The organism is Sphingopyxis sp. SCN 67-31 (genome assembly GCF_001725095.1).
The window spans coordinates 1-49,493 of the sequence record NZ_MEFH01000064.1 but is presented as its reverse complement, the minus strand read 5'-3'; the positions used below and the strand labels follow the sequence as shown (position 1 = coordinate 49,493).

General features: G+C 67.9%; 48 protein-coding genes, 1 tRNA gene and 2 pseudogenes. 23 read left to right on the top strand and 28 right to left on the bottom strand.

Features of this window, described 5'->3' with window-relative positions; all coding sequences use genetic code 11:
- Window positions 1–423 precede the first annotated feature (423 nt).
- The 3 genes from ABS88_RS25040 (at window position 424) to ABS88_RS13320 (ending at window position 3,225) form a co-directional block, all read left to right on the top strand.
- Window positions 424–591, top strand: coding sequence for a helix-turn-helix domain-containing protein (locus ABS88_RS25040; RefSeq protein ID WP_353745082.1), 168 nt, complete (start codon window positions 424–426; stop codon window positions 589–591).
- 104 nt (window positions 592–695) lie between these two features.
- Window positions 696–1,781 carry a hypothetical protein gene (locus ABS88_RS13325; RefSeq protein ID WP_286749981.1) on the top strand — a complete coding sequence of 362 codons (1,086 nt, stop codon included), beginning with the start codon at window positions 696–698 and terminating at the stop codon, window positions 1,779–1,781.
- Window positions 1,750–3,225 (top strand): AAA family ATPase, encoded by a 1,476-nt coding sequence (locus ABS88_RS13320; protein ID WP_286749980.1) that lies wholly within the window; start codon window positions 1,750–1,752, stop codon window positions 3,223–3,225. Before ABS88_RS13325 ends, ABS88_RS13320 begins: the two co-directional genes overlap by 32 nt.
- Before the next feature lie 2 nt (window positions 3,226–3,227).
- Here ABS88_RS13320 and ABS88_RS13315 read toward each other — a convergent pair whose 3' ends face one another.
- The gene (locus ABS88_RS13315; RefSeq protein ID WP_286749979.1) at window positions 3,228–3,398 is read right to left on the bottom strand and encodes a hypothetical protein; all 171 of its coding nucleotides are present in this window, start codon (window positions 3,396–3,398) and stop codon (window positions 3,228–3,230) included.
- Between the two features lie 58 nt (window positions 3,399–3,456).
- Here ABS88_RS13315 and ABS88_RS13310 point away from each other — a divergent pair.
- The 3 genes and pseudogenes from ABS88_RS13310 to ABS88_RS13300 form a co-directional block, all read left to right on the top strand.
- Window positions 3,457–3,837 (top strand): annotated as a pseudogene (locus ABS88_RS13310) (magnesium chelatase subunit ChlI family protein); the annotation flags it as partial.
- Window positions 3,838–3,977: 140 nt separating this feature from the next.
- Window positions 3,978–4,451, top strand: a complete 474-nt coding sequence (locus tag ABS88_RS13305; protein ID WP_158682034.1) for a GFA family protein — start codon at window positions 3,978–3,980, stop codon at window positions 4,449–4,451.
- Between the two features lie 21 nt (window positions 4,452–4,472).
- Window positions 4,473–4,844 carry a SpoIIAA family protein gene (locus ABS88_RS13300; RefSeq protein WP_076073584.1) on the top strand — a complete coding sequence of 124 codons (372 nt, stop codon included), beginning with the start codon at window positions 4,473–4,475 and terminating at the stop codon, window positions 4,842–4,844.
- Window positions 4,845–4,856: 12 nt separating this feature from the next.
- Here ABS88_RS13300 and ABS88_RS13295 read toward each other — a convergent pair whose 3' ends face one another.
- Complete coding sequence (locus ABS88_RS13295) at window positions 4,857–5,255, bottom strand: bactofilin family protein (RefSeq protein WP_067180702.1); 399 nt, start codon at window positions 5,253–5,255, stop codon at window positions 4,857–4,859.
- Window position 5,256: 1 nt separating this feature from the next.
- A complete protein-coding gene (locus tag ABS88_RS13290; protein ID WP_104959273.1) occupies window positions 5,257–6,480 on the bottom strand; it encodes a M23 family metallopeptidase in 1,224 nt (407 codons plus the stop codon).
- 509 nt (window positions 6,481–6,989) lie between these two features.
- Here ABS88_RS13290 and ABS88_RS13285 point away from each other — a divergent pair.
- The gene (locus ABS88_RS13285) at window positions 6,990–8,387 is read left to right on the top strand and encodes a methyltransferase family protein (protein WP_076073587.1); all 1,398 of its coding nucleotides are present in this window, start codon (window positions 6,990–6,992) and stop codon (window positions 8,385–8,387) included.
- Between the two features lie 128 nt (window positions 8,388–8,515).
- Here ABS88_RS13285 and ABS88_RS13280 read toward each other — a convergent pair whose 3' ends face one another.
- Window positions 8,516–9,889 carry a glutamate--cysteine ligase gene (locus ABS88_RS13280; RefSeq protein WP_286749978.1) on the bottom strand — a complete coding sequence of 458 codons (1,374 nt, stop codon included), beginning with the start codon at window positions 9,887–9,889 and terminating at the stop codon, window positions 8,516–8,518.
- A gap of 118 nt (window positions 9,890–10,007) precedes the next feature.
- Between ABS88_RS13280 and ABS88_RS13275 the strand changes: the two genes are divergently transcribed.
- On the top strand, window positions 10,008–11,954 hold the full coding sequence (locus tag ABS88_RS13275) for a CshA/CshB family fibrillar adhesin-related protein (protein WP_234002543.1): 1,947 nt from the start codon (window positions 10,008–10,010) through the stop codon (window positions 11,952–11,954).
- Window positions 11,955–11,957: 3 nt separating this feature from the next.
- Here the strand turns inward: ABS88_RS13275 and ABS88_RS13270 are convergent, their stop codons facing one another.
- A complete protein-coding gene (locus ABS88_RS13270; protein WP_076073595.1) occupies window positions 11,958–12,728 on the bottom strand; it encodes a 16S rRNA (uracil(1498)-N(3))-methyltransferase in 771 nt (256 codons plus the stop codon).
- Between the two features lie 204 nt (window positions 12,729–12,932).
- Between ABS88_RS13270 and ABS88_RS13265 the strand changes: the two genes are divergently transcribed.
- From ABS88_RS13265 to ubiA, 4 genes are all read left to right on the top strand, one after another.
- Window positions 12,933–14,894, top strand: a complete 1,962-nt coding sequence (locus tag ABS88_RS13265; RefSeq protein WP_104959277.1) for a TadE/TadG family type IV pilus assembly protein — start codon at window positions 12,933–12,935, stop codon at window positions 14,892–14,894.
- Complete coding sequence (locus ABS88_RS13260; RefSeq protein ID WP_076073598.1) at window positions 14,891–15,460, top strand: TadE family protein; 570 nt, start codon at window positions 14,891–14,893, stop codon at window positions 15,458–15,460. The genes ABS88_RS13265 and ABS88_RS13260 overlap by 4 nt, the downstream gene beginning before the upstream one ends.
- On the top strand, window positions 15,457–16,140 hold the full coding sequence (locus ABS88_RS13255; RefSeq protein WP_104959278.1) for a TadE/TadG family type IV pilus assembly protein: 684 nt from the start codon (window positions 15,457–15,459) through the stop codon (window positions 16,138–16,140). Before ABS88_RS13260 ends, ABS88_RS13255 begins: the two co-directional genes overlap by 4 nt.
- Before the next feature lie 66 nt (window positions 16,141–16,206).
- The gene (gene ubiA / locus ABS88_RS13250; RefSeq protein ID WP_076073603.1) at window positions 16,207–17,115 is read left to right on the top strand and encodes a 4-hydroxybenzoate octaprenyltransferase; all 909 of its coding nucleotides are present in this window, start codon (window positions 16,207–16,209) and stop codon (window positions 17,113–17,115) included.
- Window positions 17,116–17,124: 9 nt separating this feature from the next.
- Here ubiA and smc read toward each other — a convergent pair whose 3' ends face one another.
- From smc to ABS88_RS13230, 4 genes are all read right to left on the bottom strand, one after another.
- A complete protein-coding gene (gene smc, locus ABS88_RS13245; protein ID WP_076073606.1) occupies window positions 17,125–20,568 on the bottom strand; it encodes a chromosome segregation protein SMC in 3,444 nt (1,147 codons plus the stop codon).
- Between the two features lie 150 nt (window positions 20,569–20,718).
- On the bottom strand, window positions 20,719–21,465 hold the full coding sequence (locus ABS88_RS13240) for a thioredoxin domain-containing protein (protein WP_067113556.1): 747 nt from the start codon (window positions 21,463–21,465) through the stop codon (window positions 20,719–20,721).
- A 34-nt stretch (window positions 21,466–21,499) separates the two neighbouring features.
- Window positions 21,500–22,225 (bottom strand): DsbA family protein, encoded by a 726-nt coding sequence (locus ABS88_RS13235; RefSeq protein WP_076073608.1) that lies wholly within the window; start codon window positions 22,223–22,225, stop codon window positions 21,500–21,502.
- A gap of 18 nt (window positions 22,226–22,243) precedes the next feature.
- Window positions 22,244–22,810: a DUF721 domain-containing protein gene (locus tag ABS88_RS13230; RefSeq protein ID WP_067113561.1), complete on the bottom strand. Its 567-nt coding sequence runs from the start codon at window positions 22,808–22,810 to the stop codon at window positions 22,244–22,246.
- 26 nt (window positions 22,811–22,836) lie between these two features.
- On the opposite strand from ABS88_RS13230, the gene ABS88_RS13225 reads away from it, so the two are divergent.
- From ABS88_RS13225 to nudC, 3 genes are read left to right on the top strand one after another with little or no spacing between them, the layout of a single operon-like run.
- A complete protein-coding gene (locus ABS88_RS13225) occupies window positions 22,837–23,892 on the top strand; it encodes an A/G-specific adenine glycosylase (protein WP_442800476.1) in 1,056 nt (351 codons plus the stop codon).
- Window positions 23,889–25,175: a serine hydrolase domain-containing protein gene (locus ABS88_RS13220; protein ID WP_076073612.1), complete on the top strand. Its 1,287-nt coding sequence runs from the start codon at window positions 23,889–23,891 to the stop codon at window positions 25,173–25,175. The genes ABS88_RS13225 and ABS88_RS13220 overlap by 4 nt, the downstream gene beginning before the upstream one ends.
- Window positions 25,175–26,047, top strand: a complete 873-nt coding sequence (nudC, locus tag ABS88_RS13215) for an NAD(+) diphosphatase (RefSeq protein ID WP_076073615.1) — start codon at window positions 25,175–25,177, stop codon at window positions 26,045–26,047. Before ABS88_RS13220 ends, nudC begins: the two co-directional genes overlap by 1 nt.
- 218 nt (window positions 26,048–26,265) lie before the next feature.
- Here nudC and ABS88_RS13205 read toward each other — a convergent pair whose 3' ends face one another.
- Complete coding sequence (locus ABS88_RS13205) at window positions 26,266–28,719, bottom strand: DUF885 family protein (protein WP_353745081.1); 2,454 nt, start codon at window positions 28,717–28,719, stop codon at window positions 26,266–26,268.
- Window positions 28,720–28,842: 123 nt separating this feature from the next.
- Entirely contained in the window at window positions 28,843–29,250 is a 408-nt protein-coding gene (locus ABS88_RS13200) for a DUF3597 domain-containing protein (RefSeq protein WP_286749977.1), read from the bottom strand.
- A gap of 181 nt (window positions 29,251–29,431) precedes the next feature.
- On the opposite strand from ABS88_RS13200, the gene ABS88_RS13195 reads away from it, so the two are divergent.
- On the top strand, window positions 29,432–30,058 hold the full coding sequence (locus ABS88_RS13195; RefSeq protein ID WP_104960272.1) for a DUF937 domain-containing protein: 627 nt from the start codon (window positions 29,432–29,434) through the stop codon (window positions 30,056–30,058).
- 28 nt (window positions 30,059–30,086) lie between these two features.
- Here the strand turns inward: ABS88_RS13195 and ABS88_RS13190 are convergent, their stop codons facing one another.
- The 10 genes from ABS88_RS13190 to ABS88_RS13145 form a co-directional block, all read right to left on the bottom strand.
- Complete coding sequence (locus ABS88_RS13190) at window positions 30,087–30,701, bottom strand: hypothetical protein (protein WP_076073622.1); 615 nt, start codon at window positions 30,699–30,701, stop codon at window positions 30,087–30,089.
- Between the two features lie 77 nt (window positions 30,702–30,778).
- Window positions 30,779–31,270: a demethoxyubiquinone hydroxylase family protein gene (locus ABS88_RS13185; RefSeq protein ID WP_199775047.1), complete on the bottom strand. Its 492-nt coding sequence runs from the start codon at window positions 31,268–31,270 to the stop codon at window positions 30,779–30,781.
- A 26-nt stretch (window positions 31,271–31,296) separates the two neighbouring features.
- Window positions 31,297–31,779: a disulfide bond formation protein B gene (locus ABS88_RS13180; protein ID WP_067112779.1), complete on the bottom strand. Its 483-nt coding sequence runs from the start codon at window positions 31,777–31,779 to the stop codon at window positions 31,297–31,299.
- 21 nt (window positions 31,780–31,800) lie between these two features.
- A complete protein-coding gene (locus ABS88_RS13175) occupies window positions 31,801–33,189 on the bottom strand; it encodes a S41 family peptidase (RefSeq protein ID WP_067112776.1) in 1,389 nt (462 codons plus the stop codon).
- 86 nt (window positions 33,190–33,275) lie between these two features.
- Window positions 33,276–34,490 carry a murein hydrolase activator EnvC family protein gene (locus ABS88_RS13170; RefSeq protein ID WP_076073627.1) on the bottom strand — a complete coding sequence of 405 codons (1,215 nt, stop codon included), beginning with the start codon at window positions 34,488–34,490 and terminating at the stop codon, window positions 33,276–33,278.
- Window positions 34,487–34,915: a 23S rRNA (pseudouridine(1915)-N(3))-methyltransferase RlmH gene (locus tag ABS88_RS13165; RefSeq protein WP_076073630.1), complete on the bottom strand. Its 429-nt coding sequence runs from the start codon at window positions 34,913–34,915 to the stop codon at window positions 34,487–34,489. Before ABS88_RS13165 ends, ABS88_RS13170 begins: the two co-directional genes overlap by 4 nt.
- Before the next feature lie 143 nt (window positions 34,916–35,058).
- Window positions 35,059–35,469 carry a ribosome silencing factor gene (gene rsfS, locus ABS88_RS13160; protein WP_104959280.1) on the bottom strand — a complete coding sequence of 137 codons (411 nt, stop codon included), beginning with the start codon at window positions 35,467–35,469 and terminating at the stop codon, window positions 35,059–35,061.
- Window positions 35,466–36,119 carry a nicotinate-nucleotide adenylyltransferase gene (locus tag ABS88_RS13155; RefSeq protein ID WP_076073633.1) on the bottom strand — a complete coding sequence of 218 codons (654 nt, stop codon included), beginning with the start codon at window positions 36,117–36,119 and terminating at the stop codon, window positions 35,466–35,468. Before ABS88_RS13155 ends, rsfS begins: the two co-directional genes overlap by 4 nt.
- Window positions 36,116–36,748 (bottom strand): hypothetical protein, encoded by a 633-nt coding sequence (locus ABS88_RS13150; RefSeq protein ID WP_158682035.1) that lies wholly within the window; start codon window positions 36,746–36,748, stop codon window positions 36,116–36,118. The genes ABS88_RS13155 and ABS88_RS13150 overlap by 4 nt, the downstream gene beginning before the upstream one ends.
- On the bottom strand, window positions 36,745–38,028 hold the full coding sequence (locus ABS88_RS13145; RefSeq protein WP_104959281.1) for a glutamate-5-semialdehyde dehydrogenase: 1,284 nt from the start codon (window positions 38,026–38,028) through the stop codon (window positions 36,745–36,747). Before ABS88_RS13145 ends, ABS88_RS13150 begins: the two co-directional genes overlap by 4 nt.
- A gap of 77 nt (window positions 38,029–38,105) precedes the next feature.
- Between ABS88_RS13145 and ABS88_RS13140 the strand changes: the two genes are divergently transcribed.
- Window positions 38,106–39,230 (top strand): DUF3667 domain-containing protein, encoded by a 1,125-nt coding sequence (locus ABS88_RS13140; RefSeq protein WP_076073638.1) that lies wholly within the window; start codon window positions 38,106–38,108, stop codon window positions 39,228–39,230.
- A 103-nt stretch (window positions 39,231–39,333) separates the two neighbouring features.
- Window positions 39,334–39,654, top strand: coding sequence for a DUF1801 domain-containing protein (locus ABS88_RS13135; protein ID WP_156482931.1), 321 nt, complete (start codon window positions 39,334–39,336; stop codon window positions 39,652–39,654).
- Window positions 39,655–39,759: 105 nt separating this feature from the next.
- Here the strand turns inward: ABS88_RS13135 and ABS88_RS13130 are convergent, their stop codons facing one another.
- On the bottom strand, window positions 39,760–40,683 hold the full coding sequence (locus ABS88_RS13130; RefSeq protein WP_076073643.1) for a crotonase/enoyl-CoA hydratase family protein: 924 nt from the start codon (window positions 40,681–40,683) through the stop codon (window positions 39,760–39,762).
- 431 nt (window positions 40,684–41,114) lie between these two features.
- Between ABS88_RS13130 and purC the strand changes: the two genes are divergently transcribed.
- Both purC and ABS88_RS13120 read left to right on the top strand, forming a co-directional pair.
- Entirely contained in the window at window positions 41,115–41,891 is a 777-nt protein-coding gene (gene purC / locus ABS88_RS13125) for a phosphoribosylaminoimidazolesuccinocarboxamide synthase (protein ID WP_067105320.1), read from the top strand.
- A gap of 100 nt (window positions 41,892–41,991) precedes the next feature.
- A complete protein-coding gene (locus tag ABS88_RS13120; protein ID WP_286749975.1) occupies window positions 41,992–44,886 on the top strand; it encodes a M16 family metallopeptidase in 2,895 nt (964 codons plus the stop codon).
- A gap of 298 nt (window positions 44,887–45,184) precedes the next feature.
- On the opposite strand, the gene ABS88_RS13115 is transcribed toward ABS88_RS13120, so the two are convergent.
- The 3 genes from ABS88_RS13115 to ABS88_RS13105 form a co-directional block, all read right to left on the bottom strand.
- A complete protein-coding gene (locus tag ABS88_RS13115; protein WP_067105322.1) occupies window positions 45,185–45,613 on the bottom strand; it encodes an addiction module antidote protein in 429 nt (142 codons plus the stop codon).
- Window positions 45,614–45,835: 222 nt separating this feature from the next.
- Window positions 45,836–46,318 (bottom strand): bacterioferritin, encoded by a 483-nt coding sequence (gene bfr / locus ABS88_RS13110; RefSeq protein ID WP_067105323.1) that lies wholly within the window; start codon window positions 46,316–46,318, stop codon window positions 45,836–45,838.
- A gap of 99 nt (window positions 46,319–46,417) precedes the next feature.
- Window positions 46,418–46,591, bottom strand: coding sequence for a (2Fe-2S)-binding protein (locus ABS88_RS13105; protein ID WP_067105324.1), 174 nt, complete (start codon window positions 46,589–46,591; stop codon window positions 46,418–46,420).
- A gap of 204 nt (window positions 46,592–46,795) precedes the next feature.
- Between ABS88_RS13105 and purS the strand changes: the two genes are divergently transcribed.
- Window positions 46,796–47,026 carry a phosphoribosylformylglycinamidine synthase subunit PurS gene (purS, locus tag ABS88_RS13100; protein WP_067105325.1) on the top strand — a complete coding sequence of 77 codons (231 nt, stop codon included), beginning with the start codon at window positions 46,796–46,798 and terminating at the stop codon, window positions 47,024–47,026.
- Window positions 47,027–47,053: 27 nt separating this feature from the next.
- Window positions 47,054–47,719 carry a phosphoribosylformylglycinamidine synthase subunit PurQ gene (purQ, locus tag ABS88_RS13095; protein WP_067105326.1) on the top strand — a complete coding sequence of 222 codons (666 nt, stop codon included), beginning with the start codon at window positions 47,054–47,056 and terminating at the stop codon, window positions 47,717–47,719.
- Here purQ and ABS88_RS13090 read toward each other — a convergent pair.
- Both ABS88_RS13090 and ABS88_RS13085 read right to left on the bottom strand, forming a co-directional pair.
- Window positions 47,681–48,079, bottom strand: coding sequence for a hypothetical protein (locus ABS88_RS13090; RefSeq protein WP_076073648.1), 399 nt, complete (start codon window positions 48,077–48,079; stop codon window positions 47,681–47,683). The two genes, purQ and ABS88_RS13090, sit on opposite strands and share 39 nt — an antisense overlap.
- Before the next feature lie 6 nt (window positions 48,080–48,085).
- Window positions 48,086–48,847: a queuosine precursor transporter gene (locus ABS88_RS13085; protein WP_076073651.1), complete on the bottom strand. Its 762-nt coding sequence runs from the start codon at window positions 48,845–48,847 to the stop codon at window positions 48,086–48,088.
- 72 nt (window positions 48,848–48,919) lie between these two features.
- Between ABS88_RS13085 and ABS88_RS13080 the strand changes: the two genes are divergently transcribed.
- Window positions 48,920–48,996 (top strand) — tRNA-Arg (locus ABS88_RS13080).
- A gap of 190 nt (window positions 48,997–49,186) precedes the next feature.
- On the opposite strand, the pseudogene ABS88_RS13075 reads toward ABS88_RS13080, so the two are convergent.
- Window positions 49,187–49,493, bottom strand: a pseudogene (locus ABS88_RS13075) (recombinase family protein); the annotation flags it as partial.

Genomic DNA, 49,493 nt, shown 5'->3' with positions numbered 1-49,493 from the left:
CGTTACCTGGCTCATATCCGTCCTTAAGCTCGCTCACACGAGCACGCTTATGAGCGCGCGAAACCTCAACCTACAACACGGCCCTCACCGGACGGGTACAAAAAAGACAATATAACGGATAAATGGCAGTGGGGTATGAACCCCCCCCCTAAGGGGGGGTGAATATACCCCCCACTATCTGAGGCGCATCTGTGCGCAAACCAAGCGCATAGGTTTTCTGCCGTTTTTTCATATCCAAGCGCACCAAGCGCAAACCAAGCGCATATGTGAGGCGCATCCAAGCGCACATCTGTGCGCAAAAAATGGCGGAAAACCGTGCCTCAAAAAACGATGACCACTATCTGAGGCGCAAAATCGGGTATCTGTGCGCAAACCAAGCGCAAAATATTGACAGGCAATGACCTCATTTGATTAAATAGATACATGACATACGAACTATTATCAAAACAAGAGACGGCTGATCTATTGAAGATATCATCCGTTTCTCTTGATCGCATACGCCGAAGAGGCGAATTTATTCAGCCGACTATGATTGGTCGAACAATAAAATTCCGATCTGATCGGGTAAAAGAATGGCTGGATTCAAAATGAATATTGAACGAAAATGCCGAATAGGGCTAAATAGGTGTGTTCGATTGTTGCTTTATCCATATCGGAGGGGTCGGGTCTCCTGATCCCTCCAGCAACGAACGAACATGTTTATCACCTATTTCAACAACGCGCGCGACCCAAAGGCGTCCCCTTACGAACTGACTTGGTCGGATATCGTGTCCTTCCTTCAGGATGCTTTCTCCATCGAACGCCACAGGTCTGCCAAGCTGGACTGCCCAGCCCTGATTGCTGGGCTTTGCGAAGGCAAGCGGGCGAACGGCAATGTCCGCCACCTGTCGATGTTTGCGGCTGATTTTGACATCGGTGCCGATGATCGGCGGTATCTTTCATTCGAGGCGATGTGCCGCAGGCTTGACTATCAAGGCTACTCTTTTGCGGCTTACACCACGACGACCAATACGGCAGGTCATAATCGCTACCGCATCATCTTTCCCTTGGCGAAGGATGTGCCAGCCGACAGTTGGCTAGCGACGTGGGAAGCCTGTAATGTCAAATTTGACGGGGCAGTTGATCGGGCAACGAAAGACCCCGCTCGGTTATCCTTCCTGCCAGCACAATGGCACGGCGATGATTACTGGGACGCGGGCAAGCAAAAGCGGATCAAGCTAACCGATCCATTCAATGAATTCCGAACATCATCGGCTGGTGCCAGCCGTCCCATTCTGTCCGACGCGGATATTGACGCAATCGTTGCCACCAGCGGGCTGATAGGTTTCGGTCATTCAAGCGCCGTTCCTTCACCGCCCCGGGGCGGTGAACCTTCCCGTAAATCAAGCGCCGTTCCTTCCTATCAAGCTGGAAAGCTGACACCTGATGAGATTGAATATCTGGCGCGCGGGCGCGGGGCCGATTCAAGAGTCTGGTCTACCATTGGGAGCCTTCATAGTTCGCCCTTGGTGAGCCGCTGGATGCGTGAGAGCCTTCCAGCCGAACAAGGTAGCCGCGATCACCGTTTCTGCCTGTATGCGGCTCAAAACGCCATACGGGACAATATCCCAATCAATATCGCCGTTCTCGCCGCTTTGGCGTCCGAATGGTCTGAACTTCACCTGTCCCGCTCGGCTCCGTCCGATATCGCACGACAGGCTGAAAACGCCCTTTGCTGGGCGCTCCGCGCTCCACAAGAGCAAGCAGCCGATGCGTCGGCTATTTCAACACAAACAAGGTAATAAAATTTATTATATGGAACAACAACAATTCGAAACAATCACAGACATCTTTAGAGACACCAATATCGCCGACAATTTTGACCTGAAAAAGTTATTCGGTGGACTTGATCCAGAAAATGACGATATCGCCGACTTGCGGCAATGGGCTTATGGCAAGGGCGTATCTTTCGATCAGTTTGACAGGGCGTATCGCAATTGGCGTGAACCCGCCCAATGTTTTGATGAGCGCTATTTTGGCACCCTGAAAACGGCGGCTGAGATGACGGAGCGGGATGTCCCAGACCGCGAATATCTATTGGACGGCTGGCTGCCTGTAGGTTGTGTGTCAACCTTGTTCGGGGACGGCGGGCAAGGCAAGTCGCTGGTAGCAATGCAAATGGCGTCGGCTGTCGCCTCTGGCAAAACGCTCTGGAATTGTCAGGCGACCAAAGCGCCCGTTCTCGCCTTTTATTGCGAGGACGACGAGGATGAACTTTCCCGACGCCAGCAATCTATCGCCCGCTCGCTTTCCCTCTCACCAGCCGACCAGTGCGAATATTATATCCAGTCAAGGTTCGGGATGGATTCGAGTCTCGGTCATTTTGACCGAGGGCGCTGGTCTCCAAGCGACTTATTGTCCGCAATCGGCGACAAGGCACGTGAGACAGGCGCGCGGCTGGTCATCATCGACAACATTAACATGGTCTTTAATGGCGATGCCAACGACGCGGGGCAGGTGACTCGATTCATGTCCGCGCTCAATAAGCTGGCGCTGTCGATCAATGGCGTTGTGCTGCTACTCGGTCATACATCGAAAGCGGAAGGCTCCAAATATGCGGGCTCAACATCGTGGAGCAATGCCAGCCGCAATCGCCTCTATCTGGGGCGTCCTGACAACTCGGTTATCGCCTCGAAGAATCCAGACCTGCGCCATCTGGTGATTGAAAAATCAAACTATGGGCAGTCAGGCGAAGCCCTCGAATTGCTATGGCATTTTGGCGCATTTGTCCTTCCCTCCGATGTCGATCAGGAAGGCAAGGCTACGCAAGAGCAACAAAGGGACGAACAGATTTTCCTTCGCCACCTTAAGGAATCGACAACGCGGGAAGAGAGCGTGTCGGCAAAAGCGAAAGCACGGAATTACGCTCCACGGGTATTCGCACATAGGCGAGCCGAGGGGTGTAATCATCGTTCGATCCACGAGATGGAAAGGGCAATGGGACGCTTGCTTACCGCTGGGACAATCGCCGACGACCAACCGCTTGGCTGGAAAACGGAGCAGCGCAAACCAGCGAAAGGGCTTGCTCTTGTTGCGCAGGTCGCCGCCCCTGTCCTTAACGATGTGCTCGCTCGCAATCAGGCAGATGAACTTATGGACAACATCAGAGTCGGCGCGCCGACTTATCAGGCGTCCCAGCGGGAGACTATAGCAGCCATCATCGCACGGGCGCACGGGCAAAACTGACTTTAATCGGAAGGGCGGGACAGGCGAGCCACCTGCCCTTTCGCCATCTCAATATACTCCGCGATCGACGCCATATCCGCCTGATCGTCGGTCTCTATGGCTTCCATATCGTGCAGGAACGATTGCCATTCCGCAACGGGAGAAAAGACGGACGGCGGGTCGATCAGCATCATGGGTCCAATATAACCCATAGCTCATCATATCGTAAATCACTTGAAAACATAATCATTCCTTGACCGTATCGACCTGCATGTCGAAGTGCGTGCGGTGAGCGCCGCCGACCTCGTCCTGCCGCCGCCCGCCGAGGGCAGCGCCGAGGTCGCGGCGCGCGTCGCGGCGGCGCGTGCGGTCCAGACGGCGCGCTACGCCGGGCACAAGGCGCGCACCAATGCCGAGATCGACGGCGAGCTGCTCGAAGCCGTCGCCACCCCCGACGAGCCGGGGCGCCATCTGCTCGCGCAGGCGGCCGAGGCGATGCGGTTGTCGGCGCGCGGCTATACGCGGATGCTGCGCGTGGCGCGGACGATCGCTGACCTTGCCGGGGCGGAGACGATCGGCCGCATCCATATCGCCGAGGCGCTGAGCTATCGCCGGCAGGCGCCGCGGAACTGAGGGCGGGTTCCGCGCTTTCCGGCAAGCCTCTGGGCCCCAGCGACCGCCGGGAAGCAGACAGGAGCAGACCCCGCTTTATGCGATTGCGGTCGGCCCCGATCCGCCTATCTTCGCCGGATCGGATGCGGGAGGAGGGTTCCATGTCCAAGCCAATCACCGGATCGTGCTTGTGCGGGGCGGTGGCGTTCGCGATCGAGGGAAAGATCGGCCCGGCCGGGCAGTGCCATTGCTCGAAATGCCGCAAGGTGTCGGGGACCGACGGCAATGCCGTCTTCTACACTGCGGTGGGTAGTTTCCGCTGGCTGCGCGGCGAGGCCGAGGTCGCCCGCTTCGTGGTGCCGGAAAGCGACGGCTGGACGTCGAGCTTCTGCCCGACATGCGGGAGCCCCGCGCCGCATGCCGACCCCGGCGGCAAAATCTATTTCGTGCCGGCGGGCCTGCTCGACGACGATCCGGGGTTCCGGGGCTATGCGGCGCATATCTTCGTCGAATCGAAGGCGCCGTGGGTGCGGATCACCGACGACGCCCCGCAATATACCGAGGGTTTCGGCTCGCCGCTGGTGCGGGACGGAAAGCCGCGCCCCAATGGAACGGCCGGGCGCAGCGGCGCGTAGGGACGAAGCAGGAGAAAGGCCATGCTCGACATGATCGACAGCGCGGACGATGTGATCGCGCTCAAGGTATCGGACCGGATCAGCGGCAGCGAACTCGATGCGATCATGGACCGCCTCGACGGCGCGATGGCGCGCCATGACAAGGTGCACGTCTTCGTCGAGACGCAGGCGATCGACGGCATCGAGATCGCGGGACTGGGCGCCTATATGAAGCGCGCGCTGCCGCTGTTCGGCAAGCTGGATCGCTTCGGCCGCGTCGCGGTGGTTGCCGATCAGGGCTGGATCCGCGCGGCGACGAAGATCGAGAGCGCGTTGCTGCCGCGCATCAGCTACCGCGTCTTCGAGCCCGGCGCGCGCGACGAAGCGCTGGCGTGGGTCGTCGGCGGCGGGTGAGCGCGCGCGCCGTTACGCGGTGCGGGTCTCGACGATTTCCAGCGGCGGCGGCGCCTTGGCCGCGCCCGGCGCCGCGGCGCCGTGGCGGCGGTGCGACAGCTTGCCGTCGACCCGGCCGCCATTCTCGATCGTGATCGTTTCGTAGGTCACGTCGCCGGTGATCCGCGCGGTCGCGTGGACGATCAGCGTCTTCGCCTCGATCGAGCCGTCAACCAGCCCGGCGATCTTCGCGGTTTCGGCGGCCACGGCGCCCTTGATCTCGCTCGCCTCGCCCTGGACGAGGTTGGCGCATTTCAGGTCGCCCTCGATCTTGCCGTCGACGTGCAGGTCGACGCTGGCCGATACGTTGCCGGTGACGACGACATCCGATCCGAGGATCGAGAAGGTCGTATGGCGCGCGCCGGTCGCCATCCTAGCGGGCGCCCCGGCCGGGGGTGGCGGAAGCGAGGGCGCCGACTCGCTGTCGGGCGTCGTCTTTGACTTCAAGAACATCGGCTTTGGCCTCCAGGAACCGGCGCGGGTTGACCGCGACGCCGTTCAGACGGACTTCGAAATGCAGGTGGCTGCCGGTCGAACGCCCGGTCGAGCCCATCTTGGCGATCTGCTGCCCGGCGGAGACCTGCGCTCCCGCCCGCGTCGTGAAACCCGACAGGTGAGCATAGCGGGTCATGATCCCCTGGCCGTGATCGACCTCGATGACATTGCCATAGCCCGCGCGCTGGCCGACGTACACCACCTTGCCCGGCGCCGCGGCGAGGATCGGGGTGCCGAGCGGACCGGGGAAATCGAGCCCCGAATGCATCGCGCTCGCGCCGGTGAAGGGATCGCTGCGATAGCCGTAGCTCGACGAGAGCATCAGCACATGCGCGGGCTGGCCCGAGGGGATGGCGACGAGCGTGCGTTCGAGCACCTCCATGCGGAACAGCGCGCCTTCGAGCGCCGCGAAACTCTTGCCCAGCGCGCCCGCAGCGCCGATGCGGCCGCGGAAGGGGATGAAGGGACCGCCGCGGCCGGCCGCTGCGTTGCGGACCAGCGACGCGGGGTCGAGCCCCAGCTTCGCCACCGCGCCCTCGGCCTTTGCGGCGCGCGCGCCGACCGCGGCGAGCAGCCGCGCCGAAAAGACCTCCTGCCGCGCCTCGATGCGCGCGAGCGCCTGCGCCTCGGGCGGCAGGCGCGGATCGACCGCGCTCGTCTTGAGGGGATTTGTTTCGGGCGGCTTGTCCGCGGCGGCCCCGGTCTTGTCGTCATCGGCGGCGGCGGGCAGCGCCTCGGCGCCGAAATAGGTCTTTTGCCATTCCTCGAGTTGCGCCTGGCGCTCGTCGAGGTCGGCCGCGATTTCGCCGACACGGTCGCGATACTGGGCGATGCGCGCCTCGGCGGCAGTTGCGGCGGCCTGCTTGCGCGCGACCTCGGCCCGTTCGTCGGCGGAAAGAAGCTGGTTGACAAAAATCGCGACGGTGACCGCCGCCCAGGCGAGCAGTACCGCCGCGGCGATCAGCGCGACGCGCTTCTGCCAGACCGCACTGACCCGCACGAACCGGACATGGCCGTGGGTGCGGATGAAGATTTCATGGTCCTGAAACAGCGCATTCCAGCGCTGGCGCCATGGGCGCAGGCCCGTCGATTGGGAAGACAAGTCACGACCCCGTCTTGTTGTTCTGCTTGGAGCCCTCCGCCCCCGACTGGAACGGCGCCTTACCAGCGACTCCCCGCCAGCGCGAATCCGCACGCCGCGAGTCGGGCTGAATCGAACCGATGGCACGATGAACGGTGGAAAACGGCCAAAATGGTTGCTTTCTGACGCGGCGAGGGCGCGCGACTCGCCCGCATCGTTGACGGCTTGCTTACCATTTCGGGCTAGGGGCAGGACCCATGGATTGCGCGCTCGAGGTTTGAAGCGATTTTGCTCAGGGCGAGGAGGCAAGGCGTAGGAATATGTCGATATTTCCAGACTTGCCGACGAAGCCATGGGCAAAATCGGTCAAATCGCGAAGCGACGCCGAAATGGCTTCGATCTCAGGCCCGCGCGGCCTTGCGGGTAGCGATGCTACCCGCTGCATCCGCCCAAACCCGATATCTTCGCCATTTCGACGCCTCGAACGTGCAATCCATGGGTCCTGACCCTATGGGAAAAGCGTGACCGCCATGTCCGATCTTCCGCTCTCCCCCGCGACCGGCGCTGCGGCCGAAGACGCGCCCGCCGCCGATTCGCGGCCGCGTTCGGCGGTCAGCGCCGGGGTCGGCATCGTCGGTATCGCCGGACTATTCTCCTACCTGCTGATCGCGCGCCACGCGCCGCAGATCGCGGCCGCGTTCGGCATCGACTGGGGTACGCGCGGCCCGATGGACGGCCCCAATTCGGCAATCGCCAGCGTGCTCGCCTGCGGCATCCCGATGGTGCTGTGGTCGCTGTTCGTCGACAAGGTGCATCGCAACCCCTCGACCGGCATCGACTGGTCGCAGCGCCGGCCGTGGCGCGAAACGGTCGACATCAGCCTGACCAAGATCGCCGGCCTGTGGGCGACCTGGGGGCTGATCGCGCTCTTCTATGCGACGATGCGCTATTATTGGGAGGGCAATTATGCCTTCGCGATGGACCTGCTGGAGCGGGTAGCGCCGTGGCTGCTGCTCGTCTCCGTGCCCTATATGCTGTGGCTCGACCGCCGCATGGTCGAACCGCGCGACGGCTGCTACCAGTTCGGCCGCTGGCTGATTGCTCCCGGCCAACCCGTCGACGGCCGCGCGATCGGCCATCATTTCCGCGCCTGGGCGGTGAAGGGCTTCTTCACCGCCTTCATGCTGTCGATCGTGCCGGGCAATTTCGCGGCGCTGGTCACCGTGCCGGTGAGCGAGGCGCTCGCCAATCCCTACATGATCGCGCTGTGGACGATCAATCTGCTCTATCTGGTCGACGTCCATGTCGCGACGGTCGGCTATATCCTGACGCTGAAGCCGCTCGACTCGCACATCCGCACCGCCAACCCTTATGGTATGGCGTGGGTCGCGGCGCTCGTCTGCTACCCACCCTTCATCCTGATGAACGGCGGCCCGCTCGACTATACGGTGAACGGGTCCGACTGGGGCTATTGGCTGGAGGGGCACGAGACGCTGATGATGCTGTGGGGCGTCGTGCTCGTCGCGCTGGTCGCGGTCTATGCCTGGGCGACGATGGCGTTCGGCATCCGCTTCTCGAACCTCACGCATCGCGGCGTCATCACCCACGGTCCCTATGCGCTGACCCGCCACCCCGCCTATGTGTCCAAGAATCTGAGCTGGTGGGTCGGCTCGCTGCCCTTTCTGGTCACTGCCGGAGGCTGGGTCGAAGGCGCGCGCAACATGGTCATCCTCGGGCTGGTCAGCGGGGTCTATTACTGGCGCGCCAAGACAGAGGAAAAGCATCTGCTCGCCGATCCCGCCTATGTCGCCTATTGGAACTGGGCCCAGCGGCACGCGCTGGTGCCGCGCCTGTTCACGCGGCTGACGGGCCGGGCGCGCCCGCTGATCCGGCTGGAGCCCGACCCGCGGGTGGGGCCGGTGGCGTGATCCTTATTCTCCCTTCCGCTTGCGGGGGGAAGGGACTGGCGACGGTGTGATTGCCCACCCCGCTGCGACTAGGGAGCAAGCTCCCAAGTCTCGCTGCCCCTCCCGCAAGCGGGAGGGGAGAATCGTATTCAGAAGCTCAACTCGCCATAAATCCTGGACAGGTCGCGGCCCCATGCGCCTTCGTAGCGGTCGAGCAGGTCGTGCGCGGGCGACTTGCCGCTCTTGGCGATCTGTCGCAGCGGTTCTAGGAAGCCGACCTCGTTGTCGCCCATCGAATTGACCTCGTCGCGCGCTGCCAGCCCCTGCGCCGCGATATCGAGAACGCGGTGCGCGAGGTCGCCGACGGTGCCGCCGCCCGGCGCCGCCGCGTCCAGCCCCTCGCGCGGCACCGCGTCGCGCAGCGCCTGCTGGTCGGCGATGCTCCAGTCCTTGACGAGGTCCCACGCCGCGTCGAGCGCGCCCTGGTCGTAGAGCAGCCCGACCCACAGCGCGGGCAGCGCGCAGATGCGATTCCACGGTCCGCCGTCGGCGCCGCGCATTTCGAGGAAGCTCTTGAGCCGCACCTCGGGAAAGGCGGTCGACAGATGGTCGGCCCAGTCGGAAAGGCGCGGGAGCTCGCCGGGCAGCGCCGGAAGCCGGCCCTTCAGGAAATCGCGGAAGCTCTGTCCCGCCGCGTCGATGTAGCGCCCGTCGCGGAACACGAAATACATCGGCACGTCGAGCATATAGTCGACATAGCGGTCGTAGCCGAAGCCGTCCTCGAACACGAAGGGCAGCATGCCGGTGCGCGCGGGGTCGGTGTCGGTCCAGATGTGGCTGCGATAGGACAGATAGCCGTTGGGCCGGCCGTCGGTGAAGGGCGACGCCGCGAACAGCGCGGTCGCCAGCGGCTGGAGCGCGAGCGAGACGCGGAATTTCTGCACCATGTCGGCCTCGCTCGCATAGTCGAGGTTGGTCTGGATGGTGCAGGTGCGCAGCATCATGTCGAGCCCCATGCCGCCGACGCGCGGCATGTGGTCGAGCATGATCGCATAGCGTCCCTTCGGCATGCGCGGCAGTTCGTCGCGCGTCTTGTCGGGCCACATGCCGAGGCCGAGGAAACCGAGGCCGAGTTCGGCGCCGACCTCCTTCACCTGCTTCAGGTGGCGGCCGGTCTCGGCGCAGGTCTGGTGGAGATTCTCGAGCGGCGCGCCCGACAGTTCGAGCTGCCCCGCCGGTTCGAGACTGATCGCGCCGTCACTGCCCGACAGGGCGATGACGTTCCCCCCTTCCTCGACCGGTTCCCAGCCATAGCGGGTCAGCGCGGTCAGCAGGTCGCGGATGCCGCCCGGCTCGTCATAGGAGGGCGCGCGATGATCGGCGGTGCGATAGACGAATTTCTCGTGCTCGGTGCCGATTCGCCAGCGGTCCTTCGGCTTCTCGCCTTTGATCATGGGCGCCGCGAGCTGGTCGCGGCTCTCGATGATGGGATCGTTTCGATCTGAAACCGTACGCGTGCTCATCGCGCCGCTTTAGGCAGGCGCCGCGGCTTGCACCAGCAAAAAGGACGGGCCCCGCGCAGGGGGTAAAGGAGGGGACAGGTTGACCGCGAATTAACCTTTCGCTGCCACAAGCGCGGGCATGACCAGGGACCAGATTGCGTCGCGGGCCGGTGGGTGGCGGACCGCGAGCCCACCGCCGTGCGCCTCGTCGATGCGAGCGTGCGCGCGCGGCGTCTTCCGCCCGCTGCTGCTGGCCTGTTTCGCGTTGCTGATGGCGTTGCTGCTCGCCGCCGCGCCGGCGTATGCCCAAAGCTGCGCCCCCGCGACGAGCCAGGGGACCGCGCCCGCGGGGTGGGAGACCTATTGCTGGCTCGACCTCAGCCAATATAGCGACGCGACCGCGCGCAGCGCGGCGGGCCAGAATATGAGCTTCACGCTGACCGACGGTTCGGTCCTGCGCTTCAACCTGCGCGTGACGCCGACATCGGGCAGCGCCTTCTCCGCCGTCGCCGCGCCGTCGTGGACCGGCGCCGCGGTCGGCAACTCGGCCTTCCTCGGGATACCGGGCCGCCCGGTGCTCTATTCGACGGCATCGGGAACGCGCACCGTCACGATCGGAGGCATCGCGATCACCCCGCCCGCAGGGGCGGCCGCATCTGCCTATTCCTTCGTCGTCGCCGACGCCGAATCGTCGAACGAGACTGAATCTCTAGTGTTCACGACCAACGGCGGCGCGTGGCAGCTGCTCGACCAGGTGCCGCCGACCAGCGGAACGACCTATCCGGCCCGATCGGGCATCGGCACCTCGACCGTCACCGTCACCGGCACCGCCGGGACGGTCGGCGCCTATATCGTCGGGTCGAACAGCCCGACGACCGTCACCGCCCAGATCACCTCGGGCGGGCTGCAGGGCATCATGCTTGCGGTGCGTTTCGCCTCGGTCCGGCTGTCGAAGCAGATCGCGGGGGTGCGAATCGACGCCAGCGACCAGTTCCTCTTCCGCATCCGCGCGGCGAGCGGCGGCGCGCTGCTGGGGCAGGGGACGACGAGCGGCAGCGGCAACGGCCCGTTCAACGCGATGCCGGTCAGCCTCGCCTCCAGCCTTTCGGTGACGCTGAGCGAGGAGATGGCGGCGGGCAGCGCCAGCGCGCTGTCCGCCTATCGCTCGACGATCAGCTGCACCAACGGCAACAGCGGATCGGCGACGCCGCTGCCCGTCGGGGTGGTCGCGACATCGTTCACCCTGCCGCCGCTGCAATTCGGCGATGCGATCGCCTGCACCTTCACCAACACCCCCTATCCGCACCTGCGCCTCCGCAAGGCGCTGGGCAGCGGAGGGCGGCGCTACAGCGGCGACCAGTTCACCGTCCGCATTCTCGATGGCGCGGTGGCGGTGGCGAACGCGACCACCAGCGGCACCGGCACCACGGTCGGCGGCGGCGACACCGGCATGGTGCGGCTGACCCCCGGCACCGCCTATACGCTCGACGAGATCGCGGCGGGGACCGCTGACCTCGCGCGCTACGATGCGGTGCTTGGCTGCACCAACGCCGCCGCCGGCTCCTCGACCGTGCTGCCGGGTGTGGCGCCGGGGACGATCACGCCGCAGCTCGGCGACGTCGTCACCTGCATCGTCACCAACACGCGCGCGACCGGCGGCGTGCTGGTCATCGCGAAAAGCTCGACGCCGATTTCGGACCCCGTCAACGGCACGACCAATCCCAAGCTGATCCCCGGCGCGATCGTCGAATATGCGATCACCGTGACCAGCATCGGGACCGGAAGCAACAGCAACCGGGCGAATGCGATCGTGCTCGTCGATCCGCTGCCGCCGGGCGTCACCTTCCAGACCGGCTCGGTCAGTTTCAGCAACGGATCGCCGGCGAGCGGCCTGGGATTCAGCGCGTCGAACGTCGGCTATTCGAACCAGCCGGGCGGCGGCGCACCCTATAGCTACACGCCGACGGGGACCTACGACCCGGCGGTGCGGGGGCTGCGGATCGCGCCCTCGGGCAATATGAGCCACGCGACCAGCGCGACGAGCCGCCCCAGCTTCACCATCCGCTTTCGCGCCCGCATCGACTGATCGTCACGCTTCGGGGGAGACCGCGCCCGCCGCTGCCCCCCAGTCGCCGTGCTGCGCCATCCACAGGGCGGTCGCGGCGACGGCGGCGGTCTCGGCGCGCAGGATGCGCGGGCCGAGCGCGATACGGCGGACGGCGGGGCAGGCGAGCAGCGCGGCGCGCTCGCGCTCGGTGAAGCCGCCCTCGGGGCCGGTCAGGATTGCGGCGGGCGCGGGCGCATCGACCGTTCCGAACGGCGAACCCCCCGCTTCGTCGGCGAACAGCAGCGCGCGGCTCTGTGGCCAGTCGCGCAGCAGCGCGGGCAGCTTCACCGGCTCGGCCAGCGTCGGCAGCGCGGTGCGGCCGCATTGCTCGCACGCCTCGACGATCTGCGCCTCCAGCCGCTCGCGCTTGACGCGCTCGACGATCGTGCGCTCGGTGATGACCGGCTGCAGCCGCGCGACGCCCAGTTCGGTCGCCTTCTCGATGATCCAGTCGAGCCGCGCCTTCTTGACCGGCGCGAAGCACAGCCAGAGGTCGGGCACCGCCTCGATCGCGCGCGTCCGGCGCTCGATGCGGACGGTCAGCGCGCGCTTGCCCGCATCGGCGACCGTGGCGAGCCACTCGCCGCTGCGATTGTCGAACAGCAGCAGCGGGTCTCCGGGCTTCAGCCGCATGACGTGCAGCAGATAATGCGCCGCCGCGCCGTCGACGACCGGTGCGGCGTCGGGGCCGAGCGGCGTGTCGACGAACAGGCGGGGCGTGCTGGCGGGGGGCCAGGCGGGAGTCGCGGGCATCGCGGGGCCATAGCATGGGCGGCGGCGGCGCGCACCCGCGCTCATCCCTGCGCGCGGACTGTCCCGTTGCGGGGCAGGAGGCGCGGTTTTCCGGGCCATGCGGGCGGTGCGGCTTAGCATTTTGGTAAGCAGTTTTCCGATAGAGGCAGGATACCCGCCGCGCATCTGTGGGGCGTACGCGGGTCGATCGAGGGGTTTGAGACCATGGGTGGGACCGACATCCGACATATCGGGCGCCGTCTTGGGTGCCGCCTCCGGCAGGGCGCCGGACGCCTGATCCGCGACCAGCGCGGCAACGCGCTGATGCTGACCGCGGCCGCGATCGTGCCGGTGATCGGCATCGTCGGGTCGGCGGTCGACATCGGCCGCGCCTATATGACGCAGCTTCGCCTGCAACAGGCGTGCGACGCCGGCGTGCTCGCGGGGCGGCGCGCGATGGCGGCGGGCGTCTATGGCGACGACCACAAGGCCGAGGCGAACAAGATGTTCGCCTTCAACTTTCCGAACGGCATCTATGGCAGCGAGGCGGTGAACTTTTCCTCGCAGTCGACGAGCGCCGCCGATGTCGTCGGCACCGCCAGCGTCAAGCTGCCGACGGCGATCATGTACATTTTCGGCAAGGACAAGTTCGACCTCGGCGTGAACTGCACCGCCAAGCTCGAAATCTCGAACGTCGACGTGATGCTGGTGCTCGACGTCACCGGGTCGATGGCGCGCAAGGCCTCCTCTTCGGACGACGACACCAAGATCGAGGCGCTGCGCAAGGCGGCGGTCGATTTCTTCGACACGCTGACCAACGCCGACATCGGCGACGGACGGCTGCGCTTCGGCGTCGTTCCCTACAGCTCGTCGGTCAATGTCGGCCAGATTCTGGTGGCGAAGAATTCCAACTGGCTCGCCGACACCGTCTGGCTCCCGTCCCGCAAGCCGGTGACCAAGGAGGTCTGGGGCGACGCCCGGACGGTGGTGTCCGACGATTATACCGCGACCGATCCCGTTTCTGACAAGAAGAAGAACGGGCAGGAGGATTGGAAGAGCGCGGGGACGGCGGACAAGACCAGAGACGAATGCACGACCTGGGACGACAGCGCCTCGGCCAAGATGATCGAGAGCAAGGATCAGAATGTCTCGAATCCGGTTGTCGACGGCACTACGCGCATCACCACATCCGATTCGAAGCGGACCTACGAATATTACAGCTACAAGGGAACATGGAGTTCCAGGAGTTGCAAGATCGACAGGCTCCGCTGGACGTTCACGCGCACCTACAAGGTGACGAAGACCGAGACGCTGACTACGGTCTTCGACGGCAAATACACCTATTTCGACCGCAAGTTCGACACCGGCCCGTTGAAGAGCGGATCGACGATCGAGACCGACACCGGCTATCAGGGGACGACGGTCACGACCAGCTGGGCGGGGTGCATCATCGAGCGGGCGACGACGCAATTCGGGTCGAGCCAGTCCGCGCCGTCGGACGCTTATGACATGGACATCGACATGGTCCCGTCCGCCAGCGATGCCGAGACGCAATGGAAGATGTTCCTGCCCGACGTCACCTACGACCGCGAGCGGGTGACCGAACGCACCGGGGTGACGACCAATTACCAGAATTTCGTCGACAAGGGCGGCGACTATGCCGCCTGCCCGGTCGCGGCGATGAACCTGACGACGATGACCAAGGCGGATCACGACGACTTCGATAAATATATCAAGACGCTGCAACCCAAGGGCTATACCTATCACGACGCCGGCATGGCGTGGGGTGCGCGCCTGATCTCTCCGACCGGGCTGTTCGCGGCCGACAACGGGCCCTATAACGGGCGGCCGGTCAGCCGGCATATCGTGTTCATGACCGACGGCGACATGATGACGCCGCGCGCCAACCTGTCGCACCAAGGGCAGGAGCGGTCGATGCCGCGCATCGGCGCGACCAGCGACAATGATGCGATCGACCGGCACAACAACCGCTTCCGGCAGCTGTGCGAAAGCGCGAAGCGCAAGGGCCTGACGATCTGGGTGATCTCGTTCGGCGTCGGCAGCAACAGCAACCTCAACAGCTGCGCCTCGACGGGGCAGGCGTTCGAGGCCGACAATGCGGCGCAGCTCAACGCGCAGTTCCAGGCGATCGCCCGCCAGATCTCGAAGCTCAGGCTGTCGCAATGAGCCGTCGCCGCGCCCTGATCCGCCGGCTTCGCCGCGACCGTCGCGGCGTCGCGCTGGTCGAATTCGCGCTCACCGCGCCGCTGTTCCTGCTGATCCTGATGGGGATCTTCGATTTCTGCTGGCAGATGTACGCGCAGCAGGTCCTGCAAGGCGCCGTCGCCAAGGCGGGGCGCGATTCGACGCTGGAGCTTTATTCCAGCGACCAATCGGCGCTCGATGCCCGCGTCAAGGAGCAGGTCCAGCAGGTGTTCGCGGGCGCCGATGTGAAATTCACGCGGCGCGCCTATGACGAGTTCAGCAAGCTCAACGTCCCTCGGCGCTATTATGATACGAACAAGAACGGCTATCTGGATGCCGAGGATTGTTTCGAGGATGGCGGCAAGGCCGGCAACGGCGGCGCCGACGACGTCGTCCTCTATACGGTGACGATGCGCTTCGACCGCGTGCTGCCGGTGTGGAAGATGCTGGGGCAGTCCCCCTATTCGACGCTGTCGGCGGTCACGATCCTGCGCAACCAGCCCTTTGCGAACGGTAGCGACATTACACCGGATAGCTGCCTGAAATGATGCTTCTTTCCCGCCCTTGCCGCCGCCTGGCGATCACCGCGCGGCGCCTGGCGCGCAACATTCGCGCCACGGTGCTGATCGAGATGGCCTTCGCCATTCCCTTTCTGGTGCTGGTGGGATTCGCCGGACTGGAGATCGCGAACCTTGCGCTGACTCACACGCGGATCAGCCAGATCGGCCTCAACACCGCCGACAACGCCTCGCGCATCGCAGCGGGCAGCAATCTGTCGCTGCCGCCGATCCGCGAGATCGATATCAACGAGTTGTTCATCGGGGCGGAAAAGCAGGCCGACGCGCTCGATTTCAAGCGGCACGGGCGGATCATCCTGTCGAGCCTCGAACGCAACAAGGATGGCGGCCAGTGGATTCACTGGCAGCGCTGCTATGGCGATCTCGCGGTGTCCTCGGCCTATGGCGCGCAGGGCACCGGCAAGACCGGAACGAGTTTTCCGGGCATGGGGCTGAAAGGCAAGGAGGTCACGGCCGCGGCGGGGACGGCGGTGATGTTCGTCGAGATCAGCTACGACTATCAGCCGCTGCTCTATGGCAAGTGGCTGGGCGCGCGGCGAATCTCCACGACGGCGGCCTTCAATATCCGCGAGCCGCGCGATCTGGATGGGCCGAAGGACGGCGACGGCGTCTACAACCCCTCTCCGGCGGCCACCAAGTCCGCCTGCTGATCGGCGCACGCCGCGCCCGGTCCGGCATTTATCTCGTCGGCGCGCTCTGCTATCGCCCCGGCACGCATGACCACCGCCCCTCCTCCCGACAGCCAGCTTCGCGGCTTCCTGGCGCTCCTGCCCGCGGGGTTGCGCCCCTATGCGCTGCTCGCGCGGTTCGACCGGCCGATCGGCTGGTGGCTGCTCTATTGGCCCTGCGCGTGGGGGATCGCGCTGGCGGGCGGCGCGCGCGATCACTGGCCGCTGTTCCTGTGGATGCTCGCCGGCGCGATCGCGATGCGCGGCGCGGGCTGCGTCTATAACGACATCGTCGACCGCAACCTCGACGCGAAGGTCGCGCGCACCGCGTCGCGCCCCGTCGCGAGCGGCGCGGTTTCGGTGCGCGGCGCGGCGCTGTGGATGCTCGCGCTGTCGCTCGTCGGGCTGGTCGTGCTGGTGCAACTGCCGCTGCGCGCGCAGGTCGTCGCGGTGGCGAGCCTGCTGCTCGTCGCCGCCTATCCGTTCATGAAGCGCATCACCTGGTGGCCGCAGGCGTGGCTGGGGCTGGTCTTTTCGTGGGGGGCGCTCGTCGGCTGGATCGCGGCCGGGGGCAGCGACGGCCTCGCGCTGCCGCTGCTCTATGCCGGATGCATCGCCTGGGTGATCGGTTACGACACCATCTATGCGCTCCAGGACATCGAGGACGATGCGCTGGTCGGCGTCAAGTCGAGTGCGCGCGCGCTGGGTGACCAGGTGCGCGGCGGCGTCGGCCTGTGCTATGCGACCGCGCTCGCGCTGTGGGCGGGGGCGCTGTGGATCGTGCGACCCGATCCGCTGGTCTTCGTTGCGCTGGTGCCGGTGGCGGTGCATCTGGCGGGGCAGGTGGCGACGCTCGACCCCGCGAACGGCGCCGACGCGCTCGCCAAGTTCCGCAGCAACCGCTTCGCCGGGCTGCTCGTCTTCGCCGCGATGCTGGTGGTGGGCAGCGCGCCCTGACCGATCGGCTTATTCGGCCGCGAGCAGTTCCTCGGCGCCGCCGAGGTCTACCGAGACGAGGCGGCTGACCCCGCGTTCGATCATCGTTACCCCGAACAGCCGGTGCATGCGCGCCATCGTCACCGCATTGTGGGTGACGATCAGGTAGCGCGTGTCGGTCTCGCGGCTCATCCGGTCAAGCAGGTCGCAGAAGCGCTCGATATTCGCGTCGTCGAGCGGCGCGTCGACCTCGTCGAGAACGCAGATCGGCGCCGGGTTGGTGAGGAAAAGGCCGAAGATCAATGCCACGGCGGTCAGCGCCTGCTCGCCCCCCGACAGCAGCGTCAACGTGCCGAGCCGCTTGCCCGGCGGCTGCGCCATGATCTCGAGTCCCGCTTCGAGCGGGTCGTCCGAATCGACGAGTTCGAGATGCGCCTGACCGCCGTTGAACAGGGTCGTGAACAGGCGCTGGAAATGCGCGTTCACCGCCTCGAACGCCGCGAGCAGGCGGACGCGGCCTTCGCGGTTGAGGTTGCCGATCGAGCCGCGCAGCCGGTTCACCGCCTGCTGCAGTTCCTCGATCTCGGCGACGCTCCGCTCGCGCTCGGCGTCGAGCTCGGCGAGTTCGTCGGCGGCGACGAGGTTGACCGGCCCCAGCCGCTCGCGGTCGGCGATCAGTCGGTCGTGCGCCGCCGACTCGGTGGCCGCGTCGCCGACCGCAGCGCTGTCGAAACCGGCCTTTTGCGGCAGCAGCGGCGGCGGGCATTCGAAACGCTCGCCCGACAGGCGGCCCATCTCGACGCGGCGCAGTTCGGCGTTTTCCGAGCGCGCGACCGCGCCGGCGCGCGTTTCGCGCGCCGCGGCGACGCGCTCGCGGATCGTCGTCAGCGCCGCCTCTGCCTCGCGCAGCGCTGCTTCGGCCGCCCGCTCGCGCGTCTCGGCCTCGTTGAGTTTCTCGCGCAGTTCGGCCTGCCGCGCCTCGGCAACGGCGCGGTCGGCGGCGAGCCGCTCGGGCAGGTCGACGAGCTTCGCGGCTTCGGCGGCGAGCGCATCGGCGCGCTTGTCCATGTCGGTGACGCGCCGTGCGGCCTCGCCCGCTCGCGCCTTCCAGCTCCGAATCTCGGCGCCGACCACCGCCTGCCGCTCGCTCAGCGCGGCGAGGGTGCGCTCATGCGCGGCGAGCGTGCCTTGCGCGTCGGTCGCGGTGGTGCGGGCGCGATCGGCGGTCTGCTCCACGGCATCGAGCGCCGCGCGCGCCAGCCGCTCGTCGGGCAGCGCGGTGAGCGCGGCTTCCTGTGCTGCGAGTTGTTCGGCGGCGTCCTTCGCCGCACCGGCGATCTCGGCGCGCCGGCGTTCGAACAGCGCGGCGGCGGCGTGGTGGCGGTCGAGCGCGCCCTGCGCCTGGTCGGCGGCGCGCAAGGCAGCGCGGCGCGCCTCGTCGGCGTCGGCGAGCCGCTTGCGGGCGGCCGCGGCCGCCTCGGTCCGCGCGGCGAGCGTCGCCGCCGCGGCCTCGCGGCGGTCGCGCAATTCCTGCACCCCCAGCTCGACCTGCGGGCGCTGCGCGGCGAGCGCGTCGAGGCGATTCTGGCGCATCAGCCGCTCGCTCGCGGTCGCGCCGTCGCCGCGCGTCACGAAACCGTCCCAGCGGCGCATCACCCCGCCCATCGTCACCAGCCGCTGCCCGACCGCGAGCGTCTGGCCCGCATCGTCGTCGGCGACCGCGACCTGCGCGAGACGGCGCGACAGCGCGGCGGGCGCCTCGACGAGATCGGCGAGCGCGCGGGTCCCGGCGGGAAGCGCGGGATCGTCGGCGCGCGCGTCGGCGCCGCGCCAGCTTCGCGCCGCGTCGCCGTCGGTGCCAGCGTCGAGATCGTCGCCGAGCGCCGCGGCGAGCGCGGCCTCGTAGCCCGGCGCGACCCTGATGCGGTCGAGGATGCGCATCGCATCGCTGCGCGCAGCGGCGAGCGCGCGTTCGAGCGTCGCCGCCTCGCCTTCGAGCGCGGCGAGCGCCGCGCGCGCCTCGGCGAGCGCGGCCTCGACCGCCGCGAGGTCCGCCGTCGCCGCCTCGCGGTCGGCTTCGGCGTCGCCAATCGCGGCTTCGGCTGCGGCGATCGCGGCCTCCGCCTGCTCGGCGGCCGCCGCGCTCTCCTCGACCGTCCGGGCCAGCGCCGCGCTGTCGCCGAGTGCGGCGATCTCGGCTTCGAGACGCTGCTGTTCGCCCGCGATGCGGCGCACCGCGGTTTCGGCGCCGTCGCGCGCGCTGAGCGCGATGCGGCGGTCGGCGGCTTCGCTCGCGGCGCGCGCGCGCGCCTGTGCCAGCGCCACCTCGGCATCGCGCAGCCGTGCCTGCGCCGCCTGATTCGCCTCGACGAGCGCCGCCTTGCCATTGTCATGCGCGCCGATCTGCTGCGCGAGTTGCTTCGCCTCGGTGTCGAGCGCGGTCAGCGCGGCATGGGCGTCGCGTGCCAGATCGCCCTCGCGCGCGCGATCCTCGGCGAGCCGCGCCTGCTGCGTGCCCAGGTCGTCGAGGCGCTGGCGCGCCGCGCGCTCCTCGCCGGCAAGGCGGACCTGCGTTGCGGTCGCTTCGGCAAGCGCATCGCGCTGCGCCTGCGCGTCGCCGCGCGCATCGGCGACGCGCGCGGCGACCTCTGTCTGCGCGTTCGAAACGGCTTCAAGTTCGTCCTGCGCCGCCTTCACCGCGGCCTCGGCCGCGTCGGCGTCGCGGCGCGCCTGATCGGCGGCGGCGGCGGCGTCGCGCCAGCGGGCATAGATCAGCCGCGCCTCGGCAACGCGGATTTCTTCGCTCAGCCGCTGGTATTTCTCTGCCGCGCGCGCCTGTCGGCGCAGCGCGTTCGCGCGCACCTCCATGTCGGCGACGATCTCCGACAGGCGGGTCAGGTTGGTTTCGGTCGCGCGCAGCTTCTGCTCGGCGTCCTTGCGGCGGACGTGAAGGCCGGCGATGCCCGCCGCCTCCTCCAGCATCGCGCGGCGGTCGGTCGGCTTGGCGGCGATGACGTTCGCGATCTTGCCCTGGCTGACCAGCGCCGGGCTGTGCGCCCCGGTCGCGGCATCGGCGAAGATCAGCGCGACGTCCTTGGCGCGTACGTCGCGGCCGTTGGCGCGATAGGCGCTTCCCGCGCCGCGCTCGATGCGGCGGATCACCTCCAGTTCGTGCCCGTCGGCCGCGTCGGAAAGCCCGGCGACCACCGCGCCGCCCGTATCGCAATGGATCGCGACCTCGGCGAAATCGCGCGGCGGGCGCGACGCGGTGCCGGCGAAGATGACGTCCTCCATCCCGCCGCCGCGCATCGACTTGGGGCTGGATTCGCCCATCACCCAGCGGATCGCCTCGAGCAGGTTCGACTTGCCGCAGCCGTTCGGACCGACGACGCCGGTCAGCCCCGGCTCGATGCGCAGCTCGGTGGGTTCGACGAAGCTCTTGAAACCGGTCAGGCGCAGCCGCTTTATCTGCACGGACGGTCCCCGTGCAGTCGGTCGAATCGCAGGCTGTGCAACGCTTGGGTCACATATCCCCCTTGCCCGCCGTCATGCCGCGCGGGCGGGGGAGTCGCAAGGGGGACGATTCCGCCCGCGCCGCCGGTCGCGGGGCGGGAAGCGCGACGGTCAGCGCACGCCCATCGTGCGCAGCCGGTCGCGCAGCGGGCCCCAGGCCGCGATGCCCTCGGCCAGCTGGCCGTTGATGATGAAGCTGGGGGTGCCCGAGATCCGATAGGTCTCCATCGCGGCATTGGTGCTCTGTTCGAGCTTTTCGATGTTGGGAAGGTTCGACAGGCAGGCGTTGACCTGGTCGGCGGTCATGCCGCGCGACTGGAAGAAGGTGTCGAGCTTCCACGCCTTGGCGAGCGCCGGGAAACGCTGCGCGGGGGGCAGCGACATCGCCTTTTCGCCGCCATCGGGATTGGCCTGCGCGCCCGCGAACAGATCGGCCTGCGAGGCGAAGACGTTCGCCATCAGCGGGAAATAGCGCTCGGTCGGCGCGCAGCGGATGATCGCCGCGGCCGATGCGTCGAGCGGATCGCGGATGAAGTTGCGCAGTTCCAGGCTGACGCGGCCGGTGTCGATGAAGTCGCGCTTCAGTTCCTCGTGGCTTTCCTCCGAGAAATCGGCGCAGTGCGAGCAGGTGAGCGAAGCGAATTCGATGACCTTCACCGGCGCGTCGGGATTGCCCATCAGATAGCCGCCGTCGGGGGTGACGGTGACGGTGTCGGACCAGCTCTTGCCCGCGGGCGCGGCGACCTTCGCGATCACCGCCTGCTCCTGATTCTGGTCGGTCTTGCTTTCGCCGCAGCCGGCGAGCGCGAGCGCGCCGAGCGAACAGAGCAGGGCGATGCGCAGCGGGGGAAGGGTCATCCTTTGGTCTCCGAAAAATCGTGTCGAGGCGTTCTTAAGCGCCCTTGAGCGCGAGGTCGAGGCGCGTTTTGAGCTTCGGCCAATCGCTGACCTCCGCATTCTTGCCGTTGATGAAGAAGCTCGGGGTCGCGGCGACGCGGTCGGCGTTCTGGCCGATATTGGTCATCCCCAATATCTCGGCCGACGCGACGTCGCTGTCGAGGCAGGCGTCGATCTGTGCCTTGGTGTAACCGCGGCCGCGCATCAGCGTGTCGAGCCCGGTATCGGCGGCGATGCGCCGGGTGCGTTCGCCTTCGCTGCCCTGATACCAGGGCGCGAGCTGCTCCTTGGTCATTTTCGCCGCCTTGCCGAGCCAAGTGGGCTGCGCGAGCATGATCGCCTGATGATTGCCGACGAACGCCCTGGCGCCGCCGCACCGCGCGAGCAGCGCGGCGGTCAGATCGAGCGGATCGCGCACCAGATTGCGATATTCGAACTGCACCAGCCCGGTGTCGATGTAGAGCGTCTTCAGCAGCACCGCCGACTGTTTCGCGAAATCGGCGCAATGGCTGCACGTATAGCTGAAATATTCGACCAGCTTCACCTTGGCACCGGGCTTGCCGACCAGAAGCGCGCCGATCGGGCTGGTCGAGATGGTCGCCGACCAGCGCTCAGCGGCCGGTTTCGCGGGGGCAGCCGCGACCAGCGCGGTCAGGGCGACGCCGGCGAGTGTTCCGATCGCGAGGCGGCGGGTCGATAGGGACGGGATATGTCTGGGCATGGGCGGCCGGTCCTTCGTTCAACTGATGCGGGGAAGCTTCGGCGGCGCGGCCAGCCCTGCCGCCATGCGTTCGAGCACGGTGCGCAGTTCCGGGTCGCCGATGTCGCGCAGGCTGTCCCCCAGTTCGGCGGGTACGGGCTTCAGCATGGCTGGCGGCTGAACGGGCGGCGCGGCGGGCGCGACCTGCCCGTGCGTCATCCGCACCTGCGCGATCGCGGCATAGCCGAAGAAGCGGTTGACCGCGCCGATGATGTCGGGCGCGACATGCTGGAGCATCGGGGCGTGCGCGCCGTTGATCGTCAGATGCAGCGTGCCCCCCGCCTTCTGCCCGGCGGGAAAGCGGATCATCGCGGGCTGGGTGACGTCGGCGAGGCGGTCGCCGACGATCTCGCGCCAGCGGCTGACGACCGACGACTGGATGAAGCCGAACTTGCGGAAGGCGGTGCGGCCGATTTCGGGGACGAGGTCGGCGATCGCGCGCGCTTCCCCGCCGCGCGGGCGTTCGTAGCTGCGGGCAGGCGTCTTCTTCGCCTTTGCGTCCTTCGCCTTTCGGGCGGGCGTTTCTCCGCTCTGTGCTTTCGCCATGCGCGCCGCCATGCCATAGGCGGGGGGTGAGCGTCCAGACTTCCGACAGAACCGATCGCGACAAGACTGAAGCCGCGCCCGCCGATTTCGCCGCGCGCCTGCTCGGCTGGTACGACCGCTCGGCGCGGGTGCTGCCGTGGCGCGTGCCGCCGGGAAGCGACGCGGTGCCCGATCCCTATCGCGTCTGGCTCGCCGAGGTCATGCTCCAGCAGACGACGGTCGCGGCGGTGGCAGGCTATTTCGAGCGCTTCACCACGCGCTGGCCGACGGTCGCCGATCTGGCCGCAGCCGCCGACGCCGACGTCATGGCGGCGTGGGCGGGGCTCGGCTATTATGCGCGCGCGCGCAACCTGCTCGCCTGCGCGCGCGCGGTGGTCGCCGAGCACGGCGGGCAATTTCCCGACAGCGAAGCCGACCTGCGCGCGCTCCCCGGCATCGGCGACTATACGGCGGCGTCGGTCGCGGCGATCGCCTTCGGACGGCGCGCGGTGGTGATCGACGCCAATATCGAGCGGGTGATCACGCGCCATCGGCTGATCGAGACCCCGCTGCCCGCCGCCAAGCGCGCCATCCGCACCGCGCTCGAACCGCTGGTGCCCGCCGACCGGCCGGGCGATTTCGCGCAGGCGCTGATGGACCTGGGTGCAGGCATCTGCACGCCGCGCGGCCCCGCCTGCGCGATCTGCCCGCTGATGGCCGATTGCCGCGCGCGCGGCCGTGCCGACATCGAGCGGCTGCCGGTCAAGCCCGCGAAGAAGGCGAAGCCGCAGCGCCATGGCATCGCCTGGTGGATCGAGGACAAGGGCCGCATCTGGCTGGTCCGCCGGCCGGGCAAGGGGATGCTCGGCGGCATGCGCGCGCTGCCCGGCGGCGAGTGGAGCGCGATACCGCCCGCCGAGTCGGGGGTCGCCGAGGTCGATCATGGCTTCACGCATTTCGATCTGCGGCTGACGCTGATGCCCGGCGAAGCCGCGCTTGCCGCAGGGGAAGGCGAATGGTGGCCGCTTTCGGCGCTTGACGAGGCCGGGCTGCCGACGCTCTATCGCAAGCTCGTCGACCAGATGCGGGAGAAGGACGGATGAACATGATGGTGTCGCGCCGGGCGCTGCTCGGCGGCCTGGCGTTCGGCGGCGCGGCGACGCTGCTGCCGCGCAGCGCCCTTGCATGGAAAGCCGACGGCGCGGCGCTCTATCCCGCGACCGACGCCTTCGTCACGGGTTTCGTCGAGCGTGGGCAGCTCGCCGGCACGCTTGCCTGTATCGGCAAGGGGCAGGCGGCGGCGGTCAGCTTCGGCGCCGGGCGGCAGGCGATGGATTCGAGCAAGCCCGTCGGTCCCGACACGCTGTGGCGCCTCTATTCGATGACCAAGCCGGTCACCGCGATGGCGGCGATGCTGCTGATCGAGGAAGGCCGGCTCGGCCTCGACCAGCCGATCGCCGACATATTGCCCGCCTTCGCGAACATGACGGTGCAGAATACGCCCGATGGCTCGATCACCGACGTGCGTCCGGCCAAGGGACCGATCACGGTGCGCCAGCTGCTCACTCACACCGCCGGGCTCGGCTACAACATCATCCAGAAGGGGCCGCTGCGCGACGCCTATAACGAGGCCGGACTGGTCGGCGGGCAGGTCAGCCGCCTGCCGATCCCCGGCCTGCCACCAATCACGCCCGCGCCCAGCCTCGCGGCCTTCGCCGACCGGCTCGCGAAGCTGCCGCTCGTCTACGAACCCGGCACGCGCTGGAGCTATTCGGTCGGGCTCGACCTGATGGGGCGGGTGATCGAGGTGGCGGCGGGCCAGCCGTTCGACGCCTTTCTGAAGGCGCGGCTGTTCGACCCGCTGGGGATGACCAGCACCTTCTTCCAGGTGCCGGCGAGCGAGGTGGGACGGCTGTCGACCAATTATTTTCCGATGGGGCCGGTGCTGCTGCCGGTCGATCCGGCGACCAGCTCGATCTATCTCGATCCGCCGCCGATGCCCTATGGCGGCGGCGGCCTGGTTTCGAGCGCGCGCGATTACGACCGCTTCCTCGCCATGCTGCTCGGCGAGGGCGAGACCGGCGGGGTGCGGATCATGAAGCCCGAAACCGCGCGGCTAGCGATGTCGAACCTGCTGACCGATTCGGTCGACCGCAAGGGCACGTTCATCGAGGGCGAAGGCTTCGGCGCGGGCGGGCGCGTCTCGCTCGCCGATTCGCCCACCGGCGAGGGCGTCTATGGCTGGGGCGGCGCGGCGGGGACGATCGGCTTCGTCGACCGCGCCCGCGGCTACCGCGTCGGCGGCTACACCCAATATATGCCGGCCGAGGCGCTGCCCTTTCAGGCGAAGTTCGGCGAGGCTTTCTACAAGGACGCGCTGCGCTGATGCCGGCGCCGCTCGGCTTCACCGGGGCGTGGCTCGACCGCGCCGACCAGCTTCGCACCGACCCGGAGGCCTTCGCCGCCGCAAAGGCCGATCCGCGCGCGCGCTGCCTGACGCTCGACGGCATCGATTTCGTGCCCGGCGACGATGGCACGGGCCTGCGCTGGGAACTGCTCGACCCCGCCGACGCACGCGCGCCGATGCTGCTGGGACGCGACGAGCGCGGCATTCCCTATTTCGTCCGCGAACCGCACCCGGCGCAGCGCATCGACGCGCGCTCGCGCACCGTGATGCGGCTGCTGCCGCTGCTCAGCGCGCAGGACCTCGCGCTTTACGGCGGCGCGCGCAGCCTCGTCGACTGGCACGCGCGGCATCGGTTCTGCGCCACCTGCGGGTCGCCGACCGAGCTGTTCCGTGCCGGCTGGGGGCGCCGCTGCGGCCAGTGCCGCGCCGAGCATTTTCCGCGCGTCGACCCGGTGGTGATCATGCTCGCCGAATATGACGGGCGCGTGCTCGTCGGGCGCCAGCGGCAGTTCGCGCCGGGGATGTTCTCGGCGCTCGCGGGATTCGTCGAGCCCGGCGAATCGCTCGAGGAGGCGGTGGCGCGCGAATTGTTCGAGGAAGCGGGAATCCGCGTGTCGGACGTCGCCTATGTGGCGAGCCAGCCCTGGCCTTTCCCTTCGTCGCTGATGATCGGATGCCGCGCGCGCGCCGAGGGCAGCGCGCTGACGCTCGACGAGACTGAGATAGAGGCGGCGATCTGGGTCGATCGCGCCGAGGTGCGCGCGGCGCTGGCGGGCGACATGGACGCCCCCTTCCTTGCGCCGCCGCCGCTGGCGATCGCGCGCCACCTGCTGGAGGACTGGGCGGCGTAGGAAGCGCGCGTCGGCGCTAGACTCTGATGACTTTGGATTGACCCCCTTCGTCATTGCGAGCGGAGCGAAGCAATCCAGAGCGGTTTGCGCACACTCTGGATCGACGCGTCACTTCGCTCCTCGCGGGTGACGATTCCAACTCATGTCGTCATGCTCCAGGTCGTAGTTTCACCGCGTTTTCCGGGTCGTCATGCGGTTCCGCCCGACTTGAAACCGCTCTATGCGCCCGGTGCCCAGCCGCTCGCCGCGAGGAAGGCGGCGGGGTCGCGCATCTCGATGATCTCGCGCAGCGCCTGCGTCTTGTCGGGCGCGCGGTCGTAATAGGCCCGGACGATGCGGTAACCCGCCCAATAGCCGAGGTCGCCGGGCCATTCGCCATCGCCCTGCTGGTTGTAGAGCCAGCGCGAACCGAGCGCCTTTTCGTCCTTTTCGGCGAGGAAGGCGGTTTCGAGCTCCGTCGTTCGTTCCGCCGCCCATTGGTGGAGCAGCGGATAGGCGACCGATCCGGTCATCCGCTCGGTGACGAATTCGGCGGCGCCTTCGACCAGCGCGGCGTGGAGGACAGTGGCATTCTCGTCATCGACCTGCGCGAGCGGCTGCTGCACATGCGCATATTCGTGCGCGATGACATGTACCATGCGATCCTCGTCGTCGGCCTCGATGAATTTCGCCGCGCACAGCATTTCGAGGCCGATATAGAGCCCCTTCGCATTCGCTGTTCCCGCGCTCGACGCGCGGCCGATGGCGATGGTGATCGGCGGGAAGACCGCCTTCGGATAGAGCGCCGCGAGCCGGTCGGTCGCCGCGACCAGACGGCCGCGAACCTTGTCCAGCTTCGCCGCGCAGCCGCGCGCGTCGCGATAGACGGCTGGCTTGGCGCGCAGCGCCGCCGCCAGCCGGTCGGGCGTGATCCGGCGCAGCGCCATGAATTCGACGAGACCGGGCGACGGCGTGGCGAGGTAGCGCGCCGCGAGCGCATCGGGGTCCGCCGCCAGCGCCGGGTCGTCATAGAGCGCGAAGAAGCGGTCGACCTCGCTCGCGACCTCGAGCGGGTTCGACCCGTTGCGCTCGACGAAGAACTGCACCCCCTGCTCGCGCGTCCAGCGCTTGGTGTGGATGCCGGTATCGACGACGAGGCGGCAAGCGCGGAAAGCGATCGACTGGAGATAGCCGAGGCGCCCGACCGGGAAATCGTCGTAGAGGCCGAGCTCGTCGGCGAGCTGTTCGGCATAGAGGCCCCAGCCTTCCGAATAGGCGTTGAAGGCGAGCATCGAACGGATCAGCGGCATCTGGTTCGCATATTCGCCCTGCCACGCATGGCCGGGAATCGCCTCGTGCATCGCGAGGTCGGGCAGCGAATATTTGCTGTGCAGGTCAGTCGTGCGCAGGTTGATCCACATCCGCCCCGGCGTCGAACCGTCGATCGACCCCGCGCCGCCATAGGCAGCGGGCGCGCCGGGCTCTTCCTCGGGCGGCAGACGCTTCACCTCGACATTGCCCTTGGCGAGGGTGCGGAAGGCGCGCGGCAGTTCGGCGCGAATCCGGTCGAGCCACGTCTGGATATAGGCGACGACCTCGGCGCGGCCCTGATCATTGTCGGGGAATTTATACGCCGGGTCTTTCGCGAGTGCGTTCATCCGGTCGCCGACCGAACCCTGCGTATAGCCGAGCTGCTTGAGAATGGGGTCCATCCGCCCGTGCAGCTCGGCGAGCTGCTCGACCCCCATGTGGTGAATTTCCTCGGGCGTCATCCGCGTCGTCGTCGAGGCGCGCAGCGCCCAGGCGTAGAATTCGTCGCCGCCGGGGCGCGCCCAGATGCCGGCGTCCATCGTCGCCTTCGTGCGCTGCGCCTGCAATTCGGCAAGCTGGCGTTCGAGCGCGGCGACGACCGGCCCCGTGGCGATGGCCCCGGCGCGCCGGCCCCAGTCGCCCGCGATCTTCGCCTCCGCGGTGCGGCGGACGAGGCTGTCGACCAGCCCGCCGCCGCCGCGGGCGCCAGCGAGGCTCGCCTCCATCTGCCTGATCGCCTTGTCGAGCAGGAAGGCGGGCGCGACCACGCCCTGCGCGCCCGTGGCCTTCAGCCGCTCCGTCTCGCCGTCGAGCACGCCGGGATAGGCGTTGAGTCGGGCCAGATAGGCCTCGGCGTCGGCGGCGCTTTTGACCGGATGGTCGCTATCGAGGAATTTCGGGATATCGAGATAGGCGCCGACATTCTGGATCACGACATAGGGGGTGTTGCGCCATCCGCCGACCGACACGTCGCCATAGGGCAGCGCGAAGCCGTCGAGCGCGACGCCATAGGCGCTTTCGATCACCGCCAGGCTGGTGCGCGTGCCATGGTCGAGCTTGCTCCTGTCGACCGCGCGGACGCGCGCGAGATCGGCCTTGAGCGTGTCGGCGAGCGCCTGTTGTCCCGCCGCCGAGCGGTCGGCGAGCTGCGCGCGCAGCGCGGCGCGCGCGCCGGTGTCGATGCCGAGGCTCGTCGCGCTTTCGGGCGACCGGGCGAGCAGATTGTCGGCGATCGAGTCGAGCAGCGCCTGCGCGCCGTCCTGCTGCGGAGCGGCTGCCGCCAGCGCGGGCGCGCGCGCGGCCAGCGCGAGGCTCGCGGTTCCGGCGCCGAGCGCGGCGAGCGTCCGGCGGCGGCTGATCGAAGTGGACAGTCTGTCGTGCACGTGCGGGCTCCCCGTTTGTTTCCTGTGAAACCTGTCTGGAGCCGCGGCGCGCGGGGGTCAATGAAAAGGGGCCGGGAACGGCGCTGCGTTCCGGCCCCTTCGTCGAAGAAAATCGACCGTCCGTCAGTCGGTCAGGTCGGCGGGCACCTTGCCGCCGTTCGCGGCGAGTTCGCGCATCACCGCCTTGTGCAGCCAAATGTTCATCTCGGCGCTGCCGTTGAGTTCGCCGGTATAGCCGAGCTCCTGCGCAAGCGCCTTGCGGTTGTCGAGGCTCGAATCGATGCCGAGCAGTTTCATCAGGTCGACGATCGAGGTGCGCCAGTTGAGCGGCTGGCCTGCCTTCGCGGCCTCGGCCGACAGGATCGCCTCGACATCGACCTCGCTGGCGGCGGTCGACGCGGCGGCCATGGCGCTCGACGCGGCCTCGACCGCCGCGCCGATCGGAAGCGCCGACGGGGTGGCGGGAGCGGGCTCGGCGGCCTCCGCCTTCTTGCCGAAAATCGCGTCCTTGATGCTGCTGAAAATACCCATTTTGCAATGCTCCCACTCGTTGAGACGGCCTAACCCCGCGGCCGGGGCAGTCGCAGGGCCGCAGGATAGGATTAGGCACGGCGAAATGACAGCAGAATGAACGGCTCGCCCCACGCCGGTGCGCTGCTATAAGAACCCGCATCGGCGCTTTTCGATCCGCGCCTTGTGGGAGATTGACGACATGAACCTCAGCGACATCCTCGGTCAGGCCGGCGGCATCGAATCGATGGCGAAGGAACTGGGCGTTTCGCCCGCGATCGCGCAGCAGGGCGCCGAAGCGCTGCTGCCCGCGATCCTCGGCGGCTTCCAGAAGCAGGCACAGGGCGGCGGCGAGGGACTGGGCGGGCTGATCGCCGGGCTGGGCGGCGGCGGCCTGCTCGACGCGGTGCTCGGGTCGCAGCCGACCCCGGTCGGGCAGGGCAACGACATATTGGGCCAGATCTTCGGGTCGAAGGATGTCAGCCGCACCGTCGCCGGTCATGCCGCCGGGCAGACCGGGCTCGACGCCGGGCTGCTCAAGAAGATGCTGCCGCTGCTCGCGATGCTGGTCGCCGGCGCGATGGCGAAGGGTGACACCAAGGACGGCGGCGGAGTCGACGGCGGCGGTCTGGGCGACCTGATCGGCGGCGCGCTGGGCGGCGCTGCGGGCGGATCGGGCGGCGGCGGGCTGGGTGGCCTGTTGGGCGGCATGCTCGGCGGTGGCGGCGGATCGGGCGCGCTGGGCAGCCTCGGCAAGCTGATCGACCGCAACGGCGACGGCAACCCGCTCGACGACATCCTCGGCATGGCCGGGAAGCTGAAGGGGTAGCCGGATTCCCGATCCGGGCGGGCAGCCTTTATCGCGGTCCGGGCGAGGGCAGCGGTTCTTCGTTCGGATCGTTCGGGGTCGGTGCTGCGGGCGCGGGCGCGACGCCGCTGGCCTGGCGTTCGAGCTCCTCGGCGGCGCGCTGGCGTTCCTCGAGCGCCTTTTCCTCGGCGACGACCGCCGCCTCGACCTCGTCCGCCGCGGCGTCGATGCCGGCGATGCGCTTGGCGCGTTCGTCGGCGATCATCGTCTGCCAGTCGGTCTTGTCGGCGGCGCGGCGCTCGGCCTTGGCGCCGGCGACAAGCTGCTGGGTGCAGCCGGTGAAGCCGCCGAGGCCGGTGGGCGAGCAGCTGTCGGTGCCGAAACGGCCGACGCGTTCGAGCGCGACCACCTTGTTCGCCCACGCCTCGTTGCGCGGGTCGAGCGGGCTGCCGCCGCGGAAGATCTGCGGGACGCGGTAGCGCTCGGTTTCGGGCAGGCGGCTGCACACGACGATCTCGTCGGGGCTGCTCTGCTCGCACTTGTCGTCGCCATAGACGATGACCTGGTTGATCTTTTCGCCGTCGACGACGGTTTCCTGCGCCTGCGCGGGCGCCGCGGCCGCGCCGGCGGCAAGGATCAGCGCGAAGAGGGGGAGGCGGGTCATCGGTTTTCCTTCATCTGTCCGGACGGACTGCCATGGATAGCCTGCATGCGGCCTGAACGCCACCGCCGGGCACCGCGTCAGATGCGCTTCGCCAGTGCGATGGCGGCGCGGCAGCCGGCACGGATCGCGAAGCTGAGCAGCGGATAGCCCGGCGCGCTTTCGGCGCCCGCGGCGAGCGCGGCATCGCGGTGCTCCAGCTCTTCGGCACGGAACTCGGCGACCGCGTCGCCCAGTTCGGGGTCGCTGTCGCCCAGCTCGGCGATCTGGTCGCGATAGTGGCGGTCGATCTCGGTCTCCACCGCCGCGGTGCAGGCCATCGCCGCGCGCGGCCCCAGCGCGGCGGTCGCGGCGCCGAGCGCGAAGCCCGCGACGTTCCACAGCGGCTGAAGCGCGGTCGGTCGCACGCCGCGGCGAGCGATCAGCCCGTCGAAGAAGGCGCGGTGCCGCTCCTCCTGCTCCGCCATATGCGCGATCTCGCGCGCCATCGGATGCCGGTCGCCCATCACCGCGAGCTGGCCGGCGTAGATGCGCGTCGCACCATATTCGCCCGCCTGGTCGACCCGGATCATCGACGCCGTCTTTCGGTCCGCCTTCATCATGCCGCCGATGTGGGCCGGCGGCGCAGCAAGGTCAAGACGAGCGCCGCGGCGGCGAAGGAGAAGATCGCGTTGAACCCCGCGAGCGAGACGCCGAACAGCGTCCATTGCGGCACGTCGCAGCGGGTGATCGGCGCCGCCAGGATGCTGTCGAGCGAGACGGGGCCGGTCGCCGCGGTGCTGCACGTCGTCAGCCCTTCCCAAAGGCCGTATTCGACCCCGGCGTGGAAGACGCCGATCGCGCCGCTGACCGCGATGGCGACGGCGGAAAGCAGCGTCAGCGCGCGCATCGCGGCGTCGCTGCGGCGCAGCAGCAGCGCGAGCGCCGCCAGCACCATCGCCACCTGGTGCGGCCAGCGCTGCCAATAGCACATCTCGCACGGGTGGAGGCCGAAGCCATATTGCGACACCAGCGCGCCGCCATAAAGGAGCAGCGGCGCGATCAGCGCGAGGAGCGGCGCGGCGTAGCGGTTGTTCGGCATGGCTGGCCCCCCGATTTCGGATCAGTTGCGCCGCGCCGGCCGGGCGGCGGGCGCCTTGCCCTGCGCCATCTGCGGCGTCGCCGGGCCGATGCGGCCGATCGTCTGCAGCGCATAGTGGAGCTGATAATCCTCGATGCCCTTCGCCTTCAGCTCCTCGGCGGTCGCGGCGAAGCGCGGATCATCCTTTTCGTCCTTTTCGAGCAGACCGTCGTCGACCTTCTTCTCGTTGATCAGGTGGCGGCGCAGGTCGCTTTCGCGGAAGCGTGGGCGGTTCTTGTAATCGGGGTCCGAAAGCTGCGGCACGCGGATGTCGGGCTCGATGCCGCCTTCCTGCACGCTGCGCCCCGAGGGCGTGTAATAGCGCGCGGTGGTCAGGCGCAGCGCGGTCGTGTCGGTCAGCGGCAGCACCGTCTGCACCGATCCCTTGCCGAAGCTGCGCTCGCCCATGACGAGCGCGCGGTGCTGGTCCTGCAGCGCGCCCGCGACGATCTCCGACGCCGAGGCGGAGCCCGCGTCGATCAGCACGATCACCGGCGCGCCCTGCGCGAGGTCGCCCGGCTCGGCGAAATAGCGTTCGATGTCGCTCTTCTTGCGGCCGCGCTGCGACACGATCTCGCCGCGTTCGAGGAAGATGTCGCTGATCCCGACCGCCTCGTCGAGCAGCCCGCCGGGGTTCGAGCGCAGGTCGAGCACCCAGCCGCGCGGCTTGCGGCCCAGCGATTTCTCGACCGCGAGCATCGCCGCCTTGAGGTCGCGGGTCGCATCGGCCGAGAAGTTGGTGACGGTCAGCACCCCGACGTCGTCCTTCACCTCCCACTTCACGGGTTTCAGGTCGATGATCTCGCGCGTCAGCGTCAGCTCCATCGGCTTGTCCTGCCCCTCGCGCACCACGGTGATCTCGATCTGGGTGCCGGGGCGGCCGCGCATCTGTTCGACCGCCTCGTCGAGCGTCAGGCCGAAGATCAGTTCCTTGTTGATGTGCGTGATATAGTCGCCGGCCTTGATCCCGGCACGCGCGGCGGGCGTGTCGGCGGTCGGCGCGATCACCTTCACCACGCCGTCCTCCATCGTCACCGACAGACCAAGGCCGCCATATTCGCCATCGGTCTGGGTGCGAAGGTTGGAGAAGCCGCGCGCATCGAGATAGCCCGAGTGCGGATCGAGGCTGGCAAGCATACCGTTGATCGCACCCTCGATCAGCTTGTCGTCGCTGACCGGCTCGACATAGTTGGATTTCACTTCGAGGAAGACGTCCATGAAGCGGGCAATCTCTTCCTGCGTCGAGGCGTCGACGCTCGCCATCGCGCCGGTGGCGAGCGGGACGAGCGCCAGCGTGCTGAGCGCGGCCGCCCCCTGCCACAGGGCGAAGCGGCGCCGGGGGGAGGGAGAAGGCTTGGTCGATTCGGTCATGGTCGTCTTTCAATCGCGCAGGCGTGACTTTGCCTTATAATGGCCGCGGCGCCATCCGCCTATGCCTTTCTGGAGGCGATGCGCGGTCACCCGATCATCGCGACGATGTCGACCGGGCGCCCGGCGCGGCGCAGCTCCACGGTGATGCGGGCGTCGTCGGACCCGGCGCGGCCGACCGGCGCCCCGGCGCCCAGCGTATCGCCGACGCCGACCGACAGCGCGATCATCCCGGTGATCAGCGAGGTCCAGCCGCCGCCGTGATCGATGATGACGATCTTGCCATAGCCCTTGTAGTCGCCGGCGAAGCCGACATGCCCCGCGGCGGGCGCGACGACCTGTCCGCCGGGCTGCGCCGCGATGGTCAGCCCGCGCGAGCGGACGCCGCTGTCATTGACCTCGCCCAGCCCCGCGACGATGCGGCCGACGACGGGCAGGCGATAAGCGCCGTCGCTCAGCGAGGCATCGCTGGCAGGCGGCGGTGCGGCGGCCGGAGCGGCGCTTGCCGGGTCGCGCGGACGCGGCAGGGGGCCAGCCAGCTGCGCCAGCTCGGCGCGCACCAGCCCGTCGGCTTCGAGCGCGTCCATCAGTTCGACGATATCGCGTGCCTTCTCGCCCAGCCCGAGCGCGCGGTCGGCCTCCAGCCGTGCGCTGCTCATCAGGTCGCGCGCGTGGAGCCGGCCCTCGTTCTCGAGCCGCGTCAGTTCGTCGCGGCGCGTCGCGAGCTGCGCCCGGCTTTCGGAGAGCGTGTCGAGCGCGATGCGCTGCTGGCGCCGCGTCGTCTGAAGATCCGCCAGTTCGTGCCGCACCCCGGCGGTGCGGCGGCGGATCACCGGCATCACCGCGTCGAGCACCGCGCGTGCGTGGACCATGTCGGTCAGCGATCCGGGCTGCGCGAGGACGCTCACCGGCGGCTGGCGCGAAAGCTGCTGCAAGGTGGCGGTCAGTTCGAGCAGCGGCTGCTGTTGTTCGGCGAGGCGCGCCTGCCGCTCTGCGAGGCGGCGGCCGACAAGCGCGACGCGCGCTTCGCCGGCGCTGATGTCGGCCTCTGCCGACTGGATGCGCGCGGCGAGCGCCGCGCTGCGCTTCTTCAGGCGGTCGGCCTCGCTCCGCGCGGCGCGTGCCTGCGCCTCGAGCGCGTTGCTGCGCGCCATCGCGTCGGCCGATTGCTGCTTCGCGGTCACGAGCTGCTGCCGTTCGTGCGCGACGAGCGCCTGCGGATCGAAGACATCGCCCTGCGCAAGAGCCAGCGCGCCTCCCGCGATCGCGGCGCAGCCTGCGGCCAGCGCGATCGTCCGCCTCATTGCCGGCCCTCGCGATGATAGGGGTGGCCCGCGACGATGCTGGTCGCGCGCCACAATTGCTCGGCGAGCATCGCGCGCGCCATCAGGTGCGGCCAGGTCGCGCGGCCGAAGGCGATTACCCTGTCGGCGCCCTGCCGCTCCGCGGGCGTGAAGCCGTCGGCGGCGCCGAGGCAGAAGCGCGCCTCGCGCACCCCGCCGTCGCGCCATGTTTCGAGCAGCCGCGCGAATTCGAGCGACGCCATCTGTTCGCCGCCCTCGTCGAGCAGCACGGTGCGGCTGCCCGCGGCGACGGCGGGCATGCGGCCGCCGGTGTCTGGCAGTTCCGAAATCCGGTGCGGCCAGGTCAGGCGCTTCATGTAACGCTCGACCAGTTCGGCCTCGGGCCCGCGCCCGATGCGCCCGCGCGCGATGATGTGCAGCAGCATGGCGTTATCGTTCACCTTCGGTGAAAGCGGCACCAACCCGCTCCCCTCCCAGCCTCCCTGACGATCAAGGCCCATGGGAGGCCGGGAGGGGAGCGGGCTGGTGCCGTCCCCGTTCGGACTTTAGGCCGAACGGAACAAAAGGGTCAATTCGCGGCGGCGGCGGGCGGGGCGTCGCCGAACGACCACATGCGTTCGAGGTTGTAGAAGCTCCGCACCTCCGGCCGGAACAGGTGGACGATCACGTCGCCGGCGTCGATCAGCACCCAGTCGGCGTTGGGCAGTCCCTCGACGCGGACGGTGCGGCCCGCTTCCTGCTTGATGCGCTGCGCCAGCTTGTCGGCGATCGCCGAGACGTGGCGCGTCGAACGGCCGCTGGCGATCACCATATGGTCGGCGATGCTGCTCTTGCCGGCAAGCGGGATGGAGATGGTATCCTGGGCCTGGTCCTCTTCGAGCTGGTGGAGGATCAGGGCGTGGAGCGCGTCCACGCTGTCGCCCGAAGGCTGGGGAGCGGGTGCGGCGCCGGGCGCGGCATCCTTGCTGGCGGCTATCAAGCGGTTCCTTTCCTTTCGGAGACCCCGAGGCGCGAACGGGTGATCGGGTCGCGCGGGGCGCGGCCTTCATGACGTTCGAACCAGCGGGGGTCGGCCTGCCGTATCGCAGTTGCGGATCGCACATCGGGCGAAAATCGCAGGAACACGAGGGCAGGCGGTCTCCAGTCCGTCCAATGAAGCTTCTGGCCTGCGGGCCGGACGAAGCGCCGCAGCCAGCCCATCGCCTGCGCGGCGTGGGTGCGGCCATTATAGCCCGGGCGCGCGATCACCGCAATCGGCATCAGTCGCGCGATGTCGCGCCAGTCGCGCCAGCGGGGCAACTGGGCCAGATTGTCGGCCCCCATGATCCAGATGAAGCGCCGGTTCGGATAGCGGCGGACGAGCTTTCGGAGCGTGTCGACGGTGTAGCGCGTGCCGAGTTCGGCCTCGAGTCCGGTGGCGCGGATCGGCGAGCGCCGCGCCATGCGCTGCGCCGAGGCGAGGCGGGCCGGAAGCGGCGCCATGCCCTTCGCGTCCTTCAGCGGATTGCCGGGCGACACCAGCCACCACAGGTCGTCGAGCCCGAGCGCGTCGATAGCGTTCAGGCTGATCGCGCGATGTCCGCCGTGCGCGGGATTGAAGCTGCCGCCGAGAAGGCCGGTGCGGATCATGGGCGTTCGCCCGCCGTCTCAACGATCGGTAGGCTGTAGCAATAGCGAGGCGAAGCGCCTGCCGGGCCGTCGACAGCTTTTAGGAAACCCAGTTCCAAGAGGGCTTCTTCAAAGCTTGAACCCGTCTTCGCAACGGCCCCTTCATAACGATCGAGGCAAGCATTCTGAAAAGGAGTCGAAGCGATACAGGCGCGAAGAAAGGATGCTTGGAAGTGCCCCAATGCTCTTGACGTCTGGCTGATTTTATAGCCTCGCATCGCCAACCGATCAGGCGCGACGGATCGGAAAAATCCCAAAACCTCTGCGGGATTTCGATAGACCGGATCCGATTTGCTCCGTGTTGTTTGATGGTCAATTCTGACTTTGCCGCCGATTATCGTCTCACAGGCAGAATAGTTCAGAACAGTAGATGCCATGGTTCGGCTCGGTATATGTTTAAGGTCCCGATGGCGTTGAACTTCATCTACAAGACCCGCAAAAATCAGGCGTTTTCGTTCCTCTATCATCTTCTTGTTACTGGTGAACGATATACTCACCATGTCTCTGCCAATTAGCCAGCAGAAGGGCGTCACCGCGACGACAAAGATCAGCAGGATAGAACAGGAAAATGAATGCGGCCGCTTTATCAAGGCCGCACCTGTCCCGTCCCCCGCACCAGCCATTTATAGGTGGTGAGGCCTTCGAGCGCCACCGGCCCCCTTGCGTGGAGCCGCCCCGTCGCGATGCCGATTTCGGCGCCAAGGCCGAATTCGCCGCCGTCGGCGAACTGGGTCGAGGCATTGTGCATGACGATCGCGCTGTCGACTGCGGACAGGAAGCGCTCGGCGGTTGGCGCGTCCTCGGTGACGATCGCGTCGGTGTGATGGCTCGAATGCGCGTCGATATGCGCGAGCGCGCCGTCGAGGCCGTCGACCGTCGCGATAGAGACGATCGCGTCGAGATATTCGCAGTCCCAGTCGCTGTCCCCCGCGCGCGCGATATGGGGGCTCAGCGCCGCGATGCGGGCGTCGCCGCGCACCTCGCAGCCCGCGCGGACCAGCGCGTCGACGATGGCGAGCGGCGCCGGATAGGCGCGGTCGATCAGGATCGTCTCGGTCGCGCCGCAGATGCCGGTGCGGCGCATCTTGGCGTTGACCGCCAGCTCGACCGCCTGCGCCGGATCGGCGGCGGCGTCGATGTAGAGATGGTTGATCCCGTCGAGGTGGGCGAGGACGGGGACGCGCGCCTCGTCCTGCACGCGGGCGACGAGTCCCTTGCCGCCGCGCGGGATGATGATGTCGATCAGCCCCTGCGCGCGCAGCAGCGCGCCGACCGCCGCACGGTCCTGCGTCGGGACGAGCTGCACTGCGTCTTCGGGCAGGCCGCTTTCGGCGAGGCCGGCGGCGAGCGCCGCATGAATTGCGCGGTTCGAATGCGCCGCCTCGCTGCCCCCGCGCAGGATCACGGCATTGCCCGCCATCAGGCCGAGCGCGGCGGCGTCGGCGGTGACGTTGGGGCGGCTTTCATAGATGATGCCGACGACCCCCAGCGGCACGCGCACCCGGCTGAGCACCAGCCCGTTGGGCCGCTCGGCGCGGTCGATCTCGGCGCCGACCGGGTCGGGCAGCGCGGCCACCGCCTCGACCGCGTCGGCGATTCCGCCGAGCCGCGCGGCGTCGAGCCGCAGCCGGTCGAGCATCGCCGGGCCGAGACCGCCCGCCGTGCCCGCCGCCATGTCGCGCGCATTGGCGTCGAGGATCGCGGGGGCCTGCGCGCGCAATTGCCGCGCGGCGGCGCGCAGCGCGGCCGCCTTGGCGCCGGTCGTCGCGGCGGCGAGCCGCTTCGCCGCAGCGCGCGCGCGCGCGCCCAGGGTGGCGACCAGCGCGTCGGCATCGGCAAAGGGCGGGGATTTCGGGGCTTCGGCGGTCATCGCGCGGCTCCTATCACGCTTTGGCGCGGCGGCGAAAGCCCCGTTGCGCCGCCCGCCTGCGCTGCTACGAAGGCGCGATGAGCGGGGATATCGAAGGCATCGGGGCGGCGGTGACGGCGGGGCTGGCGAGCCGCGCGATCGAGCCGCGGCACGGCGGCGCAGGCGGCGGTCACGAAGGCACGCGCTGCCTCAATTGCGGCACGACGCTCGTCGGGTCGCATTGCCATCGCTGCGGGCAGAAGGCCGACGTCCACCGCAGCTTCGGCGCGATCGGGCACGACCTCGTCCACGCCATCTTTCATTTCGAGGGCAAGCTGTGGAATACGCTGCCTTTGCTCGCCTGGCGGCCGGGCGACCTGACGCGCCGCTATATCCACGGCGAGCGCGCGCGCTTCATCTCGCCGCTCGCGCTGTTCCTGTTCGCGGTCTTCCTGACCTATGCGGTGCTGTCGATGGTCGGCGCGGGCGGCGGCGTCGGCGAAGAGATCGCGCGCGCGGCCGCCGAACAGACGCGCTCCAACGCGATCCGTTCGAGCCTGCAGGACGAGGTCGAACGGGTCGAGACGCGCCTCACGGACAAGAGCTTGCCCGCCGCCGAACGGCGGAAGTTGGAGAGCGAACGCGACACGCTCCAGAAAAGCGCCGACTATCTGGGCGTGGCGCGCAGCCTGACCCGCGAGGAGCGCGCGGCCGGCCCGCCCGTCCTCGCCGATCCGGTGCAGCAGGTCGCGACCAGCGCCAGTTTCGCGACGCGCACGAAGGCCGATACCGGGATTCCCGCCATCGATCACGGCCTGGATAAGGCGATCGCGAACCCTGGACTGCTCTTCTACAAATTGCAGGCCAATGCTTACAAGTTCGCCTGGGCGCTGATCCCGCTGTCGCTGCCCTTCATGTGGACGCTGTTCCCGTTCAGCCGCCGCTTCCACATGTACGATCATTTCGTCTTCGTGACCTATTCGATCAGCTTCGTGCTGCTGCTGTTCGTCGTCGTGCGGCTGCTCAACCTGACGCTGATCGGCGAGGTCGCGACGCTCGGCGCGATGCTCTATCTGCCCTTCCACATGTACCGGCAGCTTCGCGGCGCCTATCGCCTGCCGACCGCCGGTGCGCTCCTGCGCACGGCGCTGCTGCTCTTCTTCAGCTTGTTCGCGGCAATCAACTTCATTTTACTGCTGCTCGCGCTCGGGCTGATGGGCTAGGATCGGGGCATGGAGAATGAGGACAGCAGCGCGTCGGACCTGATCGACGCCCGGATCGACGCCCGGATCGCCGCCCTCGGCGGCTGGCGCGGCGCTGGCGCGCATGCGCGCCCTGATCGCCGAAGCAGAGCCCGAGGTGGTCGAAACGGTGAAATGGCGCAAGCCGTCGAACCCGCTCGGGGTACCGGTCTGGGAGCGCGGCGGCATCCTGTGCACCGGTGAAGTCTATAAGGACAAGGTCAAGCTGACCTTCGCGAAGGGGGCATCGCTCGACGATCCGGCGCGGCTGTTCAACGCCAGCCTCGACGGCAACACGCGCCGCGCGATCGACCTGTTCGAGGGCGATTCGATCGACGCGGCGGCGTTCAGGGCGCTGGTGCGCGAGGCCGTGGCCGCCAATGCGGCGAAGAAACCGCGGGGGTGATAGTCGACCGGTGGGCAAGGCCCTGACTTCGATGGCTCTGGATTGACCGGTTCGTCATTGCGAGCGGCGAAGCCGCGCGGCAATGACGAGGCCTTCCAACCGCGTCTAGCTATACGGCGGCGCGTCCTCGAACTCGGCGAACCACGGATAGTCGTTCGCGACGCTGGCGGTGAAGTTCGGCGGGCGCTTTTCGAGGAAGCTGGTCACGCCTTCGGCCGCGTCGGGGCTGCGGCCGCGCGCGAAGATGGCGCGGCTGTCCCAGCGGTGCGCGCTCATCGGATGCGGCGCGCCGAGCATGCGCCACAGCATATGGCGGGTCAGCGCGACCGACACCGGCGCACTGTCGGCGGTCATCTCGCGCGCCTTGGCGATCGCGGCGTCGATCAGGTCGCCGGGCGCGTGGACCGACTGGACCAGCCCTTTTTCCCGCGCCTCCGCGGCACCGATCAGCCGCCCCGAAAAGCACCAGTCGACCGCGGTCTGGATGCCGACGAGGCGCGGCAGGAACCAGCTCGACGCGGCTTCGGGGACGATGCCGCGCCGCGCGAAGACGAAGCCGTAGCGCGCCGTCTCGCTGGCGAGGCGCGCATCCATCGCCAGCGTCATCGTCGCGCCGATGCCGACCGCGGCGCCGTTGATCGCGCCGAGCACCGGCTTCCTGCTGTCGAAGATGCGCATCGACACGCGCCCGCCCGAATCGCGGATCAGCGGGTGCGACCAATCGATCGTGCCGTCTTCGGCGACCGGGCTTGCCGCTACCCCGTCGGGCAGCGTCGCCGCCTTGTCGGTGCGCTTGTCGTAATCGAAGGTCGCGGCCCCCTGGCCAAGGTCGGCCCCCGCGCAATAGGCGCGGTCGCCCGACCCGGTGAAGATCACCGCGCGCACCGCGTCGTCGGCGTCGCACTCGTCGAGCGCGGCGACGATCTCCAGCATCATCTGGGTGGTGAAGGCGTTCATCCGGTCGGGCCGGTGCAGCGTCAGCAGCGCGATGCCGTCCTGCTTGTCGAGGCGAATCTGGTCGAAGCTCATATCACTCTCCTTGGGGCTCGGGACATGGTTGCAAGCGGGACGGGTGAAGGCAAGCGCTAGTTGACGTGGACGTAAGCGTAAACCCGTGCAGCCTGCCTGCGCGGCCGGTTCGGGACCGGGCTCATCCTTTTCTTCGACAAGGAACCGTTCCCCGGCGAAAGCCGGGGTCCAGATGGTGCGGCGCTGCCCCGCGTGGACCCCGGCTTTCGCCGGGGAGCAGGTCGGGCCTGCCTGAGCGGCATACGGACCTGATGCGTTCGGGGTGACGGGCGCGAGGCACGCATCTTTCTACCTTTCCGCCCCGGCGACGCGAGGGATGACGCGCCGCGACTTTGCCGCTATAGGCCGCCTCGTCGCCCCGGCGCCGCGCCTCGCCTGAGTCGCTTGTCGCCGGGGTCATTCTTTTGGTTCCGGCAGAAAGTGTTTGCGCCATGGCCCGTCGCCGCCAGATCTACGAAGGCAAAGCGAAGATCCTCTACGAAGGCCCCGAACCGGGCACGCTGATCCAGTATTTCAAGGACGACGCGACCGCTTTCAACGCGCAGAAGCGCGGGACGATCAACGGCAAGGGCGTGCTCAACAACCGGATTTCGGAGCATGTCTTCACGCTGCTCGGCAATATCGGCGTGCCGCATCACTTCATCCGCCGGCTCAACATGCGCGAACAGCTGATCCGCCAGGTCGAGATCGTGCCGATCGAGGTCGTCGTGCGCAACGTCGCTGCGGGTTCGCTGTCGAAGCGGCTGGGGATCGAGGAGGGGACGCAGCTTCCCCGCACGCTGATCGAATATTGCTTCAAGGACGACGCGCTCGGCGATCCGCTGGTCGCGGAGGAGCATATCGCCTGCTTCAACTGGTGCAGCCAGGACGAACTGCACGACATCCAGGACCTGGCGATCCGCATCAATGATTTCATGAGCGGCATGTTCGCGGCGGTCGGCATCCGCCTGATCGACTTCAAGCTGGAGTTCGGGCGCCTGTGGGACGGCGACTACAGCCGCATCATCCTGGCCGACGAGATCAGCCCCGATGGCTGTCGCCTGTGGGACATGACGACGAACGAGAAGCTCGACAAGGACCGCTTCCGCCGCGACCTCGGCGGCGAGGTCGAGGCGTATCAGGAGGTCGCGCGGCGGCTGGGGCTGATGCCCGAGGGCGGAGATACCGCGGTGCTCGACCTGGAAAGCCATCGCAAGAAAAAGGGATAGTCCGCGGTTCGCGGCGGGCGGCGGACGCCGTTCGTCGAAGGATCGCGCGGCCGGCGCTTCCGCGGCTTGACGGGCGGGAAATCGCGGCCAGAACGGACGCATGACGCTTCGCCTGATCCGGCGCGCTTCGGCCGCGCTGTCGCCCCTTCTCCTGCTTGTCGCTCTCGCGCCGCCGACTTTCGCGCGCGCCGATGGCGCGCCGCCCGCCGCCTCCGCCGCCGTCAATCCGCACACCGACGCAGCGCGCGCGTGGAATTTCGCGGCGAGCGACATAGGGGTCGATCCGAACATTGTCTTTGGCGTGCTGCCGAACGGGATGAAATATGCGCTGCTGCGCAACACGACGCCGAAGGACAGCGTCGTGATGCGCCTGCGCTTCGACGTCGGCAGCTTCGCCGAGGCCGACGACCAGCGCGGGCTCGCCCATTTCCTCGAGCATATGGCGTTCAACGGATCGACCCATGTGCCCGAGGGAGAGATGGTCAAGCTGCTCGAGCGCAAGGGGCTGGCGTTCGGCGCCGATACCAACGCCTCGACCGGGTTCGACGAGACGATCTACAAGCTCGACCTGCCGGGCGCCTCGGACGATCTGATCGACACCGGGCTGATGCTGATGCGCGAGACGGCGAGCGAACTGACGATCGACCCGGCGGCGGTCGACCGCGAACGCGGCGTCATCCAGTCCGAACGGCGCGCCGGCGACAATTACCAGCGGCGCAACACGCTCGATCATTTCGCCTTCCTCGCGCCGGGCATGACGATCGCCGACCGCTTCCCGATCGGAACCGAGGCGGTGATCCGCACCGCCACCGCGGCGCGCATCCGCGACCTCTACGACCGCTATTACCGGCCCGAGCGCGCGACGCTGGTGATGGTCGGCGATTTCGACCCGGCGGCAGTCGCGGCGAAGATCGAGGCGCGCTTTTCGGACTGGGCGGGGCGCGGCCCCGCCGGGCCCGATCCCGATATCGGCACGATCGACTATGCGCGGCCGTCCGCCGCCGACGATTTCGTCGACCCGGCGGTCGCCGATACCGTGACGCTGGCGATGTTCAAGCCGTGGGTCGAAGAGGCCGATACGCGGGCGAAGCGTGCCCGCTCGCTCGCCGAATCGGTGGGCGAGGCGATCGTCGGCCGCCGGCTGTCGAAGATCGCGCTGCGTGAGGATTCGCCGATCGTCGGCGGCTCGTTCAGCGAGGCAGCGGGCTGGAAGGTCTTCGACCAGATCACGCTGAGCGCGGTCGCGAAGGAAGGCGCGTGGCGCGAGGCGCTCGCCATCCTCGAACAGGAATATCGCCGCGCGGTCGAGCACGGCTTCACTCAGGCCGAGGTCGACGAACAGGTCGCGATTCGCCGCACTGCGCTGCGCAACGCGGTGGCCGGCGTCGACACGCGGCGCAGCGCTACGCTCGCCGACACGCTGATCAAGGCGGCGAAGGGCGATTTCGTCTTCGTCCGCCCCGAAACCTCGCAGGCCTTGTTCGAACAGGTCGCACCGACGCTGTCGGCCGCGGCGGTCGCCGACGCCTTCCGGGGGCGCGTCGCGGGGATGAGCGCGCCGCTCGCGCGCGTGACGTCGAAGACGGCGATCGAGGGGGGAACCGATGCGATCCTCGCCGAACTGCGCGCCTCGCAGCAGGTCGCGGTGGCCCCGCCGGCCGAGGCGGCGACCGCCGCCTTCGCCTATCAGCATTTCGGCACGCCGGGGACGGTGGTCGCCGACGACCGCGTCGAGGATCTCGGCATCCGCCGCGTCCGCTTCGCCAACCATGTGATGCTGAACATCAAGCGGACCGATTTCCAGAAGGATCGCGTCTATCTGTCGGTGCGCGTCGACGGCGGCGACCTGCTCGCGACGCGCGACGACCCGACGAAGGTGGCGCTTGCCGGGTCGCTCTCGCTCGGCGGGCTCGCCGCGCACAGCCTCGACGAACTGCGCAGCATCCTCGCCGGCCGGACGGTCAGCCCCAGCTTCGGCAGTGGCACCGACGCTTTTGGCGGCAGCGCACTGACCTCGGCGGAGGATTTCGCGCTGCAGGCGAAGCTGATGGCGGCTTTCGTGACACATCCCGGCTATCGCGCCGACGGGCTCGCGCTGATCCGCCGCTACCTGCCGCAGCAATATGCCGCGAACGATGCGACCGCCGCGGCGGTGATCGCGCGCGACGCCGCGGGCATCGTCGCCGACGACGATCCGCGTGCGCAGACGCCGCCGCTCGACCGGCTGATGAGGCTCGACTGGTCGCAGCTCGAACCCGCGATCGCCGACAGCCTGGCCCACGGCGCGATCGAGATCGGCGTCGTCGGCGACATCGACGAACAGGCGGCGATCGACGCGATCGCGGCGACCTTCGGCGCGCTGCCCGACCGCCGCGCCGCCTTCGATCCGCGCACCACGGCGCGGGTGCGGCATTTCGCCACCGACCGCAGCGAACGCACGCTGATCCACAAGGGCCCCGCCGAGCAGGCCGAGCTGCGCGTCTATTGGCCCGCCCGCGACGACAGCGACCTGGCCGAGGCGATGCGGCTCAACCTGCTCGCGCGCGTGATGCAGCTCGAACTGGTCGAGGAGCTTCGCGAGCGGCTGGGCGAGACCTATAGCCCGGGGGCCGGCGCCAGCCTGTCGGACGAATATCCGGGATTCGGCTATCTGGTCGCGGCCGGCAATGTTGATTTCAAGGATCTCGCGACGACGCGCGCCGCGATCTTCGCCATTGCGAAGGCGCTGCGCGACAAGCCGGTCGACGCCGACATGCTCGACCGCGCGCGCCGTCCGCTGGTCGAGGCGATGACCAGGGCGCGACGCGAGAACAGCTATTGGCTCGCCTATGTCGCCGAGGCGACGAGCCGCGCCGACCGCCTCGACCGTAGCCGCAACGGAATCGCGGAAGTCGAGGCCGCGACCCCCGTCGATCTGCAGGCGCTCGCGCGGCGTTATCTGGTCGACGACAAGGCGCTGGTGATCCGGGCGGTGAGCGACAAGGCGGGGTCCTGATCGGGGGACTGGTTCGAATCGGGCGCCGATCGCCTCCCTTCCCGCTTGCGGGAGGGGTGGGGGGGAGGGCCGGCGGCCTTGCGTCGGTTGGCATCCCCTTTCGACAAGTAGCTGTTCCCCGGCGAAAGCCGGGGTCCACGCGGGGCAACGCAATGCCATCTGGACCCCGGCTTTCGCCGGGGAACAGGCCCTTACGTGTGTGAAGGATATATACGCCCCTGCGTCTGCCCACCCCGCCGCGGGTAGCGAGCAAGGTTCGCAACTCTTGCTGTCCCGCTCGCAAGCGTGGGAGTTCGATTCAGCCTCCCCCGACGCTTCCCGGCGCTCTGGCGCGCAGGAAATTGCCGAGTGCGACGAACAGCATTTCGCGGGCGTCGCCGCCGAGCATCTCGCCGCTCAGCCAGTCGAACTGCGCGCGGTTGCCGCGCGCCACGGCGCCGATCATCGTCGCGAGCAGCGCCTCGTCGAAGCTGACGCGCGGGCAGCAGGGCGGGGCAACCGCGAAGGGATCGGGCCAGATCTGGCCAATCGCCTCGACCACCAGCCGGTAACGCCGCGCGGCGAGCACATTGCCCCAGCGCCGTTCGAGTTCGGGCATCGGATCGCGCTCGCTGCGGCGGCAGAGAATGCAATAGCGCAGCGCGAGCACGGCCTGCGCGGCGTCGACGGGCAGGTCGCGGACCAGCGGTTGCGCGGTAAGCCGGCGAACCAGCGTGCTGCTTTCCATGGTGCCTCCCGTCGCGGCCCGGTCGCCTTGCAGTCCTCCCGCCGGGTCCGAAAAAGGTGCCGGCTGCCGCTTTCGCAGCAGCCGGCAGGAGGTGACTGCCTCACCGTGCTATTGAGAATTAATCGCAAATACAAGCAAAAAAAGAGGCACCATGAAGGTGCCTCCGATTCTCGCGGAAATCCGTGCCGGAGGCGCCTTCGCGGCGCCTCCTTGCGGGATGCGTCAATCGTCGCCGGCGGGCTTCGACTGGAGTTGGACGTAATTTTCCATCCCCATCCGCTCGATCATCTCGAACTGCTTCTCGAGTTCGTCGACATGATGCTCCTCGCTTTCGAGGATGTCGGCGAACAGGTCGCGGCTGACATAGTCGCGCACGCCCTCGGCATGGGCGATCGCGTCCTTGAGTAGCGGGATCGCCTCCTCCTCGAGCGCGAGGTCGGCCCTCAGTATCTCCTCGACCGTTTCGCCGACGCGCAGCCGGCCGAGCATCTGGAAGTTGGGCAGGCCGCCGAGGAAGAGGATGCGGTCGGCCAGCTTGTCGGCGTGTTTCATTTCGTCGATCGATTCCTCGCGCTCGAAATGCGCGAGCCGCGCGACGCCCCAATTGTCGAGCATGCGATAGTGCAGCCAATATTGGTTGATCGCGGTCAGCTCGTTCTTGAGCGCCTCGTTGAGGAAATCGATGACCTTTTCGTCGCCCTTCATTTTCTTGTCCTGTCATTGTCCGGGTGGGATGGCGGGCGGCATCATAGCCGCCCGGACCCGGTCAGGCCAAGGCTAAAAAGGACGGAAATCCAAGGAAAATCAGGCAGTCGCCGCAGCGTCGCTGATGATATTGCGAGCGAATGACAGGCACTGGCCGCACTTGGGTTTGCGACCCAATTGCGCATAGGCGGCCTTGGCGCTGCGCAACTCGCCGCTCCGCGCCACATCGCGCAGTTCGCGTTCCCTTATTGCGTTGCAGACACAGACGACCATGTGCGAATCCCTCTCAACAACTCTCCCTCTAGAGATAGTGCGAAGGATTCGCAACAGCAAAGATGCGACTGGTTCGCAATCCCGGTTCGTGGCGCGCCGCGGTTCTTTCGCTCGCCGCCCTCTTTCGCCGCCCCTTGCCCGCGCGGCGATTCGCGGGCATAGGCGCGGTCCTTCTCCCACGCTGCTTCGCAAAGGTCCGCCGCCATGAAAGTCCAGGTTCATGTGACGCTCAAGCCCGGGGTGCTCGACCCGCAGGGCAAGGCGATCCACCACGCGCTCGAAGGGCTGGGCTTTGCGGGCGTCGAGGACGTTCGCGCCGGCCGCTTCATCGAACTCGACGTCGCCGACGACGTGACCGACGCCGACCTCGACGCGATGTGCGCGAAGCTGCTCGCCAATACCGTGATCGAAAACTACCGCATCACCCGCGCCTGACCGGCCGATATCGAAGGAGCCACGCCCATGAAGACCGCCGTCATCGTCTTTCCGGGCTCCAACTGCGACCGCGACATGGCGGTCGCGCTCGAAACCGTGACCGGCCGCGCGCCGGCGATGGTCTGGCACCGCGAGAGCGAACTGCCCGCGGGCACCGATTTCATCGCGCTACCGGGCGGCTTTTCCTATGGCGACTATCTGCGGTCGGGCGCGATGGCGGCGCGCTCGCCGATCCTGCGCGCCGTCGCCGAGGCCGCGGGGCGCGGCGTTCCGGTGCTGGGCGTCTGCAACGGCTTCCAGGTGCTGACCGAGGCACAGTTGCTGCCCGGCGCGCTGATGCGCAACGCGGGACTGAATTTCGTCTGCCGCAGCGTGCGGCTGACCGTCGAGAACAGCCAGTCGCTGTTCACCGCCGGCTATCGCGCGGGCGAGACGATCACGATCCCGGTGGCGCACCACGACGGCAATTATTTCGCCGACGATGCGACGCTCGACCGGCTCGAGGGCGAGGGGCGCGTCGCCTTCCGCTATGCCGATGCGGTCAACGGATCGGCGCGGCGGATCGCCGGGGTGCTCAACGATGCCGGCAATGTGCTGGGCATGATGCCGCACCCCGAGCGCGCGATCGACCCCGCGCACGGCGGCACCGACGGCCTAAGGCTGTTCGAGGCCGCGCTCGGCGTCCTCGCCTGAGGCAACCGGATCGAGCGCTTCGGGCGCATCGCCGCGTGGCGGGTGCAGCCAGCGCCCGACGAGCAGCAGGATCGTCGGCCAGAACATCGTGTTCCAGATGTCGTGCCAGTGCGCCGCGTCGGGCTGGACCGCGGCGTCGCTCGCCTCGACCGTCATGTCGAGCCATTCGCCGCCGCACGCCATCGCGAGCACCGCCAGCCAGGCGACGAACCAGCCGCCGCGCCAGCGCCAGATCAGCCGGACGAGCAGGAAGAGCGCGAGGCCGAAATAGATGTGCAGCGCATCCTTGTCGAGCCCGGTCGCCTCGATGACCGAGACCTTCCGCGCCTCGAACAGCGAGGCCAGTTCGATCAGCGTCATGCCGGTTCAGCCTCTGGCGCCGAAGGGATTGAAATCGGTGCCTTCGTCGAAGACGTCGACGCCCTCGCGGCGCTTCAGCGTTCCGACCACCCAATAGGTGAGGGGGGTCAGCGCGGCTTCCCAGCCCGTCTTGATCAGCCATTGCGACAGCACGACCTGCATCAACTGGTCGGGCGGCCATCCGGCAAGCCCGTAAAAGGCGAGCGGGTAGAAAATCAGGCTGTCGAGACCCTGGCCGACGATCGTCGACCCGATGGTGCGCATCCACAGGAAGCGCCCGCCGGTCCACAGCTTCATCCGCGCGAGAACATAGGAGTTGGCGAATTCGCCGGCCCAGAAGGCGGTCATCGAGGCGATGACGATGCGCCAGCTGTTGCCGAAGACGAATTCGTAGCTCGCCTGGCCGGGCCAGCCGTCGGCGGGGGGCAGCGCGACGACGACCCACGCCATGAAGGCCATGAAGGCGAGCGCGGCGAAGCCCGTCCAGATCACCCGCCGCGCGCGTGCATAGCCATAGACCTCGGTCAGCACGTCGCCGATGATGTAGCTGATCGGAAAGAAGAGGACGCCGGCGCCGAACGCCCACTGGCTGCCGTCGGGCATCGGGATGTAGCTGGGTTTCGAGGCGCCGATGATGTTCGACAGCAGCAGGATGGCGACGAAGGCCGCCATCACCAGGTCGTAATAGCGGAAGTGCCGGACGCTGGCGGCGCTGACCTGGGCGGGCCGGGCCGAAGCGGCCGAAGGGGCGACGGGGGAGTCGGGCATGGCGTTGCTGCTTAACCTGCTTTGCGCGATGCGCAAACCACGCTATGCGCCAGCGGGCGCCGACCGCGCCGCGCGCCCGTAGCTCAGCTGGATAGAGCACCCGCCTTCTAAGCGGGTGGTCGCAGGTTCGAATCCTGCCGGGCGCACCACGCACATTCAAGACATTGATATAATTCAATAAATATATGACGGCGTCCGCGGAGTGGCGCAGTTCTGCGGGTCTTTTGCGCGTAGCTTCGATGTGTTGGCTGGAGACGCGGGATGTGGAGCGGGGATTGTGCGTATCTTTCGCGCGCGTCTCTGTGGGCGATTTTCGTGGCCACCGATTCGACAGAGGGGTCAGCTAAATCCGAGGAGCCTGCGCTGATCGGGCCAGCCGAGCGGAAGTGCAGGAAGCTTGAGCAGGCGGCGGCTGGTAAGCGCCCGTGGCTGGGCGCCATCGAGAATGGCGCTGGTGATATCTGGGGCAAGATAGGCAAGGCGCGCGAGCCGCTCGGCATGGCGATCACCGCGTGAGGCGGCGCTGACGAACAGATGCTCGCGGGCGCGATGCGCCTTGGCGATGAGCGCGACAAGCCGGGGATCGGGTGCGCGGATGTCGGTCTTTGCGGCGGCGATAACCAGCCTGGTGCTGCGCTTGCCGCGA

Coding starts and splice junctions, on each gene's coding strand:
- ABS88_RS25040 (WP_353745082.1), top strand. CDS start 424: ATGACATACGAACTATTATCAAAACAAGAGACGGCTGATCTATTGAAG.
- ABS88_RS13325 (WP_286749981.1), top strand. CDS start 696: ATGTTTATCACCTATTTCAACAACGCGCGCGACCCAAAGGCGTCCCCT.
- ABS88_RS13320 (WP_286749980.1), top strand. CDS start 1,750: ATGCGTCGGCTATTTCAACACAAACAAGGTAATAAAATTTATTATATG.
- ABS88_RS13315 (WP_286749979.1), bottom strand. CDS start 3,398: ATGATGCTGATCGACCCGCCGTCCGTCTTTTCTCCCGTTGCGGAATGG.
- ABS88_RS13305 (WP_158682034.1), top strand. CDS start 3,978: ATGTCCAAGCCAATCACCGGATCGTGCTTGTGCGGGGCGGTGGCGTTC.
- ABS88_RS13300 (WP_076073584.1), top strand. CDS start 4,473: ATGCTCGACATGATCGACAGCGCGGACGATGTGATCGCGCTCAAGGTA.
- ABS88_RS13295 (WP_067180702.1), bottom strand. CDS start 5,255: ATGGCGACCGGCGCGCGCCATACGACCTTCTCGATCCTCGGATCGGAT.
- ABS88_RS13285 (WP_076073587.1), top strand. CDS start 6,990: ATGTCCGATCTTCCGCTCTCCCCCGCGACCGGCGCTGCGGCCGAAGAC.
- ABS88_RS13280 (WP_286749978.1), bottom strand. CDS start 9,889: ATGAGCACGCGTACGGTTTCAGATCGAAACGATCCCATCATCGAGAGC.
- ABS88_RS13275 (WP_234002543.1), top strand. CDS start 10,008: ATGACCAGGGACCAGATTGCGTCGCGGGCCGGTGGGTGGCGGACCGCG.
- ABS88_RS13270 (WP_076073595.1), bottom strand. CDS start 12,728: ATGCCCGCGACTCCCGCCTGGCCCCCCGCCAGCACGCCCCGCCTGTTC.
- ABS88_RS13265 (WP_104959277.1), top strand. CDS start 12,933: ATGGGTGGGACCGACATCCGACATATCGGGCGCCGTCTTGGGTGCCGC.
- ABS88_RS13260 (WP_076073598.1), top strand. CDS start 14,891: ATGAGCCGTCGCCGCGCCCTGATCCGCCGGCTTCGCCGCGACCGTCGC.
- ABS88_RS13255 (WP_104959278.1), top strand. CDS start 15,457: ATGATGCTTCTTTCCCGCCCTTGCCGCCGCCTGGCGATCACCGCGCGG.
- ubiA (WP_076073603.1), top strand. CDS start 16,207: ATGACCACCGCCCCTCCTCCCGACAGCCAGCTTCGCGGCTTCCTGGCG.
- ABS88_RS13240 (WP_067113556.1), bottom strand. CDS start 21,465: ATGACCCTTCCCCCGCTGCGCATCGCCCTGCTCTGTTCGCTCGGCGCG.
- ABS88_RS13235 (WP_076073608.1), bottom strand. CDS start 22,225: ATGCCCAGACATATCCCGTCCCTATCGACCCGCCGCCTCGCGATCGGA.
- ABS88_RS13230 (WP_067113561.1), bottom strand. CDS start 22,810: ATGGCGAAAGCACAGAGCGGAGAAACGCCCGCCCGAAAGGCGAAGGAC.
- ABS88_RS13220 (WP_076073612.1), top strand. CDS start 23,889: ATGAACATGATGGTGTCGCGCCGGGCGCTGCTCGGCGGCCTGGCGTTC.
- nudC (WP_076073615.1), top strand. CDS start 25,175: ATGCCGGCGCCGCTCGGCTTCACCGGGGCGTGGCTCGACCGCGCCGAC.
- ABS88_RS13200 (WP_286749977.1), bottom strand. CDS start 29,250: ATGGGTATTTTCAGCAGCATCAAGGACGCGATTTTCGGCAAGAAGGCG.
- ABS88_RS13195 (WP_104960272.1), top strand. CDS start 29,432: ATGAACCTCAGCGACATCCTCGGTCAGGCCGGCGGCATCGAATCGATG.
- ABS88_RS13190 (WP_076073622.1), bottom strand. CDS start 30,701: ATGACCCGCCTCCCCCTCTTCGCGCTGATCCTTGCCGCCGGCGCGGCC.
- ABS88_RS13185 (WP_199775047.1), bottom strand. CDS start 31,270: ATGATCCGGGTCGACCAGGCGGGCGAATATGGTGCGACGCGCATCTAC.
- ABS88_RS13180 (WP_067112779.1), bottom strand. CDS start 31,779: ATGCCGAACAACCGCTACGCCGCGCCGCTCCTCGCGCTGATCGCGCCG.
- ABS88_RS13175 (WP_067112776.1), bottom strand. CDS start 33,189: ATGACCGAATCGACCAAGCCTTCTCCCTCCCCCCGGCGCCGCTTCGCC.
- ABS88_RS13170 (WP_076073627.1), bottom strand. CDS start 34,490: ATGAGGCGGACGATCGCGCTGGCCGCAGGCTGCGCCGCGATCGCGGGA.
- ABS88_RS13165 (WP_076073630.1), bottom strand. CDS start 34,915: ATGCTGCTGCACATCATCGCGCGCGGGCGCATCGGGCGCGGGCCCGAG.
- ABS88_RS13155 (WP_076073633.1), bottom strand. CDS start 36,119: ATGATCCGCACCGGCCTTCTCGGCGGCAGCTTCAATCCCGCGCACGGC.
- ABS88_RS13145 (WP_104959281.1), bottom strand. CDS start 38,028: ATGACCGCCGAAGCCCCGAAATCCCCGCCCTTTGCCGATGCCGACGCG.
- ABS88_RS13140 (WP_076073638.1), top strand. CDS start 38,106: ATGAGCGGGGATATCGAAGGCATCGGGGCGGCGGTGACGGCGGGGCTG.
- ABS88_RS13135 (WP_156482931.1), top strand. CDS start 39,334: ATGCGCGCCCTGATCGCCGAAGCAGAGCCCGAGGTGGTCGAAACGGTG.
- ABS88_RS13130 (WP_076073643.1), bottom strand. CDS start 40,683: ATGAGCTTCGACCAGATTCGCCTCGACAAGCAGGACGGCATCGCGCTG.
- purC (WP_067105320.1), top strand. CDS start 41,115: ATGGCCCGTCGCCGCCAGATCTACGAAGGCAAAGCGAAGATCCTCTAC.
- ABS88_RS13120 (WP_286749975.1), top strand. CDS start 41,992: ATGACGCTTCGCCTGATCCGGCGCGCTTCGGCCGCGCTGTCGCCCCTT.
- ABS88_RS13115 (WP_067105322.1), bottom strand. CDS start 45,613: ATGGAAAGCAGCACGCTGGTTCGCCGGCTTACCGCGCAACCGCTGGTC.
- bfr (WP_067105323.1), bottom strand. CDS start 46,318: ATGAAGGGCGACGAAAAGGTCATCGATTTCCTCAACGAGGCGCTCAAG.
- ABS88_RS13105 (WP_067105324.1), bottom strand. CDS start 46,591: ATGGTCGTCTGTGTCTGCAACGCAATAAGGGAACGCGAACTGCGCGAT.
- purS (WP_067105325.1), top strand. CDS start 46,796: ATGAAAGTCCAGGTTCATGTGACGCTCAAGCCCGGGGTGCTCGACCCG.
- purQ (WP_067105326.1), top strand. CDS start 47,054: ATGAAGACCGCCGTCATCGTCTTTCCGGGCTCCAACTGCGACCGCGAC.
- ABS88_RS13090 (WP_076073648.1), bottom strand. CDS start 48,079: ATGACGCTGATCGAACTGGCCTCGCTGTTCGAGGCGCGGAAGGTCTCG.
- ABS88_RS13085 (WP_076073651.1), bottom strand. CDS start 48,847: ATGCCCGACTCCCCCGTCGCCCCTTCGGCCGCTTCGGCCCGGCCCGCC.